Raw genomic sequence first — 56,529 nt, 5'->3', positions numbered from 1 at the left:
CGACCGCGATGACGTGCCCGCCGCGGCTTCGCACTTCCTGGATGTTGCTCATCACCTTCTCGTACTGCCTGCCTTTGTTCGCGATGAACACGGCAGGCATGCCGTCGTTAATCAGCGCGATCGGGCCGTGCTTCATCTCCGCCGCGGGCATTCCCTCGGCGTGGATGTACGAGATTTCCTTGAGCTTGAGTGCGCCTTCGAGCGCGGTCGGGTAGTTGTACCCGCGCCCGAGGAACAGCCAGTTTTCGCGATGAATGTACTTTTCGGTGATCTTCTTGATCCGGGCGTCCTGCTCGCAGATGCGTTCGATCAGGCCGGGGACGCGCTGCATGTCCTTCATCAAATCGCGGCACTGGTCCGCGCTCATAAAGCGCTTTCGCCCCATGTACATCGCGAGCATCGAGAGCACCGCGACCTGACCTGTGAACGCCTTCGTGCTCGCGACCCCGATTTCCGGGCCAACCCGAAGGTAAACACCCGCATCGGTTTCGCGCGCGATCGAAGAGCCGACCACGTTCACCACGCCCATCGCGAGCGCACCGCGCTCCTTGGCTTCCTGCAACGCCGCAAATGTGTCGGCCGTCTCTCCCGATTGGCTCACCGCGATGACGAGCGTGTTCTCTTCCACGATCGGATTGCGATAGCGGAACTCGCTCGCGTATTCCGCAACCGACGAGATTTTCGCGAGGTCCTCGAACAGGTATTCGCCGATCATCGCGGCGTGCAGCGCTGTTCCCTGCGCCGTCAGCACGATTCGCGCGGTTTTGGATAGTTCCTTACTGAATCCTCCCACGCCGCCGAGGTGAATCCGACCCTCATCGATGTTCAGTCGCCCTCGGATGCAGTTCGAGATCGCCTTGGGCTGCTCGAAGATTTCCTTCTGCATGAAGTGGCTGAATCCGCCGAGCTCGATCTCCTGAAGCTCGAGCTCGAGCTGCATGATCTTGCTCGTCACCGGCACATTGTGGATCGTGCTGGTGCGGAAACCCTGGCGAGTGATCTTCACGACGTTGTAGTCGTCGAGCACGAACGCCTGCGTCGTGTGGCTCACGATCGCCGAAGCGTCGGACGCGACGACATATTCGCCGGCGCCCACGCCAACCATGAGGGGAGATCCCTTGCGCGCAACCACAAGAACATCGGGCTCCTTTTCGCAGATCACGGCGATCGCGTACGCGCCGGTCACCTCGCGGAGCGCCGCCTGCACCGCGGCTTCGAGGTCCACACCTTCTTGCGGCGCGTACAACTCGCCGATCAGCATCGCGAGCACTTCGGTGTCGGTCTGGCTCTGGAACTTGTGACCCTTTTCCTCGAGATAGGTCTTGAGCGCCGCGTAGTTTTCGATGATGCCGTTGTGGATCAGCGCGATCCCGTTCCGGTCATCGGTGTGCGGGTGAGCGTTGATCTCGGTCACGCCGCCGTGCGTCGCCCAGCGGGTGTGTGCAATCCCGACTGTGCCGCGAAAGCCGCCGGCGTCCTCGATCTTGTCTTCCAGATTGGCAACGCGTCCAACCGCCTTGACAACATTCAGCTTGCCCTGTTCGAGGATTGCCAGTCCTGCGGAGTCATAACCGCGATACTCGAGCCGCTTCAGGCCCTCGATCAAATAGGACTGGGCCGGTTTGCCACCGATATACGCGACGATTCCGCACATGGGGTAAATCCTCGTAAGAGCGTGTGGGCGAACTTTAGGGCCGGTAATCGTGAACCCCGGCAAGTGCCATCATCCTCGATCAAAGCCTCGCGCACCAAGTGCGCCTCCTCTGCTTCGACCACCCTTACTGATCGGCTGACCGCCGGGTTCGCCTGTGCGTACGCAGAATTACCGGTCGCGCTTTTTTGCGTGGAGATCGGCTCCGTTCCAGCCAGAAGACAAAGCCGGCTACCCGTTGGGCAAACCCCTTATCCACGCCGACGAATCACCTCGACGACCCATTCCGGGGTTTCACGACAGAATCGCGTCACAAGCGGTCCTCGAGTGAAGTAATAGATCGCGGTAAGCCCCGGCACAACGAGCCCCACCACCGCCATCGAACCGTACAGACCCCATGTCACCGCAACCGTCAATTGCGACGCGAGCGCGTCGATCTGCGGATCGCCGGTGCCCTGCATCATCGAGTTGAGCGCCGGATTCCCGATCGCGCTGCGGAGCGACCAGAGCGCATACCCGATGATGAGCGCGCCAAGAAAAATCTGATTCCATCCGAGCACTCGCGCGCCGCGCGCTTCCATTCTTCGCAAAAGTGCGCCGCCGCGCAGCTCGTTGACTCCGCAGAGCGCCAGGCCGATCCCGATCGCCCACGCGCTCCAGTCACTCATGATTGCAAACATCAGAGTGACAACCGCAAAGATCACCATCGACCAGCCGCTGAACGCCGCGATACCCGCGGCGCGCAGTATCTTCTTTGATCGCCTTTGTGCCGCCGATATCTCGTTCAGATGTTCCGTCGAGAGCGGTCCGACCGCGGCGGGTTGAGAAGGCTGAACGGTCATAGAGATTCCCATCCACGATATCGGCGTTTTGCACTCGGCCGTCTTGCACGACACCGACGCCGACTCATTTTTGGTGCTGGACAAGCACCGTCGAAAGAGTGAGAAATGCCGCATACGACGCGAGCAGCACTCCGCCCTCCAGCCTCGATACTTTTCTCCCGAAAGTGCGGCTGATCGGAATGAGCGCGATTGCCAGTATTCCCATGTAACCGAGCGGAATGAGCAACGTACCGTCGGCCACCGGCGGCGATAACAGCCCCACGATTCCGAAGATCGCTCCCGCGTTAAAGAGACACGAGCCGATCGCATTGCCCATCGCGAGGTCTGTTTGCCCCTTGCGCACGGCAAGAACGCCGGTCATCATCTCCGGAAGCGTCGTTCCGATTGACACGATCGTCACCCCGACGACCGCCGAGGGAATACCCATCGCGATGGCGATTCCCGAAGCGCCGTCGCTTGCCAGCGAACCACCGAACGAGAGCAGCGCGAGCCCGCCGATGAAGCACGTTCCGATCATCACCCAGCTCATCGGGCTGGGCACGCGCGCCGGATCTTCCGCAAGGCCCTTGGGGTCCTTCGGCGCGTTCTTCCGATCACCCTGGCGTAAGGCCGCCATGATGGTCCACATGCTGTACGCGCCGAAGACCCCGAGCATCAGCCCCGCTTCCCACGGCTGAAACCCGCTCGCTAACCCAAGAAACGCCATGAAACCGAGCACCGCCGCGTTCAGCAAGATTTCAACACGCACCAGTCGTTCGGTGACAAGAAGCGGCCGGATCAACGCGCACAAGCCCAGCACCAGCGCCATATTGCAGATGTTCGCCCCCACCACGTTGCCGAGGGCAAGATTGCCGCGCCCTTTCCCCGCGCTCACAAGGTTCAGCGCCAGTTCCGGAGCGCTCGTCCCCCATGCCACAAGCGTCAATCCAACAACTAAAGGAGACACCCTCAACCGTTTGGCGGTGTCGACCGAAGCCGAGACAAGAAGCCTTCCGCCGACGATCAGCAGCACAAGCCCGCCGAGGAATTGAAGAAAGTTCTGAAGCAACGTGCCGAGAGTCTATCGACCGGCTTTGTGCACACACTGCGGCAGATTCCGACGGACTCGTTCATCGGCGCTGGGGCCTGAACAACAAAGACCCCGCGCGCTCGCTGCACGCGGGGTCCACACATGGAGAAAGACCGGCCCTTCCGCTCAGCCGCGTCGACGCCGCAAGAATGCCAATCCGGCGAATCCAAAGACGCCCGCAACTCCCGGAGCCGGAACGATCTCAAACGTGATGCGAGCCAGCGCGTCTCCCGCGGACGGCAAATTGGTGAAGTTGTATCCCGCCGCGGTCAGCGCATTCAGATAAGCACTGAAGTCCGAGTGGAATCCGACAACGCCTCCTTGCGCGTTGTGATCGCCGGCGCTCTGCCCGGCGATGAACGCCGACCCGAACGGCGCATCGAGTTCCGTTCCTGCGTCCCAGATATCGCTGCCTTTCAGGTTGATGATCGGATTCAGAAAATTTCCGAGACCATCGAACAACGCGACCGCAGTCGCGGAGTCGTTGCCGAAAAACCTGTCGTTGCTCGGCACCACCATGGAACCGAAGCTGAAGTAACGATTCGCGGCCGTATCAACGGCAAAGTCGAATGTGCCCGACGCGCCGGGCAAGTAAATCCCGGGACCAAACCCGCCGAGGGTTGCCGCGACGACCCCCGAAACTCCGGGCGCGTACGCCGCGCCGAACGCGGCGAGATATGCAGAGCCGTCGCCGGTTTCGGCGATGTTCTGGATCCCGGTACTCGCCGCGGCGCCATTGTTGAATGCGTCCCAACTGCCATCGTGAAATGCGACTGTAAACGGCGAAAACGCGACGCCGTTTGCGCCCACAAGGCTTTCCACCTTGACGCGGACCTGAACAACGCCGGCCTGAGCACCGCACGCAAGACAAGTGCCGATGCCGAACAACACGAGAGCATGTTCGAAGCGCTTCATATGAACTCCAAATGAATGTTGAAGGGCGAACGTGTCGGCCTCGAATGGGCTTTCGCAGGAAACGCGCGAAAGCTCCGCCCGGGCGCGACCCGCAATCTCCGCATCCTTGGCCTTTCGGCGGGACGCACAATCGCCTTGCCTCTCCGAGTTGTTTGTCGGGCTCGGCACCCGCACCTTGCAGCAGGGTTCTATTTTTTTTCTGCGGCGAGCGCAACCCGCTTGATCACTCTCTCTCGCACGTCACCCGGCATGGCGTCCCCGAAATCGCCGGATCCATCGATTCGTTCCGAGAGCTCGCGCAAGCGACGGATCTGGCGCCGGAATTCGGCGCAGTCGCGGCAGTACGCCAGATGGAGCCTGTGCACGGCGCGCAACGCCGGAGAAAGTTGCTCGTCGAGTTCTCTGCTTGCGAGCGCGGAGTGATCGCGGCAGGACAAGCTCAAAATACGAACGGCTTCGCGAAAGAATCCAATCACCGACGACCATCCTTCTCAAGCCCGAGCATTCTCTCGACGCATCGCCGGAGGAGGGAGCGGGCCCGGTGCGTCCGCGACCACAAGTTGGTCGGCGTGACCCCCATCGACTTGCACACCTCCTGCGAAGGAATATCGAGTAAGTCTCTCATCCAGATCGCCTCCGCCAGCGTCGGCGGCAATTCTCCCACACAATTCCGCAAGGCTGCGAGCAATTCTGCCGACTCCTCGGGATCATCGAGCGATTTGGCCCATTTCGCCGGCGGCCGGGCCCATTTTCCCCGGGCAGTGAATTCGCCGTGCAACGAACCTCCTCCCGGTCCGGCAGCGGGTTCATCTTCGCTTTCCAGGGCCCTTCCCCGCGCGGCGCTCTTTCTCCGCTCGCGGAATTGATCCGCGATTTTGTGCGCTGCGATCGCGAGCAGCCACGTTCGCTCGGAAGACAATCCCGAAAAGCTCGTCTCCGATTCCATCGCCGCGAGAAACGTTTCCTGCACGACGTCTTCAGCCATTTCGTGCGAACGCGTCCGGGCAATCACGAATCGCCACAATACATCACCGTGCTGCGCCAGCCGCTCTCCGGCACGCGCCAATTCTGTTTCAGCGCGCGCGGAATCGACACGACCTTCTCCCGTGCCGGCACGCCCAACCGAATAGCTCTTCTCCTCGATCATCAGTTGATTCTCAGATGCCTTGTCCGCACGCGGGGAACAAAAGTTCCCGGATTTGCCCCCCATTATCGTGCCGGATGAAAGTCTTCACACTTTCTTCCGCTCTCCGGCGGGATAGATGCACATGGCGCAGCTGCAGCCCTTGCGAGAGACCGGACGAGGGCCTGCCCGCGCGCGGTCTCCACTCCGTCATGGGCGATCCGCTTGCACGCACAAGCAACGGCGACAAGCAGTGAGACGCTTCCCATTTTTCGATGCCGTCGGCGGTCGGCCGGTTGGCCCTCGCGCTTCCGCCACTCGAGGATCGAGCCGCTATCGTGACCGTGAATTCCGCGTGCAATGCAAGTCGTCGGAGAATCGCTCAACAACCTCTGGAGGATCGCATGCGACTCAACATCAAGGCAACCGCTCTCGCATTCGGGCTCGTCTGGGGTCTTGGCATCTTCGTTCTGGCCTGGTGGATCATGGCCTTCGAAGGCGCTACCGGCGAAATCACGTTCATCGGCCATGTCTACCGCGGCTTCAACATCAGCCCCCTCGGCAGCGTCATCGGTCTGGCCTGGGGCTTCGCCGACGGCGCCGTTGGCGGTCTGATCTTTGCCTGGCTTTACAACTTGCTCGTTGCACGATTCGAGGCGGGCACACCCCGGCCGAATTCGCCGCGGTGATGTGACCGGCCCGACACGAGCGCGCTCCGCTGATGAAGCCACGGAAACGGCGATGTCTCGTCTCGTGGGTCCACTGACCACGAGAGCCACTTCGTCTATCGGAGGCGCGTCGCCGTGGCCAACAAAAATTCTGCGTCCCACCCGGGAATCTCTCCGCGCCGCCGCCGAGTCGCAGCGCTCTGGGCTTCGGCATCGGTGGGAATGTACTGCGTTTCGGTGCTCGCCCAGTCACTCGGCGCCGCCTCCGAACAGATCAACGCGCAGGTCCTCCAGTGCGGCCCGATTTCTGACACGATCGAATACCTGCTCTGGCTGCTGCGCCAACTCTGATTTTTCGTTCCTGCCACTCCACGATTGCCCGGAGTGAAGTCTGTCGCGTGCGCACGCGATTTGATCGTCGAGTCGAAATCGCAACTCTCACTTTGGAATGTGTCGGCCGGAGCCACGGCGCCGGTCGAAAAGGCACGCACGAAAGAGCTGACCAATCGCACGAGAGTTGCCGAGATTTGCGATCCTCGCGCCTCGCCTCTGCTCAGCGGAGATACGGCTGCAGGCTTTGCGTGCCACGGAGCCAGTTGTCGGTTTTCAGATTCTCGTTTCTCGGTCAACGTCGCGCGACAGATCGCGATAGTTCGGCCCCGACGCCTTCAGCCGGCTGCCGTCCAATTCTCGATGGTCAATCCCTGCCCTTGGCGTTCATCTCCGCTGCCTGCTTCATCTGCTCCTCGGTCATCTCCGGTGGACCGGGCTTGAACGTGATCTTGTTGATCGTACCAGTGAAAGTGAACGGCACCTGATAGTCGCGGTCGTCCACGCCCGTGCGGGTGTCGTAACCGACGTCGAGAGCGGTTCCAATTCATGCGGGGCGGTATCCGCAGTGAGCGAAGAAGTTGGTGGCGTCGGACGTCGTCACGGTGTCGAGCACGGTCTGCATCGAGCTCCAGAGCGCTTCCCGGGTCCGGCACGCCAGGCTCCGCAGCTTCTGCTTGATCTTGCTGAACGCCGGCTCGATCGGGGACAGGTCCGGCGAGTACGGAGGCAGGAACAGCAGCTCCTCGCCCGCACCGACTTGTGGCTCGACAGGTTGTCCATCACCACGATGTCGCCCGCCCGCAAGAGGGGAGGAGCACCTGCTCGACAAACGCCTCGAACACGACCGTGTTCACCGGCCCGTCCACCACGGTCGAGCACCGCACGCCGTCGATCGCGCCCCGATCAGCGTGGTCGTCATCCAGTGCCCGTGCGGCACCCTGTCGATCAGACGCTCACGCACCGGCGCCCGCCCACGCAGCCGCGTCATGTTGGTCTTGGCCCAGGCCTTGGGTGGGGGTCTCGTCGATGAAGATCAGCCGACGCGGATCGATACCCGCCCGCCAGAGAACCCGCTCGGCGCGCCGCCTGGCGACGTCCGGCCGCTCCTGTTCCGCGGCATGGATCGTCTTTTTTTGTAGGACAGCCCGAGCTTCTGGAGGGCGGTGCCGATCGCGGAAATGGCGCAGAGGATCCCCAGACTCTCCCGCAACTCCGCAAGCGTGGCGTCGGGACGTGCCGCGACAAGGCGGGCGAGCTTGACGCGATCGATCTTCTCGAAACGCTTGCCGCCCATGGGACGCGGAGTGGTCTCGCCGTTCTCCCGGCGTCGCTGCTTCACCCGCCTGAGCCACGAAGGGCTGACGCCAAAGGCCCGCGCGATCTCACCGGTCTTCATGCCGCGATCAAACGCTCCGAGCACCTTGTTCCTGGAATCCTGCGAATAGGGCGCGCTCATCCTGACTCCCTTCACGGCACGCTCCGCGCGCCGGCAAGAGACTCTGCATCACGCAATCACAAAGCGCAACCGAACACGCGCCGTACGGCGCTACGCGTGAATTGGAGCCGCTCTAGACATCTGCGACGACAAATCACGTTCGTCACAAGAGCAATCAGAGTTTTCAGAGCGCCGCGGCACCCGGTCGACCGGAACAAGGGAAGAGCCTGTCGCGCCGGCCAGAATCCGCGCTCTGCCGACGCATGGCCGACTCGAAAACCCCTCGTTTTCTCGCGACAATTGGCCTCGGGCTCACGCCTTTGCGGCGGGCCAAAACAAAGAAAAAGCCCTGATTTCCAGAGGAAACCAGGGCGAACTCCCCGACTAGGACTCGAACCTAGAACCTAGCGGTTAACAGCCGCTCGCTCTACCATTGAGCTATCGGGGAACGAGATTTCCCGGCCGGTTTTTGCTCGCCGATCGGGGGAACAAGGCTAGCGAGAAAACTCCATCGGTCAAGCACCCGCCCGGCTCGCGTCGGGCGGCAGGTTCTCGCAACGATTCCGGCGATCAAGCCCGAAGTCTCGGAATTTCCGGAAGAACGGCCGGCACCCGGAATGCCGCCTAATATCCTGACCCGGCTTTTTCGTCCCGAATTCTCGCCGGAATCCCTGCAAAGGCTCGTCATGAAGAACGACATTCACCCCCGCTATTTCCACAATTGTCAGGTCTACCACAACGGCCAGGTCGTGATGACCGTCGGTGCCACCGTGCCCGAGCTGCACGTCGAAGTGTGGTCGGGTTCGCACCCGTTCTTCACCGGCAAAAACGTCTTCGTTGACTCGGCGGGTCGCGTTGAAAAGTTCCAGAAGAAGTTCGCCACCGGCTACTTCGGTCAGAAGGAAAAGGCCGAGGCCGAGCGCAAGGCAGCGATTGCCGCCGCCGAGAAAGCCGCCGCCGAAGAACGCGCTGCGAACCGCGCCGCGCGAGCTGCTGCTGCCGCGGCAAAGCCGAAGAAGGCGCCAAAGCCCGAGCCGAAGGTTGAATCCAAGGCCGAGGCGAAGCCGGCTGATGCCGCTGCCGAAGCGAAGGCTGAAGGCGACGCTCCGAAAGCCTGAGTCCAGCGTTCATTCACGAATCTCACAAGCGCGGCTCATCGAGCCGGCGTTTTTTTCTTGAACACGATCGCTTCGTGGTATATTGGTTCCACTCCGGTGGAGGAATCATGAAACTTCGAGCCTTCGCGTTTGTGTTGCTTTCCATGCTGTCGCTCGCGCGCGGCGTCCATGCTGCGGACCCGACTATTCCGTCGGTGAACCAGCGGGAGAACGACAATCGTGCCGCGATGCACACGGCAAAGTTCTCAACTCTGGAGACTCGCAAGTACACAATTTGGCGCCGATCGGCGAGCGCCACGGTCGAAGTCGAGGTATCAGCGGACTTTAGCGATGCCGCGCACGAAATTGCGATCGACGTCTCGAATAGCTTCATTCCCACTCCCCTCTCGATCACGCTGAGCCCATCTCCGAACGCACCCGCACCGGGTGCTTGGGGCGCTCAATACCTCGGGCTCAAGACGGTCGGGAATAAGCGTTATGCGCAGGTGGCAATCCAGATCGCCGACGGAGTTGGCATCGGAAAGTACACGCTCAGCGCGGTGGTTCGCAAGAAGGGCCAAACCACTGCCCTGGCGCGGACCGACTTCCCAAAGCCCGTCGTGATTCTCTTCAATCCATGGAGCGATCGCGATCCGGTGTACATGAAAGAAGCGGATCGACTCGGAGAATATGTGTATCAGCAGGAGTGCCGCTATCGAACCGAGGTCAACAACCTCGACCGGACGTGGAGGCTGGCGCAGTTCGATGTCGAAACGATCGATGCGCTTCTCAAGATGCTCGACGTGCCGAACCCTGCAAAGCCGGACGAACACGGAACGACCGCTCAGCGCGAAAACCCGATTGAATTCTCGCGGTTGATCGCGCAGAGCATCGAGAAATACGTTTTTGGCGACTGGGTACTGACGCAGTTCGGTCAGGGCGAGACCTCGCCCGCGAAGTGGGTCGACAGCGCCGATGTCTTCAGAAGATTCAACGCGCCGCCCGTCAAATACGCGCGCTGCTGGGTCTACGCCAACCTGCTGACCAGCCTCTTCCGGTGCGCCGGATTGCCCGCCCGCTCGGTCTCGTGCATCAAATCGGCGCACGAGTCGCAGCCCCCAAACGGGTTTGTGGACATCTTCCAGAAAAAAGTGGGAAACAACTGGGTGACGGACACCGACCTCACGTCGGATCGCGCCTGGGGCTTCCACGCGTGGACTGAAGCATGGATGAAGCGGCCCGATCTGGTGAGCGCCGACGGCTGGCAGGCGGTGGACGGAACCTACGGCACCGGGCCGGCGGCCATCGGCGACGTCGCCAAAAGGAAGTCGAGCAATTACGAATCGGCATCGTTCGTCGCGGCGGTGAGCACGCCGATCCGGATCTGGCGGAATAACAAGATCGAATCGATCGACACCAAGTCGATCGGCGAAAAGATCATGACGAAGAAGCTGGGAGTCGCCGGCGAAGAAAACATCGTCAAGAACTACAAGCCCGCGGCACGCAACGTCGGGCCCGGAGAACCTGCGGTACTCTGGGACGTCCCGCTCTCAAGGACTGCGGGAGACGATGTTGTAGTTACGGCGCATCTGTCCAACTCGACGCTCGCGCCCGTCATCATTGACTTGACGGTGAGCGCGTACGCCGAAGGCTACGACCAGACATTGCGCGGACAAGCCTGGTCGCCTGAATCTCGCCAGGTGATCGTCGCTCCGGGCACTCCGGATCACGCAGAAGTGTTCACGATTCCATGGTCCGCGTACCAGTCATTCGCGGCAATTTCCGACCATCTTCGCGTCGATGCCTTTGCGGTGTGCGACGCGATCGACACCGGCTGGCCCAGCGTAACCTATGTCGTGATCGATGGTCCGCAATTCGGAGTTACTCGCGCCTCGCCGCCGATCGTCGCGCCGGGCGGAACTTCCGCTTTCGACGTGGCGCTTGTGAACACAGCGTCGACCACGTTGACGAACTGCAGGGTGACGCTGCAACGCTTGGGCGTGCTCGACGACGGATCGGCGCCGGAAGTAATCGATGTCGGATCGGTCGCGCCGGGCGCATCGATGACTTGGTCACGCGACATTGTCGCAGCAGCACTCGGATCCGGCGGCCTCGCAGCGAGCATCGCATCAGATCAACAATCGGAATGGAATGCATACGCAAGCGTCGAGGTTTCAGGCTGTGCCGCCGACTTCAATTCCGACGGCTTTGTCGACGACGCAGACTTCGTGATCTTTGCGGCGTCGTACGACCTGTTGACGGTCCCCCCTGCGGAAGCGATTTGTGATCTCAACGGCGATGACTTCGTGGACGATGTCGACTTTGAGCTGTTCGCTGACGCGTACGACGCCGTGTACTGCCTTTTCGACTAACGCCCGACAGGCGTCGTGGGATAAACGGGTCGCAGACTCGCGGCTCCGAAGCATTCTCGGGAAACGGGGTGCGTTTTGAGGTGTATGCCAACCGATAGAGGCCGCAACGGCCGATCCGACATCATTCCATTCCCGTGATTCCTCTTTCATCCGTTGATCCGGATGAACGGATGGATATAGTTGTTTGAGCTCCCGCCGCGTCTTTGCGCGTTACCGGAACCGGGCGGGAGAGTTGGAGCCCTCATGCCCAGCCGCTTTCTTCAGGAACTGTCCAAACGCGTCCTCGTCTTCGACGGCGGCATGGGCACGCAGATCTATGCTCGAAATCTGTCGGTGGAGAAGGACTACTGCGGCTGCGAGAACTGCACCGACATTCTGGTCAAGAGCCGCCCGGATGTGATCCAGGACATCCATGAGGACTATCTGAAAGCGGGAGCGGACGTCGTTGAGACGGACACCTTCGGCGCGAACAAACTCGTGCTCGGAGAATTTGATCTGACGGCGCAGTGCTACGACCTTGCGAAGCGCGGCGCGGAAGTGGCTCGGGCCGCGTGCGAGAAACATTCGACCGGCGACAAGCCGCGGTTTGTGGCGGGCTCGATGGGGCCGGGCACGAAACTGATCACGCTCGGAAACACCACTTGGGAGGAGATGTTTGATTCGTATCGGGAGCAGTGCCGCGGCATGATCGCGGGCGGAATCGACTGCTTCATGATCGAGACCTGTCAGGACCTCCTCCAAGTCAAGTGCGCGATCGAGGCGTGCCTTGCGGCACTGGATGAGGCCGGCAAAACGACAGCGGACATTCCGATTCTGTGCAGCGTGACGATCGAAACGACGGGAACGATGCTTCTCGGTTCGTCGATCGAAGCCGCGGCAGCGGCGCTCGCGCAGTATCCGATCACCTCGCTCGGCTTGAACTGCGCAACCGGACCGACGGAGATGGCCGAGCATGTGCACTGGCTGGGCAAGAACTGGGCAAGCGTTCGCGGTCGCAAGACACTGACGGGCGAAGAGCGGCGTGTGAGCGTGCTCCCCAACGCGGGACTGCCCGTGCTTCACGAGGGCAGGACGGAATATCCGCTCAAGCCGCAGCCGTTTGTCGAGGCGATGCTGAAATTCGTGGAAGAGTCGGGGGTGAACATCGTCGGCGGCTGCTGCGGCACGACACCCGAACACATCAAGCTGCTCGCGGAAGCGGTTGGAAGCCGCCGAGCGAGCGCCATCGCAAGGAACTCTCCCAAACCGGGTGCAACAAGCCTTTACAGCGTCGCGGATTACAGGCAGGACAACTCGTTTTTGATCGTGGGCGAGCGGATGAATGCGAGCGGCAGCCGCGCGTTCAAGACGCTGCTCGAAAAGGAAGCCTGGGACGACATCATCTCTCTGGCGCGCGAGCAGGTGCGCGAGGGTGCGCACGTGCTGGACTTGAACGTCGATTACGCGGGGCGCGACAACGTTCGCGACATGTCCGAAATCGTGAAGCGGGTGGTGCGTCAGGTTGATGCGCCGTTGATGATCGACAGCACGCAAGTCAAAACAATCGAAGCCGGGCTCAAGCACGCGGGGGGAAAATGCATCGTCAACTCGGCCAACTTCGAGGACGGTGACGAGAAGTTTGATCAGATTCTGGAGTTGTGCCGCACGTACGGGGCCGCGATCCTGATCGGCTCGATCGACGAGGACAAGCAGGCGTCGATGGCGCGGACGGCGGAGCGCAAGCTCGCGATCGCGGAGCGCGGGTTCCGGCGCGCGACGGCAAAGTTCGGGATGGATCCGAGCGACGTGATGTTCGATCCGCTGGTGCTGCCGATCTCGACCGGCATGGAGAGCGACCGGCGCTCGGCCTTTGAGCTCATCGAAGGCATCAAGCGGATCAGCGCGGCGTTCCCGGAAAGCCAGAGCGTGGTGGGCCTGTCGAACGTGAGTTTCGGATTGAATCCGGTCGCGCGCGTCGTACTGAACTCGGCGTTCCTGCACGAACTGCGCGAAGCCGGCTTGACCGGTGCGATCGTTCACGCGAGCAAGATTCTGCCCGAGAACAAGATCGATCCGGCGCACTGGCAAGCGGCGCTCGATTTGATCTACGACCGGCGCTCGGAGAAGGCCGGCGGCACAGGGGTCCCGGCGGGAAGACCGGACGATTTCGATCCTCTTCAAGCGTTTATCGAACTCTTCAAGGACGCGCAGAGCACCAAGGCCCAGAAGAAATCGCTCGCGGATCTTCCGGTGGAAGAGCGGATGCGCTCGCACATCATCGACGGCGAGAAGCAGGGATTGAAAGAGTGCCTGGACGTAGCTCTCCAGAAGTACAAACCGCTGGACATCATCAACGATCACCTGCTCGAGGGAATGAAGACCGTCGGCGAACTCTTCGGTTCTGGCAAGATGCAGTTGCCGTTCGTTCTGCAGAGCGCCGAAGTGATGAAAATGGCGGTTGCGCAGCTCGAGCCGTTGATGGAGCGGGTGCAGGGCCAGGAAAAAGGTAAAATCGTGCTCGCGACGGTGAAGGGCGACGTGCACGACATCGGCAAAAACCTCGTCGACATCATTCTGACGAACAACGGTTACAAAGTCTTCAACATCGGCATCAAGCAACCGATCGGCGCCATCGTTGATGCATTCAAGCAGCACCAGGCGGACGCGATCGGCCTCTCGGGGTTGCTCGTGAAAAGCGTGAACGTCATGGAGGAAAACATCCTCGAGATGAACGGGATCGGGCTCGATGTGCCGCTGATCCTCGGCGGCGCGGCGCTCACGCGACACTACTGCGAGAGCCACCTGCGCACGCAGTACAAGGGTGAATGCTTCTACGGAAAGGATGCGTTCGAGGGCCTTCGCACGATGGACATGATCATGGCGGGCAAGTTGGAAACGCTCGCTTCGGAAATCGACGACCGACTCGGCAAGCGCTCGAAGGCCGAAGAGGCGATCAACCAGACACGCATCGCGAAGATGGCGGCATTGAATAAAGACGGAGAGACGGAGAGACAGAGAGACGAAGCGGGCGGGACGGCGGTGCGCGAGCGCGTGCGGTCGGAAGTATCAACGGCGGTACCCGTTCCGAACGCGCCGTTCTGGGGTACGCGCGTCGCCGAGGGTCTCAACCTCGACCAAATCTATCCGTTCATCAACCCCGTCGCGCTCTTCCGCGGCCAGTGGCAGATGAAAAAAGGGGCGATGAGCGAAGCGGAATACGACGCGCTCATCGAAGACAAGGTGCTGCCGGTGTTCGAAGCGCTAAAGGAACGCTGCAAACGCGAGAAGATCCTGCAGCCCGCGGCGGTGTACGGCTATTTCCCATGCAACGCCGACGGGAACGACCTCGTGATCTTCGATCCGCAGAATCAATCTCGCGAGATCGAGCGATTCAGCTTCCCGCGTCAAGCGGACAAGAAACGTCTCTGCATCAGCGATTTCTTCCGCCCGATCGAGTCGGGCGAGCGCGATGTTGTCGCGTTTCACTGTGTCACGATGGGGAAGAAGGCGAGCGAGGCGGCGCAGGAACTCTTTCAGAAGAACGACTACACGAACTATCTGTACCTACACGGCATTGGCGTGGAATCAGCCGAAGCGCTCGCCGAGATGTGGCACAAGCGAATCCGCCAGGAAATGGGCATCGCCAACGATGATTCGCCTCGGATCAAAGAGCTGTTCACGCAGCACTATCGGGGCAGCCGCTATTCATTCGGCTACCCGGCCTGCCCCGACATGAGCGATCAAGAGAAACTGTTCCGTTTGCTGCGTCCGGATCGGATCGGCTGTGTGCTAACGGAAAACTGGCAAATCGACCCGGAGCAGAGCACGAGCGCGATCATCGTGCATCATCCGGAAGCCAAGTATTTCAATGTGTAGAAAGTACTAGCAGGCTGTTGAAATTCTGATTGTGCTTACTGCGCCGACGCATTGCAGACAACTTTCTGGCCCTCAGACCCGGGTCGCGAGGGTAGATGGCGGTTCGAAATTGCGACTGGTTGGAGTTTTTCAACAGCCTGCTAGGCATCAGGCATTGGGCATTGGGCATTCGACGACTTGGCGTGCTTATTGCCCGAGTCGAAGCACGGATCGCCAATCGCTCGCATCGGAGACCTGCCGCGCCGACTCTATCGGAAGAGCTGCCGCGCTCTCTCATGCTCACTCCGCCGTGAGAAGACCGCTTCGCCTTCGAAGCATCCAGATCAGCACAGGACCGCCGATCAGGGCCGTGAGCACACTGATGGGAAGGCGCCCCGAGCCGAAATCAATCGAACGGACGAGGCAATCGGCAAAGACGACCATCGCGCCGCCGAGGAGAGCGGCGCCGATGACAAGCCTTTGATGCGAGGGGCCGATGAGTAAGCGCACGAGGTGAGGACAAACCAGGCCCACGAATGCAACAGGCCCCGCGATCGCAAAAGTGACTGAAGTCAGAATACCCGCGAGCAGGAAGAGCTCGATCCGAAGCCAACCGAGCGCGACGCCGAGCGATCGAGCCTCATCGTCGGAGAGCGAGGCAACATCGAGCGCTCTCCCGCGCCAAATCGCCCAGATCGCGCACGCGAGCGTGACTGCGCCCGCGGTGGCGATGCCCCCCCACCGCACGTCGTCGTTGATGGCGCCGAGCAGGAGTCGCGACGCCGCGACGCCCCGATCGGGGAGCAATTGTTGGATGAGCGAGATGAGCGCCGCCGCGATGATCCCGACAATGACGCCTGTGAGAATGAGCGAGACGGGTTCGACTCTGCCGCGGCGTTGACTCAGCAGATACGTGAGTGCGAGCGCGCCGACCGCGCCCGGGAGCGCAACGCCGGCGCCGATGTTGACCATGCCGCTCTGCGCGATTCCAAGGCCGGCGTGGTACGCGCCGAGTTGCCAGAGCATGACCGCGACCCCGGCGCCGCTCGACATGCCGAGCAATTCAGGAGAGGCGAGCGGGTTTCGGAAAAGGCACTGGAGCAGAACCCCCGCCGTTGCCAAACCGATGCCGACAATCAGCCCGGCGGTCGCACGCTGTGCTCGAAACTCAAGAATCTGTTCCGAGCCCGGCGGCAGCGGACCGCCGACCCGCAGACGCAGCCAAAATGCCAGCGCCGCGAGCACCAAAAAACCTATCAGGATGGGAATTGCACGCGCTCTCACGTTTCGGAGCCTACGCGAAACCCTCGCCAAACGCAGAACGGCGACGTACCATCCCGCCCCCCATTGATACGGGGAATTGGAGGTTTGCCTTGGCTTCGACTTTCCGCTGCCGCCTTGTGACTCCCGCCGCCCGCTTGTTCGACGAGCCGGTTTCGAGCGCGGTGGTTCCGATGTGGGACGGCTTGATGGGCTTCCTGCCCGGGCGTGCTCCGATCCTCGGCAAACTTGGCATCGGCGAATTGAAGCTTGAGTTTTCCGGGAACGCGAAGGCGGCGGGTAACTATTTCATCGATGGCGGCGTCCTGCAAATGGCGGAGAACGAGTTGACGATTCTCGCGGAGCGAGCAACTCCGGTCTCGGAGCTGAACGCGACAGAAGCGGAAGCGCAGCTCAACAAACTCGAGAACGATCGCGTCTCGATCGACGATCCGAGCCGCGAAGCCAAGAACAAGCGGCGCGACCGCGAGATCCGATCGGCGAGCGAAAAGATACGGCTCGCCCGCGGCAAGAAGATCGCCTAAGGCGATCGGCCGCCAACGCAAGGTCACAAACGCCCGTGCTCGTGGGCCCTTTTTCTTACCGGTGCGACTTGCGGGTCATCGCGCGGTCGATATCCCGCTTGGCCTCGCGTTCCTTGATCGAATCGCGCTTGTCGTGCTTGGCCTTGCCCTTGGCGATCCCGATCAACAGCTTCGCGTAGCCATTCTTGAAATAGAGCTTGAGGGGCACGATGGTCATGCCCTTGACCTCCGACTCCTTCGCGAGCTTGAGGATTTCTTTCTTGTGCGCGAGGAGTGCACGCACGCGAGTCGGCGCGTGCTGGCGACCGTTGCCGAGCGGTCCGGCGGGCCCGTACTCCCCGATATTGGCGCTGTGAAGCGTCAATTCGAGCGGAGAACTGCTCGCCCGCACGTATCCCTCGCCGAGGGAGACGTGACCGGCGCGAACACTTTTGACTTCGGTGCCGCGGAGCGCGATCCCCACTTCAAACGTCTCGCCGATGTGATACTCGAACCGGGCGCGCCGGTTCTCGATCGTGGGTTCGTCGGGCTGGTCTTTCTTCCGGCTCATGGGAGCCGTGATTGTTCGCCTCGCCGAGTCACTCCGCGCGGAAAACAAAGCAGGTCTGCACCGGCGACGGGCTGATTTCAAAGCGTGCAAGCCCGACGGACGCGCCCTGATCGAGCACCCACTGGCGCTCGTAGCCGGTCGCTGCCTCGGGATAACGCACGTTCTCGACGTAAGTCGCGCCCATTTTGTGCCGGAATGACCAGCGCCGGTTCTCGCCGCTGTCCACATCTTCCATGCAGAATGTGCTGATGTTGGCGAGCCCGCCGGGCCTCAGCACACGCCTGATCTCGCGCAGATACGCGACAAAGTCGTTCTCGAGCAAGTGCGAAAAGACCGAGATGGCGAACATGAAGTCGATCGTGCCGTCTTCGACAGGCCACTGCACACCGGTCGCTTCGCCGCGGCGCGGGTTGTACACCTCGCTGTGCACATCAACGTGGGAGAAACGGAAACGATCGTCGCCGACGTGGCCGGAGCACCATTCGATCATCTCCCGATCGACATCGAGTCCGACATATCGGCCTGAAAACGGCTTGCCGCCGATCCCAAACTTCTTCAGAGTGATCGCACAGCGGCCGCATCCGCAGCCAAGATCGAGAATCGACGAGTTCTCCAAAACCCGCCCTGACGAAGCCTGTTGATCCCAGAAATCCCGTCCGGTGCGCACCCAGTATGCGGCGTTTCCCAGCAGGCGATTCCCGACGCCGGTCCGGACGCGCAGACGATTCGGCGGGAGGCTCGACATTTCCGGATCGCCGGAGCGCGAGAGATAGTCGATCGCGTCGAACGGCGCCATGAGAACCCGATTGCGCGTCAGCGGCGGCAACGAGGGCACGAACTTCCGGATCGCATAGTCAAGAACGCCCGCCAAAGCCCCCTCCAGTTCACTCGAATCGAACGGTGTTCGCCAGCACGCCGAGGCCTTCCACCTCCACTTCCACTCGATCGCCGGCCTTCAGGAAGATCGGGGGAGTTCGCGCGAATCCGACACCGCTCGGAGTGCCGGTGAGGATAAGCGTGCCGGGAAGAATCGTCGTGCCGCGGCTGATCTCGTGGATGAGGGTCGCGACGTCAAAAATCATGTCACTCGTGCTCGCATCCTGCATAAGAGTCCCGTTGACCTTGGTCGTGAGCCGCAGCTTCTGCGGGTTCTTCACTTCCGAAGCGGGAACGAGAGACGGGCCTATGGGGCAGAACGTGTCAAAGCTCTTGCCGCGGCAGAACTGACCGCCCGCGCCGTCCTTCTGCCACCATCGCGCGGAGACATCGTTCGCGGAGCAGTATCCGAGCACGGCGCCGAGCGCATCGGCTTTCGAGATGTCGCGCGTCTTCTCGCCGATCACCACGCCGAGTTCGGCCTCGAAATCGACCTGCGGCCGATCCTGGCAGATCTTCGGGACGATGATGTCGTCGCCGCTCACGCACGCGGACATCGGATTCTTCGTGAAGAGCACGGGGCGCTCCGGGACGCCTTTGCCTTGTTCATACGCATGCTTGGCGTAGTTCATCCCGATGCCGATGATGTGGCGGATGGGGAGTTGCTTGCCTCCCGCGAGTTCGATCGAGACACCGAATTCGAAACGGATGAGATTCATAGCGTGAGGATACCGATCCGGGCATCAGAATGCGAAAAACTCCAGGTTCGACTCAAAGAGCTGAAAGAACGCCTTGGAGTGAAGGCATCGGACGCTCGGCTTCGAATTTCTTTGATCGCATTGTCCGGCTGAATCGACTTGACCTTACGCCAAGTCCACTTCACCGGGATCAGGGCAAAGACCGGCATTCGCACCATCTCTCAGCAGTCGCTGAATTGCATGGCGGCCGCGCTCGCCCATCTCGAGCGTTTCAGAGGTGACGTACATGCGGCAATAGCGCTCGACACGCTCGAGGGTCGGCGCTTCTCCGGTGTTGCCGCTGCGCGAGACGTTGGCGAGCGCGAAAGGCAGCGTGTAGCGGGTGGATTCGTCGCGATGTTCCATGGAATAGGCGACGCTCTGCTTCAGGAGTGCCGCGACTTCGCGCACGGTTCCCGGCCCGTGCAACCTATCGAGATCGCGCCGGATCGCGTTGACCCCGAGCGGCGTGAGCAGACCGGCTCTTTCCTTCCACCATGCCCCGACATCGAGAAGCATGCGGAGGCCGGCGTCCGCAAACGTGAGCTGCCCTTCGTGGATCACAAGCCCCGCATTGACCTCGCGCCGGGCGACCGCGCCGATGATCTGCTCGAAGGGCATCTCAACAAATCGCTCGCGCTGACGAGCGATTTCGGGGCCGAGGACGAGCCCGAGCAGCAGAAACGCTGTTGTCTGCAAGCCGGGGACGGCAATGCGCACACCGGGTTTGGCGAGGCAGCTTTCGCACTTGAGTTGAATCTCGTCCGCGCTGTGATCGCCCCGCACGACCACTTTGGGCCCGTAACCATCGCCGAAAGAGCCGCCGCAGGATGTGATGATGTAACGATCTCTGACATCTGCGTATGCGCGGGCGGAGAGCGCGGTGATCTCGAGATCGGCTGCCTTGGAAGCACGCTGGTTCAGGACATGAATATCAGCCGGGAGCGCGCGAAAGGCGAAACGACCGGTGTCGATGCGGGGTTGTCCTGCATCTCCGGGCTGCGGCGTGCCATCGGAATTGATCTTGCCCGTGAGCGGCCACCACATGAAGGCGTCGTCGGGGTCGGGGGAGTGGGCGAGGATGAGGGGAATTGCGGGCATCGGGCGATGCTAGCCGAACCAAAGACAAGGGCCCGCGCGAGAACTCGGAGCCGCGGACTTCAGTCCGCGCGGGCTTCGCATTCGTTACGATCAGAGGCGTGAATCGGGGTGGCGTTTATCTTCTCACTTGGACAACGCACGGAACATGGCTTCCGGGCGACGAACGGGGATTCGTGAGCCGCGTACCCACTGACGCAGGACATGTGATTCACAATCAAGTCGGAACCCCCTATGACCGCGACATGCCGCGCATTCTTGATGAAGCTCTAAAGCAAGTGAAGGGCGTTGAAGTTTGGCTCACGCCCAGGCACGCGGAAGTCTGCGCACTGGCTTTCGAAGAGGCTTCTCAAAATGCTGCTGGACGCATCGGCGCCTTTGCAATCATGCGAGGCCATTGCCATGTCGTTGTTCACTCACCCCGACTGGAGGGGGCTGAAGTCCTCCGGCGATTCAAGGGCGTTTCGGCGCGGCGATTATCTCAGCGTTTCGGAAAGCCACCCGCGATCACTTGGTGGACACGGAACGGTTCGCACCGACTTTTGCCCGACGGACCATCAATCCGTGGCGCGATTCGGTATGTGCTTCAACAAGAAAAGCCGCTCATTGTCTATCGCGCGCCTCAAAAGTCAGCAAGCATTCGCCCGGATTCATCAGCGCCGATGATCTTGGACCGCGCCGACTGAAGTCGGCGGCTCCGAGCTCGAAGTCGGATTCTCTGATCTCTCACGACTAATTCTCCACGCCGCGCCGCACTCCGGGCAAACCACGTATTCATCCGGTGCGGGCTCGACTCTCGCAAGGTCGTACCGGCAACTCGCGCACTGACCGATCGAGAGCCAGTAGCGCGCAACCGCGGGCATCCAGATCCGCGATGCCGAGAAGACCAGCCCCGCGAGGAGAAGGACCACGGTGAACAAGAGCGGACCGAACAGGCCGAGCAACTGAATCGCGGTCTTTGCGACCGATGATCCCGGCGAAAAGGTAGCTGCAAGCCGCGAGCCGGCATCCTGCATCGCGAACGTCGCGGCAACTACGAGCAGTATTAGTCCGATCGTCGAAGCGCTCATCGGGAACTTGGGGAGAAAACGTCCGGCATTCGGAGCGTGGGCCACACGTTCGGCCCACGTTGCGCTTGCAAGGGGACGCCTCATTCCACGATGATCGAGGACCGTGTAGCGGAGGCCGAACGGGCCGGGTTTGACCGGATCGGGCAGGAAGCGAGAAGCTGGCGCACGCGTTTCGCTCACGCGGGTTCTCTTTCGGATGGCGGAGCGTTTAGTTTCCACGCGGCCCCGCATTCGGGACAGATCGAAATCTCTTTTTCCTTCAGATCCTGAAGCTCATAGGAGCATGCGGCACAACACCCGCGAACGAGACGATTGTGAGCCTCAATTGCAATCCGCGGCCCTACCGGCAACGGCGACCATTTCGTTAGTGAGAGCAACGAGACTGCGACGATAACGCCAAGCAAGATCAAGTCCGACCACCTGAGTGTTCCGTGCGATGTCCAGCTATTCCACACGACTAGCAACGCAATTGCTATTGACAGGAGTGGACCAGCAGAATCTGTCCATTTCCTCGGCGGAAGTTGGGATATCGGAAGTGTGGCGAGTCGTGCACGTGCTGCTTGACGTTCTTCGCGTGTTCCGCGACTAAATCGAAACGGCCTGCCGCGATCGTCGATGACCGTTGCGCCAAAGAACCACCAACCCGTGGGCACGCGCTTCGCGATTTCGGAATCATCGGCATTCATTCGCGGTTCCCGGTTCCGCTGATCGTCTGTACCAGCTTCCACGCGGCGCCGCATTCGGGGCACACCGTGCAGCCATCAGAAGCGGCGGGAAGCTTTCGAATCGGATACCCGCAAGACGCGCAAAGCCCCTCCAGCAACTTGATGCGCGCGAGTTGTGGGATCGTCCACCGTCGGAACATCCAATGCAAAAAAGTCCAGGCCCCGACGGCCACTGCAAGCCAAAACAGAATTGCCAGCGAAATACTCACGTATAAGTCACTCATTGGCCGCGCTTGAGCAGATTTCGGATCAAAGTACCGGGGCAAAAGCACCCGTCCGAGGGGCAACGCGCACTCCGTGAGCCCTATCACAACTCCGTACACGATCAAACCGGGCAATGCGAAGCTCGCGAGCAGGTTCCAGTCGCTAAGCCGCATTCGTCTTACGCCGATCCTGATTTCTTTCCATTGTCGCCGATATGTCTTTCTGACCTCTGCAGCCCGCCTGCCGTGAGGAGCGTTCTTCGCTCCAAACAAATGCACGTTGTCGCGATGATCGCGCACCTTCCATCCCCAGAACGACGACGGCCCTGATTGAACTCGAGACGGATTCGATCTCAACATCAGCCGCTTACGCACAGGCTGATCATATGAATTTCGACGGCCGAATCGGCGAGGCGAGAGCGCCCGACCGAGTTCTCGCACTCACCCAAACATCTTCATCTGCTCACCCTCGACAATCTCACCCGTCTCCGGCTTTTCCGGATCGAGCCGATAGTTGCCGCTGTAGCAAGCCGTGCAGTAGTTCGGCGCGGGTCGGACCATGCACGAGAGCAGGCCTTCGAGCGAGAGGTAGCGGAGCGAGTCGACGCCGAGGAATTGCCGCACCTCCTCGATGCTGCGATTGTGCGCGATGAGCTGATCGCGCGTGGCGAAATCGACCCCGAAGTAGCACGGGTGGCGGATCGGCGGGCAACTGATGCGAAGGTGGATCTCCTTCGCACCGGCCTGGCGGATCTGGTCCATCTTGGCCTTGGTCGTCGTGCCGCGGACAATGGAATCGTCCACCACCACAACCTTTTTCCCGCGCACGATGTCGGCGATGACGTTGAGCTTGAGCCGCACCGCGGCGATGCGCTCGGCCTGCGAGGGCTTGATAAACGTTCGGCCGACGTAGCGATTCGGCACGATGCCCTCGCGATACGGAAGCCCGCTCGCCTGCGCGTACCCGTGGGCGGCGCTCCGACCCGAATCGGGCATCGGCATTACGAAGTCGGCGAGCACCGGCGCCTCTTTCGCGAGCCGCGCGCCGAGCGACTCGCGCGTGATCTGCACGTTCTGCCCGAAGATCGTGCTCGCGGGGTTTGCGAAATAGACGTGCTCGAAAACGCAGTGCGCCGGCGGCTGCGCGACAGGCGCGAAGCGGCGGCTCTCGATTCCTTTGGCAGAAACCGTCACGATCTCGCCCGGCTCGACCTCGCGGATGAATTCCGCCCCGAGCACATCGAGCGCGACCGTCTCGCTTGCAGCGACAACTCCACCCCCACCCTCGCCCCCGCCCCCGCCCCCGCCCGGCAATTTTCCGATCACAAGCGGGCGCCATCCCCACGGATCGCGCGCGAGTTCGATGCGATCCGGGAACAGAAAGACGAGGCTGAACGCGCCCTGCAAACGCCGGAGCGTGGCGGCGAGCGGATCAGGCTGGCTCTGTTGTTGAGGCGACGCCAGTAAATGGATAATGACTTCGGTGTCGCTGGTCGTCTGAAACAGGTGACCTGCACGCTCGAATTCCAGCCGCAGAGCCTCGGCGTTGATCAGATTGCCGTTGTGCCCGAGTGCGACCTGTCCACCGACATACGCCGTGAGCAAGGGCTGCGCGTTGCAGAGCATCGAGCCGCCGGCGGTGGAATAGCGGTTGTGCCCGATCGCACCGACCGCTGGATGCGCGGCAAGGTCTTCGAGCACATCCTGCGTGAAGACTTCGGGAATCAGGCCCATCCCGGTGTGGCAAACGAGCTTCTTGCCGTCGGAAACGGAGATTCCCGCGGATTCCTGCCCCCGATGCTGCTGGGCGTACAGCGCGAGATAAGTCTTGCGCGCCGCATCCGGAGCACCCCAGACGGCGATGACGCCGCATTTTTCTTTTTTTTCGTAGGCAGGAAGCGTTTCGGCGTGGTGCGCAGCCTTGCTCTCTTGAATTGACCGCGAAAGAACTTGGAGTGGCACGCGCCGAGACATCGCGCGGAGTCTAGCGATGCCCGCTGATGCCCTTCCGGACGGGCAATGTGAAGATTGACCGGAGCGAAAGAGCGGCCTTCAATTCACCCCTGTACCGGTCGGCTTGCCGCACCGGTTTCCCGGATCGCCGGTCCCGAAGTCTCGGTTTCCCGGCTTGTTCAAGATCGCTGGCTTGGTTCCTCCTGGATCCACGACCAGCACCCCCCGCGGCGACGCCAAAGCGATTTGGCTAGCGGGTGAGGACGGAGGTTTTCGATGGCCCGTTATACCGGTCCCAAGCTCAAGTTGTCTCGTCGCGTCGGCACCCCGATCGTCGACACCCCCAAGCACACCTCGAAGCGCCAGTTGCAAGCCAACGGCATGCACGGCTTCCGCGGCCGGCGCCTGCGCGACTACGGCGTCCGCCTGAACGAGAAGCAAAAGGTCAAGTTCCACTACTGCGTGCAGGAAGCCCAGTTCCGGCGCATTCTCGCGGAAGCGAGCCGTCGCCCGGGCAACACCGGCGACCTGCTCATGCAACTCCTCGAGCGTCGCCTCGACAACGTCGTGCGTCGTGCGGGCCTTGCGCGGACGATCTGGGCGGCACGCCAGATGGTCGTTCACGGACACGTCCGCGTCAACGGCAAGAAGGTCGACCGTCCGTCATACGTCGTGCGCGTCGGCGACGTGATCACCCTGAAGGAGAAGGCCCAGAAGCTCGGCAAGGAGGCGATGGAGTCGCTCGCCGGGCTCGAAGTCGCCGGCTGGATCGAGTTCAATCCGTCGGAGATGACGGTCAAGGTTGTCGCGATGCCGACAACGGACCAGATCCCCTTCGATGTGAACGCGAACCTTATCGTCGAGTTCTACCGCTAAACAAACGGGGGCTGCCCAAGCCCCTTTTCCCGCTTTCTCCGCCCGGTCCGATGTTCACGGGCCGGGCGTTCTTCTTTGCCTGGTTCTCTATGATCTCCACCCCGGGCAGGGACCCGGGTTCTTTCGCGGAATCCACATGGTCAAAGTCATCAACAAATACCGGCAGTACATGCTCGTAGCCTTCGGCGTGGTGCTGATGGTCGCGTTCATCGTGCCGCAGGCCAATCAGCTCTTCATCGGCGATCAACTCTCGCGCAAGGTGGCGACGGTCAAGGGATCGTCCGTCACCGCCGCCGACATGAACCGGGCGCGGAACGAGTACGACGTGCTCCGGTCTTTGCTCGATCCGATCGGCTTGCGGTTTGATCTCGCGAAGGAGCTTTTCGGCGCGGAGAATGAGCGGCACTGGCTTCTCCTCTCCCGGGCGGCGCAGGACGGCGGGTTCATGGCGACGCTCGATGACGGGAAGCAGTTTGCGAAGGACCTGCGCGACGGCCTGCTCGTTCCGCAGCTCGCCAAGGGCGCGGCGCTCCAGCGCAATCCCTTTCTGCGCCAGGCGCCGCAATATCTCGACATGCTTGCAAACCAGGAGCTTTCCGACCCGGTGAAGCGCAAGGCCATCGAAGAAGAAGCCGGGAAGCGGATGGACATCGCGGTCGCACAAGCGTCGCGTACGGCGCACGTCTCAGACCGTGATGTGCAGCTCGCGCTCGCGAAGGCAAACGCGATCGGTCGCATGCAAACGGCGTGGCGCGAGGCCCATCGCGTCTCGGACAAGCGCGCGCTGCTGGAGGCGGACGAATCGGGCGATGTCGTGTACGTCGACCAGACGCTGATGCTCGCCAAAGTCATCGCGCCGCTCGGTGCGCCGCCTTCGCCGGAGCTTGTGCAGAAGCTCTTCAACGAGTTCAAGGACGTGAAGCGGGGCGACGGCGATCACGGGTTCGGTTATCGCCTCCCGGCGCGTATCAAGCTGGAGTGGATGACGATCGACCGCGCCGCGATCGCCGCGAGCGTCGTGCTCGATCCCGTCGAGGTCAACAAGTACTGGCGCCAGAACCGCGACAAATTTCCGGGAGACTTCGCGGCCGAACGTACCAGAGTTGAAGACGAGCTGCGAGAACAGCGCGTCGAATCCATTCTTTCCACGATCGACAAGGCGGTGAAAGCCGAAACGATCCGAATGCTCGGGAAGATCGAGACAAAGGGCGGCTATCGCGTGCTTCCCCCGGACTGGCTCAGCCGCATGCCGCGCATGGAGCAGCTGGCGCAGCTCACTGTGACGAACGCCAAGGAGATTGGCGGGGTCACGATTCCGCTGCCGCAGGTTGTTGTCAAGTCGGATCAATTCCTCACCCGCGCCGAACTCACGGGAATCGCCGGCATCGGCGACTCGGTGGTGCGTGTCGGATCGAAGCAGTTTCCGCTGCCGGAACTCGCGTTCCGCGTGCGCGAGATCGCAGGGAACGATTCGGATGTGACAATTCAGGTCGGCGTCCCATTCGACACCTACGCACAGGATTCGCAAGGCAACCGGTATTACTTCATCGTGCTGGAAGCCCGCAAGGACGAGCCGCCCGCGAATCTTGAAGAGGTTCGTGCCCAGGTGGAGATCGACGCGAAGGCGCTCGACCAGTTCGACAAGCTTTCGGCACAGGCAGAACTGATGCGCACGATCGCGACGACCGAGGGTCTTGACGGGGTCGCCCGCTATTTCACCCAGGCATTTCCGGGTGCATCGGCCCCGGTTCAGCGCCGCAAGATCGCGGTCACGGCGAACAACATCCAAGGAGCCGACTCGACGTTCAATCAACCCGAGTATCGCGAAGCGGTGATGAACGCCGCGAAGAAGCTCGACCCCCTCAAGCCGATCATCGACTATCCGGCGGACGACCGAACGCTCGCGATCGTGATGCCCAAGCCGCTGACGGTCGCGATCGTTCAACTGATCGGGCGGGCGCCGGTCAGCGTGGAGCGCATGCGAAACGAAGCGGATTCATTCGGGGCGATCTATGCCGCCAAAGAACTTCCCATGAAGTCGATGCGTGACGCCTTCGGCTATTCGGCGATGAGAGACAGAATGAAGTTTGTTGATCTCACAAGGGGCTCAGACGAGGAGGAAAGCCCCGCCCAGACGCCGGCCACATCCCCCGCGCCTGTCACAACGCCGTCACAGCCCGCTGAGCATGCAGAAAGCCCAACCCCGTCCCCGGCGGGCTGAAAACGTTTACTTGCCAGTTTCTGGGGAATTGTCCTCACAGACCGCGGTTGCCCGATTATTGTTAACCTCAGCCCATTGAGGGGCTTGGGGTAGCGCACATGTCTTTGGGGCTTCCGAGGCTGATCGTAGCCGGGGGCTGCCCGCTTCACGCGGCGGCGATGGGTGATTGGTTGTCCGCACACGGCGTAGGCGACACGACGTGTTGCACCGCACCAATTTCGGAGCCCGCGCAACTCGTTTTGCTGCTTTGCTCAGAGCTCGATCCTTCGCCGGATTTCGCCTCCGTCGCTGCCAAGCATCCGGGAGCGCGAACGCTCGCGGTGCTTTCGCAAAACAACGAACGCGTGTTTGCTGCGCTGCGCTTGCTCAACATCCAGAACGTGTTCTGCGCGGATGAGCCGCCGGAGAATATCGGCCCGGCGGTGCGGGTTGTGCTCTCCGGCGCCGTCTATGCGTCTCCCGCGTACGTTGAGTTTCTGGCGCGCGAGGGTAACACGCTCGAGAATTCTCGTTCCAACCAGCGACGCCTTTCTCCACGAGAGCTCGAAGTACTCCGCTTGCTGGCGCAAGGGCTCTCGAAGAAGCGCATCGCAGAGTCCCTGTTCCTGAGCGTCAAGACCATCGACAATCACTGTACTTCGATCATGAGCAAGCTCGGCATCCACAACCGGGTTGCCCTCGCGCGTTACGCCATACGCGAGGGGCTCGCGACCGCTTAGTTCGATCGCTAAAATCGCGTGTGAGCCGAATGGAAAGAAACACCAAGCAGCGCAGCGCGATCAAATCGGTGATCAGCGAGGCGCACGGGCCCGTTTCGGCCCGCGAGGTCTTCGATCTCGCGCAGCGCCGCGTGCGCGGCATGGGAATGGCGACGGTCTACCGCACGCTCAAGGCGCTTGTCGCCGACCGCGGGATTGTCGAGGTCAGTCTCCCCGGCGAACCGCCTCGATACGAGATCGCCGGCAAGGGCCATCATCACCACTTTTACTGCCGGGGTTGCGGCAAAATGTACGAGGTCGAGCAGTGCCCGGGAGACCTTTCCTGGCTCGCCCCCGAAGGCTTCACACTGGAGAATCACGACCTCCTGCTGCTCGGGCTTTGTGCGCCGTGCAACCGCAAGCAAAGTGCGCCAAAGCCGGCGTCGAAGCGCCCGCGCGCTCACTCGAATCACCACCATCACTAACGGCGACCGGCTACATCCGTTCCTTGATTCCCGCCCGAATCAGCCACCAGTTGGCGGGGACGCTGGTGACAAATCCGCAGAGCATCGCGATCTGCATCATGAACCAGAAAAGAGGACCCGACTTATCGAGTTCTCTCTCAAAGATTGCGAATGTGGCGATCGCCATCCATCCGTACATCCCGATCTGCCAAGCTGCAAGGGAAAGCGTATCGGCCTTGACTGCCGCGATTAGCGCTTGCGCGGGACGCAACTGACGCATCGGCTTGATCGCAAAGTACTGAAAGGCAATTCCGAAGAAGTAGGCGAAGAGAAAATCGACGATCCACGCGGCCCACATGGCCTTCCCGGCGAGCGTCCAGCCCGCCGCGCCGACAAGCGATTCGCCGACGATATCGCCCAGTGTGCAGCCGCTGCCGCAGTGCAATGTTCCGGTTGCGACGGCACGCCATCCCGGGGATTTGGGTTTCATACTGCCGCGTGCATCCGTCATCGCGTGACCCGCACCATGCGCCTTGCGTCGGCCGAAGCTGTAGTAGGCCCAAAGTCCGATCGGCCCGGCGTACAGCATGGTCAGCGGCCAGACCAGGTTCATGATCCACATGTGCTGGCGGCGCCCAAGCGCGATGTCGCCAGCGACGACAACAAAGCTGACAAACGCCACGACCAGAGATACGACCGCGATCCACTCAAGCGAGTCCGTCATTTTCTTCCTCTCGGGGCCCAAGCCCGTCCCGTCGATTCTCCAAGACCGGGATGAAATGAAAAGCGAATAGAGTTTCGTACACTGACCATTCCAGAGGGCCCCGTGGCGAAATCGGCAGACGCAAGGGACTTAAAATCCCTTTTCCCGCAAGGGGAGTGTGGGTTCAAGTCCCACCGGGGCCATTCCCTGACTCGACCGCCGCCCGTGCTGGCGCCTAGAATCTTGGCCCATCGGCGGGCGGCGGAACGCTTCCTCCGCGTCGATGGAACAACCCGAAATGCCCCGTTGAATCCCGCGCCACGCTCTGCGAGGCCGGGGGTGCCGGGGGACTGGAGTGTCCGATGGTTCGTCTTCGCTTTCAGCGCTTTGGCCGTCACAACCGCCCGTTCTACCGCCTCGCCGCGATCGATCAGCGCACCCGCCGCGACGGCGTCGTGATCGAGGCTCTCGGCTGGTTCAATCCGATCGAGACGGATGCCGCCAAGCAAATCCAGATCAACGAAGAGCGCGTCAAGCACTGGATCTCGGTGGGCGCTCAACCGACCGATACCGTCCGTGACTTCCTCGCCAAGCGCAAGCTCGTCGATGTCTCTCTTTGGGAAAAGGACCGCGAGCACGACCGCAAACGCGTCGAGAAGAAGAAGGCCGCCGAAGCCGCCGCTCAGGCCGCAGCCGGCGAGAAGAAGGAAGAAGCCAAGGCCTGATCCGCTTTGCGCCCGGGAGAACACGCTTTCAGAGGCCCTCGATTTCGAGGGCCTTTTCATTTCAATAATGATCCGGCCATGGCGCTCCGCTTTGACATCCTCACGACATTTCCCGAAATGTTCGGGCACGAGGCTCCCGCGGCACTGGGACTGAGTATCCCTGCTCGCGCGCGTGCCGCGGGATTGGTTGAGTGGCACGCGACCAACATCCGCGACTTCGCAGAAAACAAGCATTCCAAAACCGACGACCGACCGTTCGGGGGCGGCCCCGGCATGGTCATGATGTGCCAGCCCATTTGGGATGCTGTCCACGCGGTTGAGGCCCGAGACCCGCGCCCGGCAACGCGCATTCTGCTCACGCCGCAGGGTGTGCCGCTGAAGCAGCGCCTCGTTGAAGAGCTGGCGCGCAAGCCCCGGCTTCTCCTCATCGCGGGTCACTACGAAGGACTCGATGAGCGCGTGATCGAAAAGCTCGCTCCGATGGAGGTCAGCCTCGGGGACTACGTGCTTTCGGGCGGTGAACTCGGCGCGATGGTGCTGATGGATGCCATCATCCGCAAGCTGCCAGGCGCACTCGGCCACGAAGATTCGAGCGAACAGGACAGCTTTTCAGCTCGCAGTCCCGATTCGACCGTCCTGCTCGATTGCCCCCACTACACAAAGCCACGCGAGTGGATGGGCCTGAGCGTCCCCGAAATCCTCCTTTCCGGTGACCACGGCAGAATCGCCAAGTGGCGCCAGGAACGGATGCTGGAGCGAACCAAGACCCGGCGTCCGGACCTTCTCGGGCCCTCAGAAGCGGGCGGCTGACGCATCCATACAGGCTCCTGCCCGGCCCCTTCGGCGAGTAGAAGCACGCCGGATTTCGACCTAGTATCTCAACCCCTCTTGGCCAAGCCAACACGGGGCTTTGAATCAACAAGAAACGAGATCTGCCATGTCCCAGAGCGCGAAAAGCCAGCAGTCGATCCTCGAGAGCGTGAACACCAAGGTCCTCAAGAAGGACCTCCCTTCTCTCTCGATCGGCGACACGATCAACGTCCACAACCGCATCGTCGAAGGCGACAAAGAGCGCGTGCAGGTCTATCAGGGCGTGCTCATCGCCCGCGCCGGCCGCGGCATGTCGGACATGATCACCGTCCGTCGCGTCGTCGATGAAGTCGGCATCGAGCGCATCTGGCCGGTCAACAGCCCATTGATCGCGAAGATCGAAGTGCTCCGCCACGGCGATGCGCGTCGCTCCAAGCTCTACTACCTGCGTGACCGCGTCGGCAAGAGCCGCCGCCTCCGCGATCGCCGTCGCGGCCTCAAGAACATCGAAGTCCCCGGCGAATCGAGCCCGGCGCCTGCCGCGGCGACCGAGCCCCAGAAGCAGTAAGAATTCAATCTGATCTTGCTCAAGACCCGGCGAGACTCGCCGGGTTTTTTCTTGCCCCCGACAACTTCCTCGCCATGCGCATCAAGGTCTGCTGCATCTCGAGTCACGAAGAAGCTCGCGCCGCTGTCGATGCGGGCGCGCACGCGCTAGGCCTGGTTTCCGCCATGCCGAGCGGTCCGGGGCCGATCGACGAGAACCTGATCGCGGAAATCGCCGCGCGCGTGCCGCCGGGAGTGGACACGTTTTTGCTCACGTGCAATCACGATGCGGCGTCGATCATCGACCAAATCCGGCGAACGCGCTGCCGCACCGTGCAGTTGGTGGATGAGGTCGAAAGCGACGTCTATTCCGCGATTCGACACGAACTCCCCAATGTGCGGATCGTGCAGGTCATCCACGTCCAGGACCGCAATGCGATCGACGAAGCACGTGCCGCGGCAGAGCATGTGGACGCGATCCTGCTCGACAGCGGCAGGCCAAACGCCGCGATCAAGGAACTCGGCGGAACCGGACGTACCCACGATTGGGCGATTTCTGCCGCGCTTCGTGAAGCGGTGGGCGTGCCGGTCTTTCTTGCGGGCGGACTGAACGCATCGAATGCCGCGGAAGCGATCCGGACTGTTCGCCCGTTCGGTCTCGATCTTTGCTCCGGCGTGCGATCCAACGGTCGACTCGATCCGGCGAAGCTGGGCTCGTTCTTTGCAGCGATTCGCGGGTGCGGTTGATCCGGGTACGCTTGCTTCATGCGAGCAGTCGTCGTCACGAAACAGGGCAACCCGGTCACTCCGAATATCCGCTTTCAAAAGGACTGGCCCGATCTCCCCCCACCGAGGGCCGGCTGGGTCAACGTGCGTGCGCTCGCTTCAGCATTCAACCACATGGACCTTTGGGTGGGAATGGGAATCCCGGGGTTGAACCTGACTTATCCGCGCGTGAGCGGGTGCGACTGCTGCGGAATAGTCGATTCGGTCGGACTGGGCGTTGATCCGACATGGGTTGGAAGGAAAGTGATCATCAACGCGGCGACGCGCGTGCCGGACGCGGCGCGACCGGGCGATCCGCCCGGCACGACGCTCGCACCGAACTACGAACTTATCGGCGAACACCACAACGGCATGTTCGCGGAGTTCTTTTCGATTCCAGCGGAGAATCTTGCGGCGATGCCGGACGGAATCGACCCGGTTGAAGGCGCCGCGTTCGGGCTCTGCTCGCTGACCGCGTATTCGATGATCGCCACCAAGGCTCGTCTTGTCGCGGGTCAAAGCGTCTTGATCACCGGCATAGGGGGCGGAGTCGCAACAAGCGCGCTCGCGATCGCGAAACACTTCTCGTGCCCCGTCGCGGTGACAAGCCGGCATCAGTGGAAGCTCGACAAGGCGAAGACGCTCGGCGCCGACTTGTGCGTGCTGGATTCGGGCCAGGATTGGAGCAAGGAAGTCCGCGCGTGGACGAACAAGCGCGGCGTCGATCTCGCCGTCGATTCATCCGGAAAAGCAACGCACCTCAACTGCATCAAGTCGCTGGCGAGAGGTGGCTGCTACGTCACGCCCGGCTGCACCAGCGGACCCGACGCCACGACCGATTTGGCTCGCATTTTCTGGAACCAGCTCCGCATCATGGGCAGCACCATGGGCAGCAACGACGAGTTCAAGGAAGTTGCGGCGCTCTTCGCGGCGGGCAAGCTCAAGCCCGTCGTCGACCAGGTCTTCGCGGTTGCCGATGCGCAACAGGCGTACGCGAGGCTCGAAGCGGCGGAGCAATTCGGGAAGATTGTGCTGAAATGGTGAGCCGCGCTACGGCTTACTCGACTGCATCTTCTTGATCGTGTTCGTCGTGCTGCGGCCTTCGACGAGATCAATCAGCACCACGCGACCGCCCTGCTTCTCGACGATTTCGTGCCCCACCACCTTGTTCTTGGTGTAGTCGCCGCCCTTCACCAGTACATCGGGCTTGATTGCTTCAATCAACTTGATGGGGGTATCGTCGCCGAAGAAAACCACTGAACCGACGCTTCCGAGCGACGAAAGCACCTTCGCGCGGTCTTCCTGATTGTTCACGGGGCGCCCGTCACCTTTGAGTCGCCTGACCGAGGCGTCCTCGTTGATGCCGACAATTAGAAAATCGCCGTGCTTCGAGGCCTGATCGAGAAGCGCGACGTGGCCCGCGTGGAGCACGTCGAAGCATCCGTTGGTGAAGACGATCTTCTGCCCCGCGCGCCGGCGTGCCGCGACTTCGACCAGAAGCTGCCCCAGCGTTCGGAGCTTGCCCTCGCCGCTCGAGAGTTGCAGCACCGCATGATGCACCTGTTCAAGCGGGATGGGCTGCACGCCGAAGACCTCGACTTCGAGACCAGCCGCGGCATTGGCAAATCGCACGGCGTCGGGCCAGTCGATCTTGTTCGCACGTGCCGCGGCGAGTGCCGCGAGCATCATGTCGCCCGCGCCCGTCACGTCGTACACCTTGCGCGCCACAGTCGGAACGGCGAGCGCTTCCTTGCCCTTTTCGAGCAGCAGCGCGCCGTGCCGATCGAGCGTGATGATCGCGGTCTCCAATTCCGCTTCTTTCACGAGTCGTTTGGCGAGCAGCGTGTTGTGCTCGGCGGATCCATCACCGTGCGTCCGCAGACCGGTCGCAAATTCCGCTTCGGTGCGGTTGGGCGTCATGCTCGTCGCGCCGCGATACTTCGCGTACGTGGCGATTTTCGCCGGATCAACGAGCACTTCCTTGCCTGCATCGCGCGCGATCCGGATCACACCCTGGCAGACTTCTTCGGTGCAAACACCCTTCGAGTAATCCTCGATGCAGAGGACATCGACCCGATCGATCAGCGATCGGACTTTGTCGAGCACACGCTTTGCGACCTCGCCGACGATCGGCTCGCGCGATTCAAAGTCGATGCGGAACATCTTCTGCGGGTGTCGGGCCTGCGCCAGGCCGACGAGATTCTGCTTGATCGTCGTCGGACGAGTTGAATCGACCTCGATTCCTTCGTCGCTCACACCCTGTTCGCGGAGTTCTCTCCTGAGGAGCTTGCCCGCTTCGTCGTCCCCCACCACCCCGACAGCGATCACCTTGCCCTTGAGCGCAACCAGATCGAGGCACACGTTCGCCGCCCCGCCGGGCCGATGCTCCTTTCGGCGCACGTGCAGGATCGGCACCGGAGCATCCGCCGAAAGCCGTTCCGCATCGCCATAAAGATGCTCATCGAGCATCAGGTCGCCGACGACCAGCGCCGTGAAGGGCTTCCAGCTTTCGAGATAACCAAGGAGTGAATCCACGCGTTGCGATTATTGTTCGCGCGCCGGGAGCGCCGCGTCCGCCGTATCCAAAACCGCTCGCTTGAGCGCCTCGGCGCCCTCATCGAACGCGATCTCAAGATGCGCACGCACAACCGGACAAGGCCATGCTTCCCTGCGAACTCGCTTCAGCTTCGCCCAGTCTTTTCCCGTCACCACGATTGCATCGACCGCCCTCGCCTTCGCCAAATCCACAAGTTGTTGCAGAGTCCGCGGCACAAAGGGATCGTGATCGGGCCGTACGAACTCAATCGCGGGGTTTCCCGCTGCCTCGTTGACCGACTTGACAAAGGGGCCCGGGTTCCCGATGCCGCAGGCGGCGACCACCCGCTTTCCCCGCAGCCATGCGACCGGCTCGCTGCGCTGACCGTCCGCGACGACAACTGTGAGCGACTTCCACACGTGCCTCGACACTGCGATTTTCAGCGCCGTCTTGATCCGCGCGATCTCCCTCTTGATGCCGGCCAACTCGCTTGCCGGTGCGGATTCCGAATGCGTGAGGACGACGACCCCAGCCCGCGCGAGCGAGGCGACCGGCTCACGCAGCCAACCCGAAGGAAGCAGGCGATCGGAAAACGGATTGCACGTCGCGTCCACGAGCACAATGTCGAGTTGGCGCGAGATGCGTCGGTGCTGAAAGCCGTCGTCGAGCACGACACAGTCACATTTCTCGCCCTGCTCGGTGGCGAAGAGCGCGAGCAATCCGGCGAGGCGATCGGGCTGCGCAACGACCGGCACGCCGTCGAACGATTCGCGATATTCCAAAGCTTCGTCGCTCTCGCCCGCTCCGCTCGCGTATCCCCGCATCGCGATGGCGGGGTGATGCCCGGCCTCCACGAGTGTTCGCACCACCCACGCCACCATCGGCGTCTTTCCCGTTCCCCCCACGCTCAGGTTGCCCACGCTGATCACGGGTCGATCGATCTCGACGACGCCGCGCCCGGCATCGAACGCGGCATTCCGCGACCCGATGATGCGTGAGTATCCCGCCGCCAGCGGACGTGCGAATACGCGCAGCGCTCCCGGAAGCGGCGAACTCGGTCGGGTGTCGGTCATTGCTCGCGCTTCTCCGACTCGCGGCGAGATCTCCGGCATTGTTCGGCCAATTCGTCCTGCTCTCGGCGGTGGAGACGCGATGTATTCAGCATGTCGAGCATCGCGAGCCCGATGAGGAGCACAAGCATCGCGATGACGATGAGCCAGACGAGCACGAACTGCGTCGGGTTCGCGGGAGTTACGATCCCGAATGCCGCCGCGGCGATCGGCACGAGAAACAGCATGATCCACCCGTTCAGCGTACGGATTCGCCTCCTGCTCGCGGGCATTTCCGCCCGCAGCAGTATCAGCAAATGAACCGCGACGACAAGCAGCATCACCATCGCGACGGGAAGGACAACCCATGCGGGCAGCAGCGGCGCGTTGTTCACGACACCCCCCCTGCATAAAGAAGAGTGACTTTCCGGATAACCGCCGCGACCGGCAGCCCCATCACTCCGTTCGCATCGCCTTCGCATGTGATCGGCCAACCCGCATCGAGCCGCTCGCGCAGGTTGTACGCGCCGGCCTTCCCCTGCCACGCATTGCTCGCGAGATATCGAGCGATCTCCGCCTCGGAAACATTGCCCCACTTCACGACCGCGCTGCTCGCAAATAGCGACCGGACTTTCGGCACGCCTGTTTCGCACGTTTCCAGTCCGATCAACGCAACTCCCGTGACCACTTCGTGCGACTCTGAGCAAAAACTTTCGAGCATCGACCGGGCTTCCGTGGCAGAGTTGGGAGTGCCGATCATCCGCCCGTTCTGAACGCAGGCCGTGTCCGCGCCGAGCACCAGAAGCGGTTCATCGATTCCTCGCTCGCGAACGATTGCCGCCCCCGCGCACGCCTTCAGATAGGCGAGCGATGCCACCCACTCGCTGGGCTTTGCATTCGCCGGCGCGATCAATTCGGAATCCTCAATTCCGGGGTGCTCGGCGATGTGCTGCAGCCCGGCTTCAGTCAGCAATTGGCGCCGCCGTGGCGAGCGACTCGCGAGCCAGATCAGCGGCGCGACCACTGACTTTTCCGATGCCCAAGGAGGCGAGTTGGATTTGGTCCCGGAGAGCACTCCCTAGTTTACGATCGACGCTCCGATCCCGGTTCGCCGCCATTCTCCACTTGCTCGACTCCTCTACGCTTCTTCATGCGGGCTCACCTCGTCCAACTCGATATCCGGTGGGAAGATAAGAGAGGCAACTACTCCCGCGTGCTCGAAATGATGGAATCCGCGCGGCCGCAAGCGGGCGATCTTGTCGTGCTGCCCGAAGTCTTTGATACAGGGTTCACGATCGATCTGCTCAAAAGCCCGGATGATGACGGCGCCACGCTCAGATTTCAGAAGGAACTTGCGGCAACGTGGGGCGTGACGGTTCACGGATGCCGCACTGTCAAGGGCGCGGACGGCCGGGGCCGAAATCGCTCGACGGTTGTCGACGCAAACGGTGCGGTGCTTGCAGAATACGACAAGCAACACCCCTTCAGTCTCGGCCCGGAAGGCAAGCGCGAAAGCGATTGCTTTGCGCCGGGCGAAAAGCTCTCTCTATACAACTGGACGAGCGCCGGCCAATCAATCCGAGTCTGCCCCACGATCTGCTACGACCTCCGTTTTCCGGAGCTCTTTCGGCGCGGGCTCGCGGCGGGCGCCGAAATGTTCGTCGTCCCCGCCAATTGGCCGGACACCCGCGTCCATCACTGGAAAACCTTGCTCACCGCGCGTGCGATCGAGAATCAGGCGTTCGTTCTCGGCTGCAACCGTGCAGGGCGCGACCCCGCGCTGAAATATCCCGGCGCAAGCATCGCGATCGGACCGATGGGCGAAATCCTCGCGGAAGCGGACGAGAAAGAACAAGTCCTGAGCGTGGCGATCGATCGAAAACTCATTGACAGTTGGCGCGCGAAGTTTCCGGCGTGGAAAGAAGCCCCGAAAACGATCTAGCGCGCATGCGGCGTGCGTCCGCTTGGCCGTTCCAGGGCCCGGCCGATGCGCCGCTCTACTAACCCTGGCCCGCAACTTTGTCCACTTCTTCGAGCGTCGTCACACCTTCGGCCACCAGCTTCCAACCGAACTGCGCGAGGGTGGTAAAAAGCCCCTGCTCGATGACTTTTTTCATCGCCGCGATCGTCGGATCGTGCATCACGACGTCGCGAAGTTCATCGTTGAAATCGAGCAGTTCGTAGAGCGCCCGCCTGCCGCGGAAGCCCGTTTTCAAGCATCGCGGGCAGCCGGTACTGATGTACATCTGCGTTTTGCCGCCGAGATACTTACCGAGTCGGGTCGCCTGGCCGGGCGAAACCGGCGTCGCGCGCTTGCAACTGTCACACAGCACGCGCACGAGGCGCTGCCCGAGCACGAGATCCAGCGCGTTCGCCACAAGATAAGGCTCGACTTTCAGATCGAGCAACCGAAACACCGCCGCAATCGTGTCTTTCGCGTGCACAGTCGAAAAGACGAGGTGTCCGGTCATCGCGGCCTGCATCGCCGTGCGCGCCGTTTCCTCGTCTCGAATCTCACCGACCAGAATCACATCGGGGTCCTGGCGAAGCACCGAGCGCAGCAGCGAGCCGAAATTGTTGCCCTTGGACTCGTCGATGGGAATCTGCGTGACATTGCTGATCTGATATTCGACAGGATCTTCGATCGTGACGACGTTGCGCGTCTCGCGATCGATTTCGCGCAGCGACGTGTAAAGCGTCGTCGTCTTTCCCGATCCGGTCGGCCCGGCCACGAGCAGGAGGCCGTGATCCTGGCTGCACACGCGGCGCACCCGGTCCGACATGTACCCGGCCATTCCCAATTCGGCGATCGACTTCGGTGAGGTGCGATCGTCGAGCACGCGCATCACAAGCTTTTGGCCGTACACCGACGGAGTGAAACTCACGCGGTATTCGACGCGGCGGTCGGAAAACTTGGAAGTAAAGTGGCCTTCCTGCATCGCGTCGCGCGCCGCCGAGCGCATCTGGCACGCTGTCTTCACGAGTCCGTACACCAATTCGCCGACGCGCGCGGGAAGCGTCGCGACCGCGACCATCTGGCCGTCCACCCGCAATCGAACGTGATAAACGTCGGACTTGGGCTCGATGTGCACGTCCGTCGCTCGCGACTTGCTCGCAGTCTGGAGAAGCAGCCGCACCGCCGCCGGACCATCGCTGCTGCCGGCGAGCGCCGCCGACGGCCGCCCCCCTGCTTCGATGATCGTCAGAGACTCGACGGGCATGTCCTTGGGTGGAAGCTCTTCGATGACCTCGATGAGCTGCTGAGCCCAGCCCTTGTCTTCGTCGCCTCCCTCGGGGGCCGGGTTTTCTTCGCTGCTCTCCACGAGCCCCGCGCGATCGCTTTCGGTGTCTTCCGCCAGGACGAATTCATGCCCGCCGACTCGCAGGACATCACCCGGCTTCAGTCGCGACTCCTTGATCCGCTGGTCGTTGACCTTGGTGCCGTTGCGCGACCCCAGATCACGTACGCTGTATCCGCCCAGCCCGTCGGGCTCGACGGCACAATGAAACCGACTCGAAAGATCGTCGGAGAGCGGGATCGTGTTGTCCGGGTGGCGACCGATCGTGACGGGGTCTTTCCCCAATCGGATCATCGCGGCACTCCCCCGGATCGGCTTCAAGTAGTACGAAGGCAAAGGTTGCAAATCTCCTCTAGCAGACCCGTCGGCCGATTCGCATCGGCAGCCACCTCAAACAGCGCGGGCATTCTACAAACTTTGCTGAAGATACGAGCGAACCACCTACAGTCCCCGACCGGAACGCAGAACGGGATGCCGGATTGCCTCCCAAACGAGTTCCGCACGGGGAAATTGTTCTCATCTCGACGCGGGTCCGCTCAGGGTGCCGCGGATTTCTTTTCAAAAAGCCATGATCGACCTCCGCCAACTCCGAGAAAACCCAGAACGCTTCAAAGCCGGCGCGAAGGCCAAAAACATCCACGTCGAGATCGATCGACTGCTCGCGTTCGACGAGAACCGGCGCGCCCTGCTGACCCGCATCGAGACGCTTCGCGCCGAGCAGAAAAAGCTCGAAAAAGAATCCGGGCCCCAAATCGGAAAGCTCGCCGGCGCTCTGAAGAACGCAGCCGGAGACGAGGCCGCGTCACTCCAACGTGAGCTTGATGAACTGAAGGCCAAGCCCGCGCACCTGAAGTCCGAAATTGCCGCGATCGAACCGCAGCTTGCGGCACTCGAGCCCGAACTCAACGCACTCCTGTTGCAAGTCCCTCTGCCGCCGGATGCCGATGTCCCGGTCGGGGCCGGCAGCGAATCCAACGTCGAAGTCAAACGCTGGGCCCCCGCCGGCTTCGACTTTGGCAGGTCATTCGAAGCCTCGCGCGGCTTCAAGCCCAAATCGCATCAGGAGATTGTGCGCGATCTCAAACTCGCGGATTTCGAGCGGGGAGTCAAACTCGCCGGAACGCGCAGCTATGTTCTGACGGGGATGGGCATGCGCCTCCATCTCGCGCTCCTCCGCTTCGCCACCGACTTCATGACCGACAAGCACGGCTTTACGCCGATCAGCGTGCCGGTGCTCGTGCGCGAGGAGGCGATGATCGGCACGGGGTTTTTCCCGGCGGGCCGCGAACAGGCGTACCACATCGCGGAGACGCAGCGCCGGAATCCCGATGCAGCAGATGAAAAGGGCGGCGTGGGGGCGGGCAGCCACGATCTCTATCTCACCGGAACCGGCGAAGTGGGCCTGATGGGCCTGCACATGAACGAGATTCTTGATGAGTCTCAGTTGCCGCTCCGCTATGTCACGGTGAGCACGTGCTTTCGACGCGAAGCGGGCGCGGCCGGAAAAGACACGGCGGGGCTCTATCGCATTCATCAATTCGACAAGGTGGAACAGGTCGTGATCTGCAAGGCGGATGAGGCCGAGAGCCGCGCCTGGCACAAAAAAATGATCGGTTTCGTCGAGGAACTGCTCCAGCAGCTCGAGATTCCCTACCGCCTGCTCCAGTGCTGCACCGGCGACCTCGGCCCCAAGAACGCCGACATGATCGACATCGAGAGCTGGATGCCGGGCCGAGGCGAACTCGACAAGGAGGGGCGTCCGCAGGGCGCGTTCGGCGAGACGCATTCGGCGAGTCGCTTGTATGACTTCCAGTGCCGCCGCTTGAACATGCGATATCGTGCCGGAGCGGCGGGAGGCAAGACTGAAACGGTCTTCTGCCATTCGCTCAACAACACCGTGCTCGCGAGCCCGCGTTTCCTCATTCCGCTACTCGAGAATCACCAGCAAAAGGATGGCAGCGTGCGCGTGCCCGCGGCATTGCGCCCCTACCTCAACGGCGCGGAACTCATTCGCTGAGGCCCCGACTCGCGCGATAGAGCTTCTCTCACCGTTCGAGCAATTTGAGATCCACCGTCGCCCCCGGCGTCTCTGGACTCTCGACGGTGTGCGTCGCTCGCAAGTCCCGCACCAGCGAGGCCATATCGCCGCGGAGCGGCGCCGTGAATTGCATCCGCCGGTTTGTAATCGGGTGCGTGAATCCGAGAATGCACGCGTGCAGCGCCTGCCGCGCGATCAGGACATTTCCGTTCGCATCGGAATATGTCTTTCCGCCATACATGTCGTCCCCCACGATCGGCCAGCCCAGGTGAGACAAATGCACGCGGATCTGGTGCGTGCGCCCGGTGCGCAGCTCGAGCTCAACCAAAGAGAAATGGCCGAGTGGCGAAGTAGTGAGGCGACAGGGTGGAGAAGACTCGGCCGGCTTCCAGCCCATCGCCCGTCTCAGAACTTGGCTATCTCCCACGTTGCCACTTTGCCCCTCTGCCACGTTGTCACTTTTGCGGTACCGCTCCCTCACGCGGCACACCGTCACCGACGGCTTGCCGAGTTCATCATGCCTCACCACATACTTCTCGCGATATCCCTTCTCTCTCGAAGGATGCGGACCCAGCGGCAAATCAATCACATCAATATCCGGCTCCACGATCCCGTGCACCACCGCAATGTACCGCTTGTCCACGCGCCGGTGCTCGAACGAATGTCCCAGTTTCCAGTGCGCTTCCTCGGTCTTCGCGAACACGATGACGCCGCTGGTGTGCCGATCGAGCCGGTGAACGACCCCCGGCCGAGCGAGGTCCTTTCCGACCTCCGAGAGCGCGCCTCCCAATTTCGATCGCTCGCGAAAGTGATAGGCCAGGGCATTGACCATCGTCCCCTTGTTGTGGCTCCGCGCCGGATGCACGAGAATGTCCGGGTGCTTGTTGATGACGATCAGGTGCTCATCCTCGAACATCACTTCGAGCGGGATGTCCTCGGGCTGAATCTCGGTTGGAGGTGGCGGCGGCACCACCACTTCCACGATGTCGCCCGCGTTCAGCTTTGTGGACGCCTTCGGCGCCCTTCCGTTCACGCTCACGCCGCCTTCATCAATCAGCTTCTGCAGCTGATTGCGGCTCATGAACGTGATTCGATCGCACAAATACTTGTCGAGCCGCTTGTCCAGATTCCGGAGCAGCTTGAAGCGGACCGTCCGAACTTCCGCGTCGTCTTCGCCCGCTTCGCTCTCGGAGATCACTCTCTCGAGTGCCGAAGCGTCCACTTTGCCGCCCGTGCTCACGAGCGGGCCCGCGTCCCACTTCTGGTCTCCGGCCAGTTCGATCTCGACCGCCTCGTCGTTCTCACTTTCAGCGCGTGCCGCGTCTCCGCCATCCCGCTTCCGACTCTTCGATGGCTTCTCGCCAGGGCTCATTGTGTGTCCGACACCGATCTTGCCCGCGCTCACCCGCCAACTTACTCCGGGGCTTGCTCGGGCTTGGGTTCGGTCTTCGGTCCAGCATTCGCCGGCTCGGGTGCGCTCGGCGCTTCCGGGCCGATCGGGCCCAGCAGCGAGGGTCCGGCAGGCGCATCGTGCGGCACTGCTACTGGCATCGCCGGCTTTTCGTCTTCCTTGGTCGCCGGCGGCAAAGAAGCCTTTGACGGCAACTTGGAAACCGCCAGCACTTTCGGCAGATCGGCGATGCGCTTGGTGGCGACGTCCGCAAACTCGGAAAAGCCGGGGATATTTGCCGACGCCGACTTGATCTGCTCGTAGTACTTCTTCGCTTCGTCCGCGTTGCCGCGCGATTCCGCGACCGAGGCCAATCCGAACAAGGCGCCGATGTACAGCGATTCCTTGTTCGCTACTCCGCGCGTGGCGTCCGCCACGGTCTGGTATTGCTCGGCCGCGAGGTTGAGGAAACTTTCGCGGTCTTCCGGAGTCAACTCATCACTGATGTTCGCGATTGTCCCGTCAGGGTTCACTTCCGCGCCGGGCTTCACGCCCCGCGTAACCGCTCGCATGTACGCGTCCGCGGCCTTGAGTCGCGCGATCTCCGCGACGCTCGCAACGCCTTCGAATTCGAGCGCGACCTGCCGGAGCGAATCCGGGCTCGGATTCTGCACCGCCGCCGCGGCAGCCAATTGCTCGAAACCCGCGGCAAGCCGCTCGGACTGCCGCTTGGTGTATTGCTGATACAAGTAGTTTCCGCCGACACCGAGGGCGATCAGCAGGAGCAGGGGCGTGCTCCACTTCGTGATGAAATCGATAAAGTCCTGATTGAGGCGAGCCTCTTCAAGGCCAGCCCGCTCCCGAATCTGAATGTTCTTGCGTTGCTCGTCCATGGGTGCCCTCAAATCCGACTTGGCGCGCCCCGGCATCCGCCTGACCGCCGCGCACGGTCGCGATTCTAGGGGTGAACTCCTTGAACCTCCCCGGCTTTCCAGAACCGCCAAGGCCCCGGGTGATCGAGCACCCATCGCGGCACCAGCTTCTCGCGAACCAGCTCAACCAGCCTCGCGAGCGAATCCGAATCTCGAGCGCTCACCTCGACTTCAACCGGATGCGTTTGACTCCCAAGATCACTCCGAAGTCCCACCCGCAAAATATCTGCGCTTGCCGGCAGATCCGAACCGTCCACGGGAGCAGCGCCTGGATCGCTGCACGAGAGGACCAGATCGGCCTGCGCCAGAACGTCCCGCGTAATGCGCACCGCCTCGGCTTCGATTTCTGGCGCTTGCTCGCGCATTCCGGGCGTATCGACGTAGCGAACGACCAAGCCCGCTAGGTCGAGAAACACCCCGACGTGATCGCGCGTGGTGCCGGGTTCGTCGGCAACGAGCGAAACCCTCCGCCCCGCGAGGGCGTTCACGAGCGTGCTCTTCCCGATGTTGCTCGCGCCCCGCGCGACGACCAAAGGTGGATCGATCAATCGATTCAACAGGCGGTCCCGATCCGGATCGCTTTTCAGGCGCAACTCACTCCAGCGCCTGGGTTGATCGAGCAGCAGATCGACCGCAAGCGGACTTCTCGCACGCGCCAAAACCGCAAGCATTGCCGCCTCGATTTCGCCCGCCGCCTCCTGGTACAAATCCGCCGGCCGATCGTCGTCAAGACGCTTGAGCCCGCACGCCTCGAGAGCTTCGCACACCGCCCGCACGACCGCGCCGCCGCCGTGCGGCATCAGCGCCGCCGCCGTTTCGCTCCATCGCATCACGACACACCGATCGACGCCCAAAAGATCGTGTAGCGCGATGCGACCAACTTCGAGATGGTGAATCCTCAATCTTTCCAGCAGCTGATCCAACTCCGGGCCATCTGGCGCGCTCAAGCCGATGACCGCGACAGCACCGGTCCCCATCGGCGATTGCAAACTCCATCCCGCCCTATTCATTCGCGCTCCGGCGGGTCGGACTCCCCACCCTCCCCACTCTCCCCACCTTCCCCACCGAGTGCGACGCGGCAAACCTCGGCGACTCCCATCATCTGCAGATCCGGCACGACCCGGTCGACCATCGGATCGTCTTCAACGAGACCGGCATCGCCTCCGGTCGCGATCACCGTCGGAAAAGTCCCGAACCGCTCCGCGAATTGCTCCACGGTGTGACGCAGAAGCCCCACAACGGCATTTCGCACGCCAAGCCGCATCGCGTGCGCGGTATCTTTTCCGAACGGGCCGCGCGCCGCCTCGGGAACCTCGAATTCCAGTTCGGGCAGCGCGCTTGTCGCGCTGTGCATCGCCCGCAGCGTCGCGCGGACTCCGGGAGCGATCACCCCTCCGTGGAAGGTTCCCTCCCCATCGACGAAATCGATGGTGATCGCCGTTCCGAAGTCGGCGATGACGCACGCTTCTTTCAATCTGGCGTACGCGCCGATCGCATCGAGCAGCCGGTCCTGTCCGACTGTGGAGGCGTCGTCGAGTGCATGGCGTATCGGAATCTCGAGATCCCGGCCGATGACGTAGACGCTCCCCCGGGCCGAAAGGTCCATTTCGAGTTTGACGGAGACAGCCTTGTTCACGCTTGCGATCACAAACGCCGACGCACCGCTCGATTCTCGCAAGGCAAGGCAGGCTTCCAGCGCTTCCGGCTGCTCGACCGACCTCCCCTCCAGCACCTTGCCGTTCGAGACAATCCCGATGCGCGTGCGCGAATTCCCCACGCATACCGCCACCAGTTCCGCGCCGTCTCGTTGATTGCCGATTCCTTCGTTCGCCATTGCCCCAGCGTACGTCGCGGACGCCGGCTTAGACTGTCCGAGCCGCCGATTGATTCTCGCACCGCTCCCTCGGAGACCCATTGCCCCGCTGCAAAGCCGATCCCAGCATCAAGCGCGTCGAAGTCGGCGGCTTCAAGTTCCCGCTCGGCGTGTATCCCGTCGAGGACATGGCGCCACGCGCCGGATACACGGTCCTGTTCGAGCCGGCGGACGGGGGCGATGATTCTGATGGCACTGCAGAGTGGGAAGAGTGGCCCGACCGTTACGTCTTTGACATCGTCGCGCCAGCCGACCGGGTGGAACCACTCTGCCGCATGCTCTTTTCGTTGTTGCCGGGACGAATCTACCCGATTCTCGACGTGCTCGGCCAGGACGCGTATCGCGAAATCGACCCGTATATCTCGTACGACCTGTTGGGCGCAGATCGATTCCTGGAAATTGTGCGTGAGTGCCGCGACCTGTTTTTCGAAGACGGCATGATCGGTTTCGGCGCGATGAGCGAAGACCCTTTTTTCTATGTGTTCATTGACGAGCACAAAATTGTGACGGTTCGTGCCCAGCCCGAGCTGAAAGAGAGGATCGAGAAAATCCTTGCCGCGTTCGACCTCGAGGAAATGAGCGAGCCGGCGGGCGCTGATTCGGCTGCCCACGAGCACCGGGGCGTTCTTCTGAGCGATCGTTCCCCGGACGGCCTTCGGTTCGATGAGATCGTCGAATCCCTAAAGGACGAATGGCGCCTGCTGCTCAACGTAGACAGCGAAAAAAACGTGGATGAGGACGGCAAGGACTTGGGGGTCACCGCATGGCGCGTCGTCGTCCGCTTTGACCCCGAGGACGATGTCGCTTCCTCCTATGTCGAGGTAGCCCTGGCCGCGCCAAATCTCCGGGAGGCAGAGGAAAACGCCGTCGATGCCGCGGCCCATCTCTTGGCAGATGTAAACCCTGACACACACCAGCCGGCAATTGTCTTGGCCGATCGCCTCAGCCGGGAACAGCTCGCAGATCTTTTGAAATCCGCTGCTAGCAAACGGCGCCCTCGAACCAAACGAACCAAAGAAGGGTCGCGCGCCGAGACTGACGCCTTCGTTCCCGATCCCGCCCCTCCGGAGACCGGCGATCTCAAACCCGGTCAGATATGGCTCGCCAGAACTCTAAGCTGAGTAATTGCAAGCACTAAAGCGATCTTTCGGACGTTCGGTTCAGGCCATCGATGTTCAACGGTGGCCGGCGGCCCATGACAGTTGCATTGCATCTCGCGGTCATCCTTTGTATCTTGTCGCGTGATTCCAGATTTCGTCAACCGGCCAGCCCGGACACGCGAATTTGGAGTCACGGTGCAGTCCGGCCTTCGAAAACGGGTGAAGGCCTGCGACCTCATCTCGAAGCGCAAACATCGGTGCGGGCCGATGTGATGTCCGTGTGATGCGGACACCGGCGGAAGGAGAGGTACCGGCGAGCACCGGAAATTCGCCAAGCCGTGGGTCAGTCCGGTTCGTGGGATCAGGGCTTCGGAAGCCCGGGGGATCGTGGGGTCCGGTCGTTGCTCCGTCAGAAACCGGAGTTCGATCGGAAGAGGGCCAATGACCGCGTTCCGACTGGAGTCGGCCTTGCGGTCTGCGGCGGGAAACGCGCCCGCGGAGTTGCTACATTCCGCACCCGGAAAAGCGCCCAATCGCGCCGGGACCATGGATTCGGAGCAGTCGAATGAGAAGCACACGCATCGGCCTGATCGTCTCTACATCTGTTCTCGCCGCGATTTCCGGCACGACCGCAAACATCGCCGGCGCCGCTCCGGCGCAGTCGAACGCCATCGAGCCCGCAGCCGCACTCAGCGCCGCGACGAAGGAACTGAATTCGGGGAGCCCGGTTCGCGCCCGCGAAATGCTGCTGGCCCTTTCTTCGCTCAACATGAGCGACTCCGAGCGGACCCGCACGACGGAATTGCTGAAGCAGTCGGACGACAAGATTCGTTCGATGGAGCCGCGCCTTGTCAACCTGCAGCGCGCCAAGCTCGCGCTTGATCGAGATGATCTGGCGGCGGCCGAGCGCCTCGCAACGGGCGTCGCCCGCGGCGCGAACGACGGAAACAAGGCCGGCGCGGAAGCGATGCTCAAGCAGATCCAGATCCGCCGTTCAGAACTCGGCGCGGGTGTCGATTCGAAACTCACCGAGGCCGGCGGCGCGCTCGAGACTCGAGATTACTCGCGCTGCAAGGGAATCCTCCTGACGGTCACCCAGTGGGGTGTGGAATTCACGCCCGCTCAGCGCGATACGCTCGATCTGATGCAGGGCAAAATCGTTGCGCTCGAACAGGAGCGAGGCCGCCCGTTCAAAGCGGATGACAATTCAGCCGCAACCATCCTCGCGGCTGGAATGCTGGCCGCCGAACCCGGGGTCATCGAGCGCCGCAGTGCTGAGCCCGAGCAAAGCACGCAACAGGTCGCCCCCGCGACGATGGCGTCTTCCAACACCGTGATCGGAAGCGATCAGCAGCCGACGCAATCGCCACCCCCGCCTCCACCCCCTCCGATGCCCGAAGACCCTGTCGTCGCGGCACGCAAGGTCGAAGCGACGAATCTGCTGGCAGAAGCAGATCAGGCCTTCAATGACAGCAAGTACAACGAGGCGCAGGCCAAGTACAGCCGCCTCCGCACCCAGTTCCGCGAGTTTCTCACGCCCGAACAGGCCAAGACAGTTGAAGATCGTCTCGCCGAATCGAAGTTGCGCCTTCGAGGTTCGACCAGCGACGCCCGCGATCTCGCCGGATTTGTTGAGCAGGGCACGGTGGCCCGCCAGCAGGCCGAAGCGGAATTCAACAATCAGCTCACTCAGGCCTCTGATTCTCTCAATTCAGGCGACGTGATCCGAGCCCGCGATTCGGCGGCCCGCGCACGGCTGATTCTCAATTCCAATCGCGAGCGCTTCTCCGAGACGGAATTCCAGTCGATGCAGACCAAGGTCTCCGACTTCCTCAAGAAAGTAGATGTCAAGGAGCAGGAACTCGCGGCCACTCAGGCCCAGAAGACCGCCGCCGAGCGCCAGGCCGAGGCCAAGCGCGTGGCGGATCAGGGGGCCAGCGAGCGCAACCGAAAGATACGCGAAGCGATCGACCGGGTCCGCGCCCTGCAGATCGAAATGAAGTACGAGGAGGCGCTTCAGGTCGTCGATCAGATCCTGTTCCTCGATCCGATCAACCCGACGGGATTGCTCCTGAAGGACGTGCTGACGAGCGCCAAGATCTACAAGCAGTGGTACGAAACCAACACCAAGCGCAACACGCTCATGGCGGAGCAAAGCCTGCAGACTCAGGCCGCGACGCTTCCATCAAAGGGAATCATCGACTATCCCTCCGACTGGCCGGAGGTCATCAAGGACCGCGGTGAACCGGTCACGCTCGCCGAATCCGTTGAAACGCGCATCACGCTCTCGACGCTCGCGAACACGCGACGTCCGGTCGATTTCACAGAGACACCGCTTGAAAAAGCGGTCGATTGGGTTGCCAAGACCGGCAGCATCAAGATGGACATTGACTGGCCTTCGCTCGAAAAGGTCGGGATCAATAAAGACACCCCGGTCACCATCAATCTGTCCACGATCCGGCTCGACCACTTGCTCGACCTGATCGTCAGCAAGGTCAGCCCGGATCCGACCAGCGCCGCCGCGTGGGAAGTGCAAGACGGCGTGCTGCGTTTCGCCTCGGCCGAAGCGATCAACAAGAGCACGCTGATGGTCATCTACGACATCCGCGATCTGCTCATTGAAGTCCCCGATTACAACAATGTGCCCCAGTTCGATCTCAACAGCGCCCTGCAGGCTTCGAGCGGCGGCGGCGGCGGCACCAGCCCGTTCAGCGGTGGCGGCAACCAGACGCAACAGGGCCCGATCCGCACCCCCGAAGAGCGCACGGACGAATTGGTCCGCATTCTCACCGAGCAGGTTGATCCCGACAATTGGCGCGAGAACGGCGGAGCGGTCGGATTCATCAGCCGATTCAAGGGCAACCTGCTCATCACCAACACACCGAAGAACCATCGGGCAATCGGTTCACTTCTGCGTCGTCTCCGCGAGATCCGCGCGATGCAGGTCAACTCCGAGTCGCGGTTCCTGCTCGTCGCTCAGGATTTCTTCGAGCAGATCGGTTTCGATATCGACGTGTATCTCAACAACGATAACCTGAATCTCAACCGGCGCACCACGAGCGCCGAGCAGCAGCTGTTCAACTTCGTTACGAATGATCAGTTCAGTTCGGTCAACCCGACGCTTCGCGCCTCCGATTTCTTTGATCCGATTACCGGCGCACCCGTTCGCAATTTCAACAGCCAGCCGACGCCGGTCGTTACCTCGTTCGACCCGGAGACCGGGGCGATTACGATCGCGAACGCGTCGGTCAATACGTCCGTTCAGAATCAGCAGGGATTCGGCCCGGTCGCGCTGCAGTCGAACTCGCTCGGGATCGTCAACGCTTTGACCACGGCGCCCTTTGCGGCGGAAGTCGCCGCCGCGGGCCGTGCGTTCTCGGTTGCCGGCACGTTCCTCGATGACATCCAGGTCGACTTCCTGATCGAGGCCACGCAGGCCGACCGCCGCAACGTGAGCCTTCAGGCGCCTCGTCTCACGACGACGAACGGACAGCAGGCGAATATCCAGATCACCAACCAGCAGACCTATATCTCGAGCCTCACGCCGATCACCAACCAAAGTGCTGTCGCGTTCCAGCCCGTGACTTCAACCCTCAACACGGGCGTGCTCATGCTCGTCCGGGGCACGATCTCAGCCGACCGTCGTTACGTCACGACTGACATCACCACCCAGATTTCCCAATTGGTGAGATTCCGCACCGGGCAGACATTCGCAGCGGTCGCCGGCGGCGGTGGCGTCGCGGGCGGCGGCGGCGCCGCGACGATCCCTTCGGGCCAGTTCCAGTTGCCCGAAGTGCAGGTCAGCAGCGTGCAGACCACCGTGACGATTCCGGATCAGGGCACGATCCTGCTGGGCGGCCAGCGGATCGTGACCGAGCAGGAAGTCGAGTCTGGCGTTCCGGTGCTTTCGAAGATTCCGGTCCTGAATCGGTTCTTCTCGAACAGGACCGAGTCCAAGACCGAGCAGACGCTCCTCATCCTCTACAAGCCGACAATCCTGATCCAGAGCGAACAAGAGAACAAGGCTCACCCGGGCCTGATCGATTCGCTCGACGCCGGGCTCGGCGGTTGAATTGCTTCATCCGGCCCGATCAATCCAATCGCGGCCGAAGCCCCGATTCTTCCAACGCCCCGGCCCTGAACGGCCGGGGCGTTTTCTTTCGAGCCGGCATGCATTTCCGTACTATCATCCCAACCACGCGTGTTCCACGTACGGACACACGCGATGGATAGGAGCACGAGCGATATGGCATCCGCCGACTCCCGCCTCCGCGTTCGAAAGCAGGACGCTGTCGTTCAGGTTGAGTTTATCGACCGCAACATTCTCGACGAAGCCAACATCCAGCTCATCAGCGATGAGATTTCTCGCATCATCGATCAGGAATCATCTCCGAAGCTTCTGATCAGCTTTGCCAACGTCGATCACCTTTCCTCCGCCGCGCTCGGCGCCCTCATCACCATCAACAACAAGGTCCGCAACAAGAACGGGCAGCTGAGGCTCGCGAGCATCGATCCGCAGATTTACGAGGTCTTCGTCATCACGCGACTCAACAAACTTTTCCAGATCCACGAGACTCCCCAAGACGCGCTCAAGAGTTTTGCCTGACTTCATTGCAGGCATCCGCTCGCGCTCTTTTCCCGCGAACCACTCGATGAGCACCCCGCGGCCCAGCAATTCGTCGAAGCCACCCCTTAGCGGGACATTCGTCGTCCGCCATGAGCGGAACGAAGTCGAAAAACTGCAGAACGCTCTCGACGCGGCAATGACCGCTTCCGGCTATTCCAAAGCCTCGCTCTTCGCCGTACGCCTCGCCTTTCAGGAGGCGATTGCCAACGCGTTCAACCACGGGCACAAGAACCTTCCCACCGACACTCCGGCGACCGTCGAATTTGCCGTACGGCCCGAGGACGTCACGATCTCGATCGAGGACCAGGGCCCCGGATTTGAGTGCGAGAACGTCGCGGATTGCACACTCGATGAAAATCTTGAAATCCCCAGAGGCCGCGGCGTCATGCTCATCAAGAACTACATGACCGAGGTCCGGTATAACGGGAAGGGAAACCGGATCGAAATGGTCTACCGGCGCCCCGCACCCGGGGCTTGATTCTCCCCTAATATGAGACTGAATCTCAGCCGGCGCGGCTCGTGCCGGCGGTATTGAACTCCAATCCACTCCGGGCCGCCAAAAGGGATGCATCATGCCCGAATCAAACCAGACGCCTCAAGCTCCCAAGCTGCCGATCTATCTCGACCACGCTGCCACGACGCCGTGTGATCCCAGGGTGGTCGAGGCGATGCTGCCGTACTTCACCTCGATTTTCGGGAATCCCGGTTCGCGGAATCACCGCTTCGGATGGGAGGCGGAAGAAGGAGTCGACCGGGCGCGCGGGCAGATCGCGGATTTGATCAAGGCCGACGAAAAAGAGGTTATCTTCACTTCCGGCGCGACCGAGAGCAACAACCTCGCGATCCGCGGCGCGGCGTTCATGTACGAGAAGTCGCCGGAAGGATCGGGCAAGTCGCGCGGGCACATCGTTTCCTGCGCGATCGAACACAAGGCGGTTCTTGATCCGTGCAAACGCCTCGAGAAGGAAGGCTTTGAGGTTACGTTTCTCGAGCCGCCCAAGGACGGAATCGTCACCGCCGAAATGGTCAAGGCGGCGCTTCGGGACGACACCATCCTCGTCACGATCATGCGGGCAAACAACGAAATCGGAACGATCAACGAGATCCCGCAGATCGGCGAACTCTGTAAGTCGCGCGACATCATTTTCCACACCGACGCCACGCAGTGGGTCGGGAAAATGCCGACCGACGTGTACGCGGACAACATCGATCTCATGAGCTTTTCCGGCCACAAGATCTACGGCCCGAAAGGAGTCGGCGGGCTGTTCGTGCGGCGCAAGCGTCCGCGCGTACGGCTGACGCCGCTTGTGGACGGCGGAGGTCAGGAACGCGGCTTCCGATCCGGCACACTCAATGTCACCGGCATCGTCGGCCTGGGCAAGGCGTGCGAGATCGCGAAGCAGGAAATGTCCGCAGACGCGATCCGGCTGGGAAAGCTGCGAAAGAAGCTCGAAGAATCGATCACCTCTCGACTCGACACCTGCCAGATCAACGGCCATCGCGAGAAGCGGCTTCCGCACATCACGAACATTTCATTCGGGTTTGTTGAGGGCGAGAGCCTCATGATGGCCGTCAAGGAGATCGCCTGCTCTTCGGGCTCGGCGTGCACCAGCGCGAGCCTCGAACCGAGCTACGTGCTGAAGAACATCGGAGTCGGAGACGACCTTGCTCACTCCAGCCTGCGGCTCAGCCTCGGGCGCTGGACCACCGAACAGGAAATCGACTACTGCATCGAGAAAATCGTCGGAGCGGTCAAGAAGCTACGCGATCTCTCTCCTCTTTACGACATGCACAAAGAAGGCATCGACCTCTCGAAAGTCGAATGGGCGCATCACTGATAGGAGATTTCCATGGCATACGGCCCCAAAATCATCGATCACTACGAGCATCCGCGAAATGTCGGCTCGTTCGGTACCCAGGCGGAAATCAAGCAAAGAAAAGATGTCGGCGTGGGCTTGGTTGGCGCTCCGGAGTGCGGCGACGTCATGCAGCTTCAGATCAAAGTCGGAAAAGATGGCGTGATCGAAGACGCCAAATTCAAGACCTTCGGCTGCGGCAGCGCGATCGCGAGTTCGTCTCTTGCCACCGAGTGGCTCAAGGGCAAAAAGCTCGATGACGCGGCGCAGATCAAAAACACCATGATCGTGGAAGAATTGAGTTTGCCGCCGGTCAAGATCCACTGCTCCGTGCTCGCGGAAGATGCGATCCATGCCGCGATCGAGGACTACAAGGCAAAGAACGGGATCAAGCAAACGCAGACGTCTCCCGCCACGTCCGCCTGATCGAAAAAGTTGCCGTCAAAAATACAAAAAGGGACCGGCAATTGCCGGTCCCTTTTTCAATCCAACGGGAAAGACAAGCTTGCAATCAGCGGCGGCGACGGCCGACGAAGATTCCACCCAATCCCAGGAGCGCGAGCGCGCCCGGAGCCGGAACGTACTCGAACGTGATGCTCTCGACCGCGACCCAGTCGAGGAACCACCCCGGCAGCACCAACGCGATCCGCGCATTGTTCAGCCCGCTGAAGCTGACGGTCTTGCCGTTGATTCCCCCGCCACTCACCACGCCGCCCGTGATGAAATTGCCGTCGATGTCATACAAGTCCAGCTCGGAAAGGTTGTCCGAGTCGCCGATGAACGTCACGGAGATCGAGGAAATCGCCTGATCGAAAATCATGGCAAAGTTCGGGTCTCCGTCCTCGTTCAACCACCCACCGAAACTGTGGAGCACGTTTCCCATGGCGGGCAAATACCCGTTCCCGACATCCGTGCTGGTCGCCGTCATGTCCGTGTTCGTCGCCCATCCGTTGTTCGGATCGAGGACATTGGGCACAAAAGTCACGCCCCACGCGGCATACTGGTTTGAAATCCAAGTGCCGTCTGCAATCGCATTCCCGTTGGCATCGGTGTCAAAATCGATGACATAAGGGGCTGCCGATGCCAAACCAGACAATGCCGCCACGGCGGCTACGCCGAATACAACCTTCTTCATTTCCCTGTCTCCTCTCAAACTCCCATGTTTCTCGCGGCGGAAAACGCGAGGACTTCCAGAAGCAGGAAGTCGCAAGCCAGCCTACTGCCATCGAAATCGAGATCAATACGGAGGTTGTTATTTGGACCCAAGATGTGAGGAGATTAATTTGGTTATAGGACCAAAAACTGAGCATCGATGGCGCACGTATGATGCTCCGGTATGCAAACGCCTGATTCAGCGGAGAAAAACGTGTCCATCGAAGTCAGTCAAGACTCAGTCTCAACTCGATCCCCGGTCATTCTCACGCCGACCGCCGCACGAGAAGTCGGGACCATCATCCAACAGCAGGAGCTCGACGCCTCGAAGGTCTGCCTGCGTGTCGGGGTCAAGGGAGGCGGGTGCTCTGGGTTCAGCTACATTCTCGATTTGACGGAGACAAAAAAGGACACCGACGAGGTGTTCGAACAGCATGGCATTCGCATCATTTGCGATCCGAAGAGCCTGCTGTATTTGTCAGGGGTCACGATCGACTTCAAGGACGAAATCATGGGGCGGGGATTCGTCTTTCAGAACCCCAACGCGACGAGCACTTGCGGCTGCGGTTCGAGTTTTTCCGCCTGACGTTCGCCGAAATCGGGGGTCGTTCGTCCGGTTTTCGGCCTTGCCAGCCCTCCGATGTTCCGGTAAACTGCTGTTTGCAAGCCGGGTTCCGACAATGGTTTGGGAACGGTTTGCAGCGTGGGATTTGCGTGTGGTCCGGCTCCAACCCGTTCGGCCTTTTCTGCCCGGTGGGGGCTGAAACGGACGAATCCGTGGGCTGCGCTTGATCCCCGGTCTTCGGCGTTCGCAAGGATTTCGCGATGAGCCAGGCCTCGATGGGCTATGAAACCACGCAGGGCTACGCGCCTCCCATGGTGACGCAATTCAGCGTCTTCCTGACCAACAAGGTCGGGAAACTGTTTGACTTGGTGGAGGCGTTTGACGGTTCATCGTGCGCCATTTGCGCGCTCTCGGTGCATGAAGCGACCGATCACGCGGTCGTCCGCCTGATCACGAACAACGCCGATTGCGCCCGCAAGGTGCTGAACGACGAAAAACTTCCCTTCTCCGAAAAGGATGTGCTGGTGGTCGAGCTTTCGCGCGGACACACCTTGGCGAGCATGTGCCTGTGTCTGCTCGGTGCGGAACTCTTCATCCAGTTTGCCTATCCGCTGATGCTACGACCCAACGGCACCCCCACCATCGCGCTCGCGGTGGATGATCCAACTCTCGCCGGCCAGATTCTGAGGCGCAAGGAATTCCGCATCTTTGGAGAATGCGATCTGCCCGCCAGTCAGGACGCGAGCGATCACTGATCCGGTACGCTCGGCAGATGGTCGCCCTTGTTCAACGCTGTCTTCATGCATGGGTTCAGGTCGAAAAAACTGTGATCGGCCAAATCGGCCCGGGAATCGCGGTCTTTGTCGGGCTCGAAAGCGACGACGATCCGGCACTTGACGCGAAGTTGGCTGCCAAGCTGCTCTCGCTTCGGGTCTTCGCCGACACCGCCGGCAAGATGAACCGAAACGTGGTCGAAGCCGGCGGGAACATCCTGCTCATCCCAAACTTCACGCTCGCGGCCGATACGTCCGGCGGCAACAGGCCCAGCTTCATCGGTGCCCTGGCGCCCGACCTGGCGAGACCGCGATTCGAATCGCTGCCGACGCTGTTTCGTCCGACGCTCGACAACGTTCAGTCGGGCCGCTTCGGTGCCGACATGCAAGTGGAAGTTCTGAACGATGGACCGGTGAGCCTGATTCTGCGACTGAAGTGAATTGCAGACAGGGTCAATCAATTCCCCGTGCCGCGAGCCAACGCTCGGCGTCGAGCGCTGCTTGGCAGCCCATACCCGCTGCGGTGACAGCTTGTCTGTACGCACTGTCCGCGACGTCGCCCGCCGCGAAAACTCCTTCGATGTTGGTGTAGCTGCCGCGGCTTTTGAGTGCGACGTAGCCGCCGCTGTCGAGTTCGACCCCGCTGTCCTTGAGGAACTTGGTCGCGGGCGTGTGCCCGATCGCGATGAAGAGGCCTTTGACGTCGAGCGTCGAGGTCTCGCCGGTGACGGTGTCCTTCAGCTTCACGCCGGTAATCTTCTCATCGCCGAGTACGTCTTCAACCGCCTTGTTCCAAAGCACTTTGGCGTTGTGCCGGTCGAGATAGCGCTTCTGCATCACCTTTGAAGCGCGGAGCGCGTCGCGCCGATGGATCACGTACACGGTTGAAGCGAACTTGGTCAGGTACGTCGCTTCTTCCATCGCGGTGTCGCCGCCCCCCACGACCGCGAGAGGCTGCCCGCGGAAGATCGGCAGTGCGCCATCGCAGACAGCGCAAGCGGAAACGCCGCCCCCCAGAGTGGCGAGGCGCATCTCGTTCTTGAGCCCGAGCCAGTTCGCGACGGCGCCGGTGGCGATAATGACGCTGTGCGTCTTGACGATGTCGCCGTTTGAAACGTGAAGTTCGAACGGCCGCTTCGAAAAATCGCAGCGAACGACGTCTTCCCCAACGACGC

The 56,529-nt window shown here is 61.6% G+C and carries 57 protein-coding genes and 2 tRNA genes (2 of these 59 only partly in view); 28 read left to right on the top strand and 31 right to left on the bottom strand.

Annotated features, from left to right (window positions below; translation table 11 throughout):
- The 6 genes from glmS to KF691_05450 form a co-directional block, all read right to left on the bottom strand.
- Positions 1 to 1,654: the 5' portion of a glutamine--fructose-6-phosphate transaminase (isomerizing) gene (gene glmS, locus KF691_05475; GenBank protein ID MBX3388886.1), read on the bottom strand. The gene continues 188 nt to the left of window position 1, outside the view; only the first 1,654 of its 1,842 coding nucleotides appear in the window; the start codon lies at positions 1,652 to 1,654; its stop codon lies beyond the left edge, outside the window.
- Positions 1,655 to 1,902: 248 nt separating this feature from the next.
- Positions 1,903 to 2,493 carry a hypothetical protein gene (locus KF691_05470; protein ID MBX3388885.1) on the bottom strand — a complete coding sequence of 197 codons (591 nt, stop codon included), beginning with the start codon at positions 2,491 to 2,493 and terminating at the stop codon, positions 1,903 to 1,905.
- 64 nt (positions 2,494 to 2,557) lie between these two features.
- On the bottom strand, positions 2,558 to 3,541 hold the full coding sequence (locus KF691_05465) for a calcium/sodium antiporter (GenBank protein ID MBX3388884.1): 984 nt from the start codon (positions 3,539 to 3,541) through the stop codon (positions 2,558 to 2,560).
- A gap of 147 nt (positions 3,542 to 3,688) precedes the next feature.
- Positions 3,689 to 4,477, bottom strand: coding sequence for a spondin domain-containing protein (locus KF691_05460; GenBank protein ID MBX3388883.1), 789 nt, complete (start codon positions 4,475 to 4,477; stop codon positions 3,689 to 3,691).
- 188 nt (positions 4,478 to 4,665) lie between these two features.
- Complete coding sequence (locus tag KF691_05455; GenBank protein ID MBX3388882.1) at positions 4,666 to 4,953, bottom strand: hypothetical protein; 288 nt, start codon at positions 4,951 to 4,953, stop codon at positions 4,666 to 4,668.
- Positions 4,950 to 5,624 carry a sigma-70 family RNA polymerase sigma factor gene (locus KF691_05450; protein ID MBX3388881.1) on the bottom strand — a complete coding sequence of 225 codons (675 nt, stop codon included), beginning with the start codon at positions 5,622 to 5,624 and terminating at the stop codon, positions 4,950 to 4,952. Before KF691_05450 ends, KF691_05455 begins: the two co-directional genes overlap by 4 nt.
- A gap of 380 nt (positions 5,625 to 6,004) precedes the next feature.
- Here KF691_05450 and KF691_05445 point away from each other — a divergent pair, with 380 nt between their 5' ends.
- Both KF691_05445 and KF691_05440 read left to right on the top strand, forming a co-directional pair.
- Complete coding sequence (locus KF691_05445) at positions 6,005 to 6,289, top strand: bacteriophage holin (GenBank protein MBX3388880.1); 285 nt, start codon at positions 6,005 to 6,007, stop codon at positions 6,287 to 6,289.
- 114 nt (positions 6,290 to 6,403) lie between these two features.
- Positions 6,404 to 6,619 (top strand): hypothetical protein, encoded by a 216-nt coding sequence (locus KF691_05440; protein MBX3388879.1) that lies wholly within the window; start codon positions 6,404 to 6,406, stop codon positions 6,617 to 6,619.
- A gap of 346 nt (positions 6,620 to 6,965) precedes the next feature.
- On the opposite strand, the gene KF691_05435 is transcribed toward KF691_05440, so the two are convergent.
- The 5 genes from KF691_05435 to KF691_05415 form a co-directional block, all read right to left on the bottom strand.
- Positions 6,966 to 7,103 carry a hypothetical protein gene (locus KF691_05435; protein ID MBX3388878.1) on the bottom strand — a complete coding sequence of 46 codons (138 nt, stop codon included), beginning with the start codon at positions 7,101 to 7,103 and terminating at the stop codon, positions 6,966 to 6,968.
- 42 nt (positions 7,104 to 7,145) lie between these two features.
- Complete coding sequence (locus KF691_05430; protein ID MBX3388877.1) at positions 7,146 to 7,430, bottom strand: transposase; 285 nt, start codon at positions 7,428 to 7,430, stop codon at positions 7,146 to 7,148.
- Between the two features lie 21 nt (positions 7,431 to 7,451).
- Entirely contained in the window at positions 7,452 to 7,589 is a 138-nt protein-coding gene (locus KF691_05425) for a hypothetical protein (GenBank protein MBX3388876.1), read from the bottom strand.
- Between the two features lie 45 nt (positions 7,590 to 7,634).
- Positions 7,635 to 8,057: a transposase gene (locus KF691_05420; GenBank protein MBX3388875.1), complete on the bottom strand. Its 423-nt coding sequence runs from the start codon at positions 8,055 to 8,057 to the stop codon at positions 7,635 to 7,637.
- Positions 8,058 to 8,412: 355 nt separating this feature from the next.
- Positions 8,413 to 8,484: transfer RNA gene (locus tag KF691_05415), tRNA-Asn, on the bottom strand.
- Positions 8,485 to 8,722: 238 nt separating this feature from the next.
- Between KF691_05415 and rpmE the strand changes: the two genes are divergently transcribed.
- The 3 genes from rpmE (at position 8,723) to metH (ending at position 15,360) form a co-directional block, all read left to right on the top strand.
- Entirely contained in the window at positions 8,723 to 9,154 is a 432-nt protein-coding gene (rpmE, locus tag KF691_05410; GenBank protein MBX3388874.1) for a 50S ribosomal protein L31, read from the top strand.
- 107 nt (positions 9,155 to 9,261) lie between these two features.
- Entirely contained in the window at positions 9,262 to 11,505 is a 2,244-nt protein-coding gene (locus tag KF691_05405) for a transglutaminase domain-containing protein (protein ID MBX3388873.1), read from the top strand.
- 243 nt (positions 11,506 to 11,748) lie between these two features.
- The gene (gene metH, locus KF691_05400) at positions 11,749 to 15,360 is read left to right on the top strand and encodes a methionine synthase (GenBank protein MBX3388872.1); all 3,612 of its coding nucleotides are present in this window, start codon (positions 11,749 to 11,751) and stop codon (positions 15,358 to 15,360) included.
- 279 nt (positions 15,361 to 15,639) lie between these two features.
- Here metH and KF691_05395 read toward each other — a convergent pair whose 3' ends face one another.
- Positions 15,640 to 16,623: an iron ABC transporter permease gene (locus KF691_05395; GenBank protein MBX3388871.1), complete on the bottom strand. Its 984-nt coding sequence runs from the start codon at positions 16,621 to 16,623 to the stop codon at positions 15,640 to 15,642.
- An 89-nt stretch (positions 16,624 to 16,712) separates the two neighbouring features.
- Between KF691_05395 and KF691_05390 the strand changes: the two genes are divergently transcribed.
- The gene (locus KF691_05390; GenBank protein ID MBX3388870.1) at positions 16,713 to 17,144 is read left to right on the top strand and encodes a F0F1 ATP synthase subunit epsilon; all 432 of its coding nucleotides are present in this window, start codon (positions 16,713 to 16,715) and stop codon (positions 17,142 to 17,144) included.
- 55 nt (positions 17,145 to 17,199) lie between these two features.
- Here KF691_05390 and smpB read toward each other — a convergent pair whose 3' ends face one another.
- The 4 genes from smpB to KF691_05370 form a co-directional block, all read right to left on the bottom strand.
- Positions 17,200 to 17,694, bottom strand: coding sequence for an SsrA-binding protein SmpB (smpB, locus tag KF691_05385; GenBank protein MBX3388869.1), 495 nt, complete (start codon positions 17,692 to 17,694; stop codon positions 17,200 to 17,202).
- Positions 17,695 to 17,722: 28 nt separating this feature from the next.
- Positions 17,723 to 18,565: a class I SAM-dependent methyltransferase gene (locus KF691_05380; GenBank protein MBX3388868.1), complete on the bottom strand. Its 843-nt coding sequence runs from the start codon at positions 18,563 to 18,565 to the stop codon at positions 17,723 to 17,725.
- Between the two features lie 13 nt (positions 18,566 to 18,578).
- Positions 18,579 to 19,289: a fumarylacetoacetate hydrolase family protein gene (locus KF691_05375; protein ID MBX3388867.1), complete on the bottom strand. Its 711-nt coding sequence runs from the start codon at positions 19,287 to 19,289 to the stop codon at positions 18,579 to 18,581.
- 144 nt (positions 19,290 to 19,433) lie between these two features.
- Positions 19,434 to 20,408, bottom strand: coding sequence for an ABC transporter substrate-binding protein (locus tag KF691_05370; protein MBX3388866.1), 975 nt, complete (start codon positions 20,406 to 20,408; stop codon positions 19,434 to 19,436).
- Positions 20,409 to 20,650: 242 nt separating this feature from the next.
- Here KF691_05370 and KF691_05365 point away from each other — a divergent pair, with 242 nt between their 5' ends.
- Positions 20,651 to 21,091, top strand: coding sequence for a transposase (locus KF691_05365; GenBank protein ID MBX3388865.1), 441 nt, complete (start codon positions 20,651 to 20,653; stop codon positions 21,089 to 21,091).
- Here KF691_05365 and KF691_05360 read toward each other — a convergent pair.
- The 3 genes from KF691_05360 to purF form a co-directional block, all read right to left on the bottom strand.
- Positions 21,059 to 21,655, bottom strand: a complete 597-nt coding sequence (locus KF691_05360; protein MBX3388864.1) for a hypothetical protein — start codon at positions 21,653 to 21,655, stop codon at positions 21,059 to 21,061. The two genes, KF691_05365 and KF691_05360, sit on opposite strands and share 33 nt — an antisense overlap.
- Positions 21,656 to 22,157: 502 nt before the next feature.
- Entirely contained in the window at positions 22,158 to 22,778 is a 621-nt protein-coding gene (locus tag KF691_05355) for a hypothetical protein (protein ID MBX3388863.1), read from the bottom strand.
- Between the two features lie 66 nt (positions 22,779 to 22,844).
- Positions 22,845 to 24,377: an amidophosphoribosyltransferase gene (gene purF, locus KF691_05350; GenBank protein ID MBX3388862.1), complete on the bottom strand. Its 1,533-nt coding sequence runs from the start codon at positions 24,375 to 24,377 to the stop codon at positions 22,845 to 22,847.
- Positions 24,378 to 24,632: 255 nt separating this feature from the next.
- Between purF and rpsD the strand changes: the two genes are divergently transcribed.
- The 4 genes from rpsD (at position 24,633) to KF691_05330 (ending at position 28,636) form a co-directional block, all read left to right on the top strand.
- Positions 24,633 to 25,232 (top strand): 30S ribosomal protein S4, encoded by a 600-nt coding sequence (gene rpsD / locus KF691_05345; GenBank protein MBX3388861.1) that lies wholly within the window; start codon positions 24,633 to 24,635, stop codon positions 25,230 to 25,232.
- Positions 25,233 to 25,368: 136 nt separating this feature from the next.
- Positions 25,369 to 27,453: a hypothetical protein gene (locus KF691_05340; GenBank protein ID MBX3388860.1), complete on the top strand. Its 2,085-nt coding sequence runs from the start codon at positions 25,369 to 25,371 to the stop codon at positions 27,451 to 27,453.
- A 320-nt stretch (positions 27,454 to 27,773) separates the two neighbouring features.
- Positions 27,774 to 28,172: a response regulator transcription factor gene (locus tag KF691_05335; GenBank protein MBX3388859.1), complete on the top strand. Its 399-nt coding sequence runs from the start codon at positions 27,774 to 27,776 to the stop codon at positions 28,170 to 28,172.
- Between the two features lie 29 nt (positions 28,173 to 28,201).
- A complete protein-coding gene (locus KF691_05330) occupies positions 28,202 to 28,636 on the top strand; it encodes a transcriptional repressor (protein MBX3388858.1) in 435 nt (144 codons plus the stop codon).
- 10 nt (positions 28,637 to 28,646) lie between these two features.
- On the opposite strand, the gene KF691_05325 is transcribed toward KF691_05330, so the two are convergent.
- A complete protein-coding gene (locus KF691_05325) occupies positions 28,647 to 29,339 on the bottom strand; it encodes a DUF4396 domain-containing protein (protein ID MBX3388857.1) in 693 nt (230 codons plus the stop codon).
- A 96-nt stretch (positions 29,340 to 29,435) separates the two neighbouring features.
- On the opposite strand from KF691_05325, the gene KF691_05320 reads away from it, so the two are divergent.
- The 6 genes from KF691_05320 (at position 29,436) to KF691_05295 (ending at position 33,208) form a co-directional block, all read left to right on the top strand.
- Positions 29,436 to 29,521: transfer RNA gene (locus KF691_05320), tRNA-Leu, on the top strand.
- Positions 29,522 to 29,680: 159 nt separating this feature from the next.
- Positions 29,681 to 30,043, top strand: a complete 363-nt coding sequence (rpsP, locus tag KF691_05315; protein MBX3388856.1) for a 30S ribosomal protein S16 — start codon at positions 29,681 to 29,683, stop codon at positions 30,041 to 30,043.
- A gap of 78 nt (positions 30,044 to 30,121) precedes the next feature.
- Entirely contained in the window at positions 30,122 to 30,853 is a 732-nt protein-coding gene (trmD, locus tag KF691_05310) for a tRNA (guanosine(37)-N1)-methyltransferase TrmD (GenBank protein MBX3388855.1), read from the top strand.
- 127 nt (positions 30,854 to 30,980) lie between these two features.
- Positions 30,981 to 31,421, top strand: coding sequence for a 50S ribosomal protein L19 (gene rplS / locus KF691_05305; protein ID MBX3388854.1), 441 nt, complete (start codon positions 30,981 to 30,983; stop codon positions 31,419 to 31,421).
- Between the two features lie 74 nt (positions 31,422 to 31,495).
- The gene (locus KF691_05300; protein MBX3388853.1) at positions 31,496 to 32,146 is read left to right on the top strand and encodes a phosphoribosylanthranilate isomerase; all 651 of its coding nucleotides are present in this window, start codon (positions 31,496 to 31,498) and stop codon (positions 32,144 to 32,146) included.
- An 18-nt stretch (positions 32,147 to 32,164) separates the two neighbouring features.
- On the top strand, positions 32,165 to 33,208 hold the full coding sequence (locus tag KF691_05295) for a zinc-binding dehydrogenase (protein MBX3388852.1): 1,044 nt from the start codon (positions 32,165 to 32,167) through the stop codon (positions 33,206 to 33,208).
- 6 nt (positions 33,209 to 33,214) lie between these two features.
- On the opposite strand, the gene rfaE2 is transcribed toward KF691_05295, so the two are convergent.
- The 4 genes from rfaE2 to KF691_05275 are packed head-to-tail and all read right to left on the bottom strand — an operon-like array spanning position 33,215 to position 36,773.
- The gene (gene rfaE2, locus KF691_05290) at positions 33,215 to 34,699 is read right to left on the bottom strand and encodes a D-glycero-beta-D-manno-heptose 1-phosphate adenylyltransferase (protein MBX3388851.1); all 1,485 of its coding nucleotides are present in this window, start codon (positions 34,697 to 34,699) and stop codon (positions 33,215 to 33,217) included.
- 9 nt (positions 34,700 to 34,708) lie between these two features.
- The gene (gene lpxK, locus KF691_05285) at positions 34,709 to 35,773 is read right to left on the bottom strand and encodes a tetraacyldisaccharide 4'-kinase (protein ID MBX3388850.1); all 1,065 of its coding nucleotides are present in this window, start codon (positions 35,771 to 35,773) and stop codon (positions 34,709 to 34,711) included.
- On the bottom strand, positions 35,770 to 36,144 hold the full coding sequence (locus tag KF691_05280; protein ID MBX3388849.1) for a hypothetical protein: 375 nt from the start codon (positions 36,142 to 36,144) through the stop codon (positions 35,770 to 35,772). The genes lpxK and KF691_05280 overlap by 4 nt, the downstream gene beginning before the upstream one ends.
- Positions 36,141 to 36,773 (bottom strand): Maf family protein, encoded by a 633-nt coding sequence (locus KF691_05275; GenBank protein MBX3388848.1) that lies wholly within the window; start codon positions 36,771 to 36,773, stop codon positions 36,141 to 36,143. The genes KF691_05280 and KF691_05275 overlap by 4 nt, the downstream gene beginning before the upstream one ends.
- A gap of 126 nt (positions 36,774 to 36,899) precedes the next feature.
- Here KF691_05275 and KF691_05270 point away from each other — a divergent pair, with 126 nt between their 5' ends.
- A complete protein-coding gene (locus KF691_05270; GenBank protein ID MBX3388847.1) occupies positions 36,900 to 37,691 on the top strand; it encodes a hypothetical protein in 792 nt (263 codons plus the stop codon).
- Between the two features lie 58 nt (positions 37,692 to 37,749).
- Here KF691_05270 and tadA read toward each other — a convergent pair whose 3' ends face one another.
- The gene (gene tadA / locus KF691_05265) at positions 37,750 to 39,342 is read right to left on the bottom strand and encodes a Flp pilus assembly complex ATPase component TadA (protein MBX3388846.1); all 1,593 of its coding nucleotides are present in this window, start codon (positions 39,340 to 39,342) and stop codon (positions 37,750 to 37,752) included.
- A 274-nt stretch (positions 39,343 to 39,616) separates the two neighbouring features.
- On the opposite strand from tadA, the gene serS reads away from it, so the two are divergent.
- On the top strand, positions 39,617 to 41,065 hold the full coding sequence (gene serS / locus KF691_05260; GenBank protein MBX3388845.1) for a serine--tRNA ligase: 1,449 nt from the start codon (positions 39,617 to 39,619) through the stop codon (positions 41,063 to 41,065).
- A 28-nt stretch (positions 41,066 to 41,093) separates the two neighbouring features.
- On the opposite strand, the gene KF691_05255 is transcribed toward serS, so the two are convergent.
- The 4 genes from KF691_05255 to KF691_05240 all read right to left on the bottom strand — a co-directional run bounded on the left by KF691_05255 (position 41,094) and on the right by KF691_05240 (position 45,242).
- The gene (locus KF691_05255) at positions 41,094 to 42,491 is read right to left on the bottom strand and encodes an RluA family pseudouridine synthase (GenBank protein ID MBX3388844.1); all 1,398 of its coding nucleotides are present in this window, start codon (positions 42,489 to 42,491) and stop codon (positions 41,094 to 41,096) included.
- 8 nt (positions 42,492 to 42,499) lie between these two features.
- Complete coding sequence (locus KF691_05250) at positions 42,500 to 43,369, bottom strand: hypothetical protein (GenBank protein MBX3388843.1); 870 nt, start codon at positions 43,367 to 43,369, stop codon at positions 42,500 to 42,502.
- A gap of 65 nt (positions 43,370 to 43,434) precedes the next feature.
- Positions 43,435 to 44,385, bottom strand: a complete 951-nt coding sequence (locus KF691_05245; protein ID MBX3388842.1) for a 50S ribosome-binding GTPase — start codon at positions 44,383 to 44,385, stop codon at positions 43,435 to 43,437.
- Between the two features lie 29 nt (positions 44,386 to 44,414).
- Complete coding sequence (locus KF691_05240; GenBank protein MBX3388841.1) at positions 44,415 to 45,242, bottom strand: type III pantothenate kinase; 828 nt, start codon at positions 45,240 to 45,242, stop codon at positions 44,415 to 44,417.
- Positions 45,243 to 45,409: 167 nt separating this feature from the next.
- Here KF691_05240 and KF691_05235 point away from each other — a divergent pair, with 167 nt between their 5' ends.
- The 6 genes from KF691_05235 (at position 45,410) to iscU (ending at position 53,290) form a co-directional block, all read left to right on the top strand.
- The gene (locus KF691_05235) at positions 45,410 to 46,402 is read left to right on the top strand and encodes a hypothetical protein (protein MBX3388840.1); all 993 of its coding nucleotides are present in this window, start codon (positions 45,410 to 45,412) and stop codon (positions 46,400 to 46,402) included.
- A gap of 544 nt (positions 46,403 to 46,946) precedes the next feature.
- On the top strand, positions 46,947 to 50,453 hold the full coding sequence (locus KF691_05230; protein ID MBX3388839.1) for a hypothetical protein: 3,507 nt from the start codon (positions 46,947 to 46,949) through the stop codon (positions 50,451 to 50,453).
- Between the two features lie 174 nt (positions 50,454 to 50,627).
- Positions 50,628 to 50,987 carry an STAS domain-containing protein gene (locus KF691_05225; GenBank protein MBX3388838.1) on the top strand — a complete coding sequence of 120 codons (360 nt, stop codon included), beginning with the start codon at positions 50,628 to 50,630 and terminating at the stop codon, positions 50,985 to 50,987.
- 46 nt (positions 50,988 to 51,033) lie between these two features.
- Positions 51,034 to 51,486: an ATP-binding protein gene (locus KF691_05220; protein MBX3388837.1), complete on the top strand. Its 453-nt coding sequence runs from the start codon at positions 51,034 to 51,036 to the stop codon at positions 51,484 to 51,486.
- A 94-nt stretch (positions 51,487 to 51,580) separates the two neighbouring features.
- Positions 51,581 to 52,846, top strand: coding sequence for an IscS subfamily cysteine desulfurase (locus KF691_05215; protein ID MBX3388836.1), 1,266 nt, complete (start codon positions 51,581 to 51,583; stop codon positions 52,844 to 52,846).
- 12 nt (positions 52,847 to 52,858) lie between these two features.
- On the top strand, positions 52,859 to 53,290 hold the full coding sequence (gene iscU / locus KF691_05210; GenBank protein ID MBX3388835.1) for a Fe-S cluster assembly scaffold IscU: 432 nt from the start codon (positions 52,859 to 52,861) through the stop codon (positions 53,288 to 53,290).
- Between the two features lie 85 nt (positions 53,291 to 53,375).
- Here the strand turns inward: iscU and KF691_05205 are convergent, their stop codons facing one another.
- On the bottom strand, positions 53,376 to 53,999 hold the full coding sequence (locus KF691_05205) for a PEP-CTERM sorting domain-containing protein (GenBank protein MBX3388834.1): 624 nt from the start codon (positions 53,997 to 53,999) through the stop codon (positions 53,376 to 53,378).
- A 201-nt stretch (positions 54,000 to 54,200) separates the two neighbouring features.
- On the opposite strand from KF691_05205, the gene KF691_05200 reads away from it, so the two are divergent.
- From KF691_05200 to dtd, 3 genes are all read left to right on the top strand, one after another.
- On the top strand, positions 54,201 to 54,602 hold the full coding sequence (locus KF691_05200; GenBank protein ID MBX3388833.1) for an iron-sulfur cluster assembly accessory protein: 402 nt from the start codon (positions 54,201 to 54,203) through the stop codon (positions 54,600 to 54,602).
- 239 nt (positions 54,603 to 54,841) lie between these two features.
- Entirely contained in the window at positions 54,842 to 55,336 is a 495-nt protein-coding gene (locus KF691_05195; GenBank protein MBX3388832.1) for a hypothetical protein, read from the top strand.
- Between the two features lie 17 nt (positions 55,337 to 55,353).
- The gene (gene dtd / locus KF691_05190; GenBank protein MBX3388831.1) at positions 55,354 to 55,794 is read left to right on the top strand and encodes a D-tyrosyl-tRNA(Tyr) deacylase; all 441 of its coding nucleotides are present in this window, start codon (positions 55,354 to 55,356) and stop codon (positions 55,792 to 55,794) included.
- Positions 55,795 to 55,807: 13 nt separating this feature from the next.
- Here dtd and trxB read toward each other — a convergent pair whose 3' ends face one another.
- Positions 55,808 to 56,529, bottom strand: partial view of a thioredoxin-disulfide reductase gene (trxB, locus tag KF691_05185; protein ID MBX3388830.1) — the 3' portion only. Its footprint extends 262 nt past the window's final position; the window shows 722 of its 984 coding nt (coding positions 263-984); its start codon lies off the right edge, out of view; it ends in the stop codon at positions 55,808 to 55,810.

Source organism: Phycisphaeraceae bacterium (assembly GCA_019636555.1).
Taxonomy (GTDB): domain Bacteria; phylum Planctomycetota; class Phycisphaerae; order Phycisphaerales; family UBA1924; genus JAFEBO01.
Note: the sequence above shows the minus strand (reverse complement) of the source record. Positions and strands in the feature narration are given on the sequence as shown.

Bases quoted from the DNA above. Each gene is read 5' to 3' on its own strand.
- KF691_05270 (MBX3388847.1), top strand. From the start codon at position 36,900: ATGCGGGCTCACCTCGTCCAACTCGATATCCGGTGGGAAGATAAGAGA.
- KF691_05295 (MBX3388852.1), top strand. From the start codon at position 32,165: ATGCGAGCAGTCGTCGTCACGAAACAGGGCAACCCGGTCACTCCGAAT.
- rpsD (MBX3388861.1), top strand. From the start codon at position 24,633: ATGGCCCGTTATACCGGTCCCAAGCTCAAGTTGTCTCGTCGCGTCGGC.
- rpsP (MBX3388856.1), top strand. From the start codon at position 29,681: ATGGTTCGTCTTCGCTTTCAGCGCTTTGGCCGTCACAACCGCCCGTTC.
- tadA (MBX3388846.1), bottom strand. From the start codon at position 39,342: ATGATCCGATTGGGGAAAGACCCCGTCACGATCGGTCGCCACCCGGAC.
- KF691_05370 (MBX3388866.1), bottom strand. From the start codon at position 20,408: ATGCCCGCAATTCCCCTCATCCTCGCCCACTCCCCCGACCCCGACGAC.
- KF691_05365 (MBX3388865.1), top strand. From the start codon at position 20,651: ATGCCGCGCATTCTTGATGAAGCTCTAAAGCAAGTGAAGGGCGTTGAA.
- lpxK (MBX3388850.1), bottom strand. From the start codon at position 35,773: ATGACCGACACCCGACCGAGTTCGCCGCTTCCGGGAGCGCTGCGCGTA.
- dtd (MBX3388831.1), top strand. From the start codon at position 55,354: ATGGTCGCCCTTGTTCAACGCTGTCTTCATGCATGGGTTCAGGTCGAA.
- KF691_05460 (MBX3388883.1), bottom strand. From the start codon at position 4,477: ATGAAGCGCTTCGAACATGCTCTCGTGTTGTTCGGCATCGGCACTTGT.
- KF691_05450 (MBX3388881.1), bottom strand. From the start codon at position 5,624: ATGATCGAGGAGAAGAGCTATTCGGTTGGGCGTGCCGGCACGGGAGAA.
- KF691_05470 (MBX3388885.1), bottom strand. From the start codon at position 2,493: ATGACCGTTCAGCCTTCTCAACCCGCCGCGGTCGGACCGCTCTCGACG.
- iscU (MBX3388835.1), top strand. From the start codon at position 52,859: ATGGCATACGGCCCCAAAATCATCGATCACTACGAGCATCCGCGAAAT.
- KF691_05325 (MBX3388857.1), bottom strand. From the start codon at position 29,339: ATGACGGACTCGCTTGAGTGGATCGCGGTCGTATCTCTGGTCGTGGCG.
- KF691_05375 (MBX3388867.1), bottom strand. From the start codon at position 19,289: ATGAATCTCATCCGTTTCGAATTCGGTGTCTCGATCGAACTCGCGGGA.
- rplS (MBX3388854.1), top strand. From the start codon at position 30,981: ATGTCCCAGAGCGCGAAAAGCCAGCAGTCGATCCTCGAGAGCGTGAAC.
- KF691_05425 (MBX3388876.1), bottom strand. From the start codon at position 7,589: ATGACGCGGCTGCGTGGGCGGGCGCCGGTGCGTGAGCGTCTGATCGAC.
- KF691_05420 (MBX3388875.1), bottom strand. From the start codon at position 8,057: ATGAGCGCGCCCTATTCGCAGGATTCCAGGAACAAGGTGCTCGGAGCG.
- KF691_05230 (MBX3388839.1), top strand. From the start codon at position 46,947: ATGAGAAGCACACGCATCGGCCTGATCGTCTCTACATCTGTTCTCGCC.
- KF691_05340 (MBX3388860.1), top strand. From the start codon at position 25,369: ATGGTCAAAGTCATCAACAAATACCGGCAGTACATGCTCGTAGCCTTC.
- metH (MBX3388872.1), top strand. From the start codon at position 11,749: ATGCCCAGCCGCTTTCTTCAGGAACTGTCCAAACGCGTCCTCGTCTTC.
- KF691_05300 (MBX3388853.1), top strand. From the start codon at position 31,496: ATGCGCATCAAGGTCTGCTGCATCTCGAGTCACGAAGAAGCTCGCGCC.
- KF691_05445 (MBX3388880.1), top strand. From the start codon at position 6,005: ATGCGACTCAACATCAAGGCAACCGCTCTCGCATTCGGGCTCGTCTGG.
- KF691_05405 (MBX3388873.1), top strand. From the start codon at position 9,262: ATGAAACTTCGAGCCTTCGCGTTTGTGTTGCTTTCCATGCTGTCGCTC.
- KF691_05195 (MBX3388832.1), top strand. From the start codon at position 54,842: ATGAGCCAGGCCTCGATGGGCTATGAAACCACGCAGGGCTACGCGCCT.
- KF691_05225 (MBX3388838.1), top strand. From the start codon at position 50,628: ATGGCATCCGCCGACTCCCGCCTCCGCGTTCGAAAGCAGGACGCTGTC.
- KF691_05215 (MBX3388836.1), top strand. From the start codon at position 51,581: ATGCCCGAATCAAACCAGACGCCTCAAGCTCCCAAGCTGCCGATCTAT.
- KF691_05200 (MBX3388833.1), top strand. From the start codon at position 54,201: ATGCAAACGCCTGATTCAGCGGAGAAAAACGTGTCCATCGAAGTCAGT.
- KF691_05250 (MBX3388843.1), bottom strand. From the start codon at position 43,369: ATGGACGAGCAACGCAAGAACATTCAGATTCGGGAGCGGGCTGGCCTT.
- serS (MBX3388845.1), top strand. From the start codon at position 39,617: ATGATCGACCTCCGCCAACTCCGAGAAAACCCAGAACGCTTCAAAGCC.
- KF691_05330 (MBX3388858.1), top strand. From the start codon at position 28,202: ATGGAAAGAAACACCAAGCAGCGCAGCGCGATCAAATCGGTGATCAGC.
- KF691_05220 (MBX3388837.1), top strand. From the start codon at position 51,034: ATGAGCACCCCGCGGCCCAGCAATTCGTCGAAGCCACCCCTTAGCGGG.
- KF691_05235 (MBX3388840.1), top strand. From the start codon at position 45,410: ATGGCGCCACGCGCCGGATACACGGTCCTGTTCGAGCCGGCGGACGGG.
- KF691_05205 (MBX3388834.1), bottom strand. From the start codon at position 53,999: ATGAAGAAGGTTGTATTCGGCGTAGCCGCCGTGGCGGCATTGTCTGGT.
- rpmE (MBX3388874.1), top strand. From the start codon at position 8,723: ATGAAGAACGACATTCACCCCCGCTATTTCCACAATTGTCAGGTCTAC.
- KF691_05245 (MBX3388842.1), bottom strand. From the start codon at position 44,385: ATGGGGACCGGTGCTGTCGCGGTCATCGGCTTGAGCGCGCCAGATGGC.
- smpB (MBX3388869.1), bottom strand. From the start codon at position 17,694: ATGAGCCGGAAGAAAGACCAGCCCGACGAACCCACGATCGAGAACCGG.
- trmD (MBX3388855.1), top strand. From the start codon at position 30,122: ATGGCGCTCCGCTTTGACATCCTCACGACATTTCCCGAAATGTTCGGG.
- KF691_05240 (MBX3388841.1), bottom strand. From the start codon at position 45,242: ATGGCGAACGAAGGAATCGGCAATCAACGAGACGGCGCGGAACTGGTG.
- purF (MBX3388862.1), bottom strand. From the start codon at position 24,377: ATGTCTCGGCGCGTGCCACTCCAAGTTCTTTCGCGGTCAATTCAAGAG.